The organism is Johannesbaptistia floridana, assembly GCF_057440575.1.
Genome location: NZ_JALKVM010000406.1, coordinates 1 through 44,474, shown reverse-complemented (window position 1 = coordinate 44,474; position 44,474 = coordinate 1). Strand labels below are relative to the sequence as shown.

Genomic DNA, 44,474 nt, shown 5'->3' with positions numbered 1-44,474 from the left:
TAGTGTAGAGTACCGAGTAATTAGCAAGGAATAAAAACACTTTACATGGCAAAAGATATACCGCTGACTTTTTTCTGTCTTATTTTGCTGTTTGAGTAAATTTGAGTAGATTTTTAGAAGCGGTTAGTTCCCATTTATTCTTTTCATTGAGTCGATAGCATTCAATGCTCATCTTTTCAGAGTCAATCAGAACGTATTCTGTGAGGGTGTTAATTTGGCGATAATTTCTGAATTTTTTACCTCTATCAAAGGCTTCGGTACTAGGAGATAAGACTTCAATAACAAGACAAGGATAATTTATAACTTTCCTAGCAATTTGATCCTGTGGATTGCAGCTTACCATAACATCAGGATAATGAAAAGGACCATCTTGAGACACACCAACTTTAACATCAGCCATTTGAACTTTACAGCCTTTGCCTCGAAGGTGACTTTTTAAAGCTGAGGCGAGATTGAGGGAGATATCGTTGTGAGGAATAGTTCCTCCGGTTATAGCGTAAATTTGTCCATCAATATATCCATATTTGAGTGGCTGTTGTTCTTCCCATTCCAAGTATTCTTGGGGAGTTATTAATTGAATTTCATGTTGTGCAATCATTGTCCGTTCTCCTGACAAATTTAATCAGTCTATAATATTCAGAAATATAGATAATAGTAATTGTTACTAATGGCGATCGCTATTTTTATAGTATAAATTTATTATATTTTACTCAGGTAGTGCCTAAAACCAATCAAGGAACTGAGGCTAATCAACATCGGCTGGCTTTTTCAAGCCGACGCTCTATCTCGCTGTTGAGATGAGCGTGGGTTGTTGACAACTAATAATCTAGAGTTTAACTTCGATATCTACCCCAGCGGGTAGGTCTAATTTCATCAAAGCGTCTACTGTTTTAGAGGAAGGTTGATAAATATCAACAATGCGTCGATGAGTACGGGTTTCAAAATGCTCTCGTGAATCTTTATTCACGTGGGGAGAGCGCAGCACACAATATATTTTTCGCTTAGTTGGTAAAGGAATGGGGCCTATTGCTGTAGCGCTAGTTCTATTAGCTGTTTCTACGATTTTTTCACAGGAGGTATCGAGTAAACGGCGGTCAAAAGCTTGGAGACGGATGCGAATTTTTTGTTGTTGTATAGTAGCCATGTTTAATTTTCCAGGTTCAGTATGATAGTTATTTGTTGTTTTTTGTTAGTCGCAAGTCCTGGGTTTTAAATCCAGGAAAAAAAGACAAAAAAATATTGGAGCAAACAATTTACTCTTTCTGCTCCAATATTTGCTAGGTTCGGTGTTATTCTAGTATTTTAGATACTACACCAGCTCCAATGGTACGTCCACCTTCACGGATTGCGAAACGCATTTTTTCTTCAATTGCTACTGGGTTGATTAGCTTTACGGTCATTTTGATGCGATCGCCTGGCATTACCATTTCTACATCGGTGCCATCGTCTGCTGTATAGGCATCAATGCTTCCAGTCACATCGGTTGTCCGTACGAAGAACTGAGGTTTATAACCTGCGAAGAAGGGAGTATGACGTCCACCTTCTTCTTTTTTAAGGATATAGACTTCTGCTTCAAATTTGGTATGGGGGGTAATTGTGCCTGGTTTAGCTAATACCATACCTCTTTCGATATCTTCTTTGTTGATCCCCCGTAGTAGTAACCCTACGTTATCTCCGGCCATACCTTCGTCTAGGGTTTTTTGGAACATTTCTACTCCTGTTACGGTAGTATTTTTTGTATCTCTTAAACCTACTAGCTCTACAGTTTCACCTACTTTTACTTTACCGCGTTCAATTCTTCCGGTTGCTACTGTACCACGACCAGTGATTGAGAATACGTCTTCTACTGCCATTAAGAATGGTTTATCTATTTCTCTTTCTGGGGTTGGGATATATTCATCTACTGCTTCCATGAGGGCATAGATTTTGTCAACCCATTCGTTTTCCCCTTTTGCTGCTGTAGGGTTAGCAACCATGTATTCTAGAGCTTGGAGAGCGGAACCTGAGACGATGGGAATATCATCTCCGGGGAAACCATACTCACTCAATAGTTCACGTACTTCTAGTTCTACAAGTTCTAGTAGTTCTTCGTCGTCTACCATGTCTTGTTTGTTTAGAAATACCACTAGATGAGGAACCCCTACCTGACGAGATAACAGAATATGTTCACGAGTTTGAGGCATGGGGCCATCTGCTGCCGATACAACTAAGATAGCTCCATCCATTTGAGCTGCTCCGGTGATCATGTTTTTTACATAGTCTGCGTGTCCTGGGCAATCTACGTGGGCGTAGTGACGTTTATCAGTTTCGTATTCTACGTGAGCTGTATTAATGGTGATACCACGAGCTTTTTCTTCTGGTGCCGCATCAATATCTTCATACTTTCTAGCTTTTGCTTGACCTGAAGCCGAAAGTGTTACAGTTATTGCGGCAGTTAGGGTAGTTTTGCCGTGGTCTACGTGACCGATTGTACCGATATTAGCGTGTTCTTTGTTTCGTTCAAACTTTGCGCGTGCCATGAATTTTAGTTGTTTCCTTTTTTTATGCTATGTTAATACAATTTATGCGTTTCCTTTGCTTTTAGCGATGAGAACTTCAGCAATATTACGAGGTATCTCATCATATTTACTGAACTCCATGGAGAAGATACCACGTCCTTGGGTTTTGGAGCGGATATCGGTGGCATAGCCAAACATTTCTCCCAAAGGTACTTGAGCTATAATTTTGGCTAATCCCTCTTCTGAGTTCATGCCTTCTATGCTGCCTCGGCGGGAGTTTAGGTCACCAATCACGTCTCCGAGAAACTCTTCTGGTACTTCTACTTCTACCTTCATCATTGGTTCTAATAGCACTGGAGATGCTTTTAGTACAGCTTCTCTGATGGCCATGGAACCTGCGATTTTGAAGGCCATTTCTGATGAGTCTACATCATGATATGATCCATCAATCAAGGTAGTTTTGACATCGATTAGGGGGTATCCTGCCAAGATTCCTGATTCACAGGTTTGTTTAATTCCCTGTTCTACTGAAGGAATATATTCTTTAGGGATAGTTCCGCCGACGATTTTTGAGACAAACTCAAAGCCACTACCTGCTTCTGCGGGTTCTAGTTCAATTACCACGTGACCATATTGTCCTTTTCCACCGCTTTGGCGAATAAATTTACCTTCTGCTTCAGAGGCTTTTTTGATTGTTTCCCGATAGGCTACTTGGGGTTGACCTACGTTTGCTTCTACTTTGTATTCTCTAAGCATCCGGTCTACTAGAATTTCTAAATGTAGTTCTCCCATCCCAGCGATCACTGTTTGATTTGTTTCTGGATCCACGCTTACTTTGAAGGTTGGATCTTCGTCTGAGAGAGCTTGCAGGGCTTTAGATAGTTTATCCATATCCTGCTTAGTTTTTGGCTCTACTGCTACTGAGATCACTGGTTCTGGTACATATAGAGATTCTAGAATAATGGGTTTTGATTCATCACAAAGTGTATCCCCTGTGGTGGTATTTTTCAACCCAATTATTGCCCCTAGGTCTCCTGCTCTCAGTTCGTCTACCTCGATGCGATCATTTGATTTCAAGATGATCAAACGAGAAATTCGTTCTTTGAGGTCTTTGGTGGAGTTATACACATAGCTACCTTTTGTTAGTACCCCTGAATATACTCTCACAAAAGTTAGACGACCGAAGGGATCTGCCGCTACTTTAAATGCCAAAGCTGAAAAGGGTTCTTCATCGTCAGCTTTTCTCACATCTTCTTCTCCATCTGTTAGTATACCTTTTATTGGTGGTACTTCTGTGGGAGCGGGAAGATAGTTTACTACTGCATCTAGTAGCAGTTGTACCCCTTTGTTTTTAAAGGCAGAACCACACAACATTGGCACCATGATGCCTTTTATAGTTGCTTGACGAATACCGTCTATGATTTCTTTCTCGCTAAACTGTTCTCCCTCTATGTATTTTTCTGTCAGTAATTCATCTGTTTCAGCTACTGATTCAATCAGTTGTTGCCGATACTCTTTAGCCAAATCTAGTACTTCTGGTGGTATTTCTGCGTCTATAATGTTTTCACCTAAATCGTCTTGATATATTTTCGCCTGCATTTTGACTAAGTCTACAATGCCTACGAATTCATTTTCTGCACCAATTGGTATTTGTATTGGTACTGCATTAGCTTTTAGACGCTCTCTTATTTGTTTATGTACTTTGAAGAAGTTGGCTCCTGTGCGATCCATCTTATTTACAAAGGCGATTCGCGGTACTTTATAGCGATCAGCTTGACGCCAGACTGTTTCTGACTGAGGTTGTACTCCTCCTACTGAACAAAATACAGCTATTACTCCATCTAATACTCGCATTGACCTCTCTACTTCTATGGTGAAGTCTACGTGTCCTGGAGTATCGATGATGTTGATTTTGTGCTCTTTCCAGCTTGTGCTGATTGCTGCCGCTGTGATGGTTATACCTCGCTCTCGCTCCTGTTCCATCCAGTCGGTTACCGCTGTACCTTCATGTACTTCTCCAATTTTATGAACTATTCCTGAGTAGAACAGTATACGCTCAGTAGTTGTAGTTTTACCTGCATCTATATGAGCTGCTATACCTATATTACGAATTTTTGTTAGTGGGATAGTACGTGACACAGCTACCTCCTTCGCCTGTTGCAAAGCCAGTCTTAATATCTTTGACTATTTAATTACTGACATCCCTTTACAATTCTATACTTTTCGAGGGATTTTTTGTTACTTACGGATACTTTTATTTAGATACTTAGTATCTATAATGAGCAAAGGCTTTATTCGCTTCTGCCATCCGATGGGTTTCTTCTCTTTTTTTGATTCCTCCCCCAGTTTCATTCGCCGCATCCATGATTTCATTGGCCAGTTTACTTGCCATACTGCGACCATTTCTAGCCCTTGCGTATTGAATTAACCAACGCAGAGCTAAACTTATTCCTCTTCCTTTACGCACTTCCATGGGAACTTGGTAGGTTGCTCCTCCTACTCTTCGTGCTTTTACTTCTACTAAGGGCGTTAAATTACGAATCGCCTGATCGAATATTTCTAAAGGATCTGCTTTGGTTCTTTCTTCAACTATTTGTAAAGCTTCGTAGAATATACCAGCAGCTAAGGATTTTTTGCCCCCAATCATTAGACGTCTTACCGTCATACTCACTAAAGTACTATTGTACACGGGATCTGGGGGTATTTCACGTTTCTTTGTGTATTGGCGACGAGACATATTTTTCTCTTCTTCTTAAGAATTGTTTGTTGGGTTGATTACTTCGGTCTTTTGGTTCCGTATTTAGAACGAGCTTGTTTTCTATCTTTTACTCCGCCTGCGTCTAATGTACCACGAACTATGTGGTATCTGACTCCAGGTAAGTCTTTTACCCTTCCTCCTCTGATTAAAACTACAGAGTGCTCTTGTAAAGAGTGTCCTTCTCCTGGTATATAGGATGTAACCTCAAATCCTGAGGTTAAACGAACTCTCGCTACTTTACGTAAAGCTGAGTTAGGTTTCTTTGGGGTCATTGTTGACACTTTTGTGCAAACTCCTCGACGCTGAGGGCATTCTTTCAAAGCTGGAGATTTAGTTTTCTTCTTAGCCTTAGAACGTTCATCGCGAATAAGTTGTTGAATAGTTGGCATAATCTAAGTTATAGTCAGACAAATCTTTAAGAGATTTATAAGTATTGACAAATTCCTATCATATCAAAAAAAACTCTTGTCTGTCAACCTCTGAATCTATTATATTTATATTTGGGGAGTAAAGGAATAACTACAACTACAACTATTACTTGCTTGGGGATTTTTAAACCGAAAACCACCTCCCATCAAATCTTCTGAATAATCTATCACTAAATTTTCTAAATAAGCTTGATCTTGAGGCTCAACTACTACTTTCAAATCTTCGTATTCCCAAATTACTCCTTCTATTTTATTTGTAAATTTGAAAACATAATAAAGTTGACAGCAACCGCCTGGTTGAATTTGAAGTTGAAGATTAGTATCAGGCTGAGAAGTGCTTTGCTGTAGCCTTTTTATTTCTTGAAGTGCAGTTGCTGTAATTTTAACCATTAAATTTTTTCCCTTGATTTTACCTACTTGCGGGCATAATCATCTTGAAAACGAATAATATCGTCTTCCCCTAAATACTCTCCATTTTGAACTTCAATGAGAATTAAGTTGATTACGCCAGGATTTTCTAACCGATGTTTTGTACATTGGGGAACGTAAGTTGACTGATTAGGACCTAGGATATCTACAGATTCACCACAGATAACTTTAGCAGTGCCAGAAACTACAATCCAATGTTCACTGCGATGATGGTGCATTTGCAGGCTTAAGCGATGACCGGGATGAACTTCAATTCGCTTGATTTTGTAACCGGAACCTGACTCTAAAGTGGTGAAAGAACCCCAGGGACGTATTTCTTTTTTAACTGGTTGTTGATTAATTAAATTATCAGCTAAATTTATGCTATTTGTTTCTGTTACTGGTGATGTTTTAGTCATTGATTTATTGAATATTTCTATTTACTTTTGGTGATTATAGCAAAAAGAATAACAAAGGGTGACTTAATTTGGCAACCTGAAAAATGCTGATATTTTTGATATGACTCTCATTTTTTAGGGGTTAATATTTAATTAAAGCTGATAAACTGTCACAATTTTTTCTTTTTGCTTGAGTTTGACGATTTTTTCTCCTGGGCTATCTTTACTGGAAATGGGAATATCTTTAGGGAAAATAGATAGGGTTTGTTTATTACTAGTGATCAATATTAAGTTTTCTGTGTTTTGATTAGCAATGGTAACTAAATTATCAAGGGGGTTGATAAATCTAAAGGCTGAAGTCCCGATATCCCCTGCTGAACACAATCTTAATTGCTTAACTGGGATATTTTTACCATAGCCTAGTTCAGAAACTAGGCAAATATTTTCTTGGGAATTTACTGGTAAACATCCCACTAATTCTTCTCCATGACGTAAACTTATAGCGCTAATTCCTTGGGAGTTTCTAGTTAACAGAGGTATTCTCTCATCCGTAAGACGATAGCGCAGAACACGTCCTGAGGTGGTGGCGATCGCCAATTCCATGTCAGAATTTACTAAACAAACATCTTTGAGACTGTCGTTTTCTTTGAGTTTAATCAGCATTAAACCCCGATTACTCAAACTCTCCAATTCTTTTACTAGAAGCCTTTTTGTTTTACCTTGTTGACTAATTAGGACTATTTCGTTATTTTTTGATTTTTTATCTGGTAGACAAAACTGAGTTACTATTTTTTGGCGATCTCGTTGAACGCTTTTGGGTAATAATCTCTGTACTAATTCTTGACCTTGGGTTGTTTGGTGAGGTATTTCCTGATAATTTAGGGGATAAGCTTTCCCTTGGTCTGTAATTACCACTAGGGGATTATCTAAGCTGATTTTCTCTCTAAATACCACTAATTCTTGGTTTTTTTGTTTACTTATATCTTCATACCAAGATATGTATCCTTGACTAGTAACTTCTACAATGCTGCCTGTTTGAGGTCCTAGAGATGAGCTAGGAGTTACTGCTGCTGTAGCTTTTGAAGCTTCACCTGAGCTTAAATCCCTGTTGACTATTTTAGTCAGACGAGGGCTGCCGAATTTCCGCTTCAGGCTTCGCAGTTCTTTTTTTAAGGCTTTGAGTAATTCCTGACGGTCCTGTAGTAGTTGTTGTAATTGAGCGATGCTGGTAGTTAATTCTGCCGATTCCGTTTGCAATTTTTGTCTTTCTAAACCTGTTAGACGACGTAGAGGCATTGCTAAGATGGAGTCTGCCTGAGTGGCGCTAATAGATAACTCTTGAATGAGAATATTTTTAGCGGAGATGCCATCGGGGGCTTCTCTGATGATTGTAATTACGGTATCTAATTGATTAATTGCCTTGAGTAAACCTTCTACTAGGTGGAGACGATTTTGTTGGGCATTTAATTCGTGATTGTATTGTCTGGTGAGAGTTGTTTCACGAAATTTCAGAAATTCCTCTAATAATTCCCGCAGAGATAGCTGACGTGGTTGATTATCCACCAAAGCTAACATAATAGCGCCGAAGTTAGTTTGCAGTGCTGTTTGTTTATAGAGATGATTGAGGACATTTGCGGCCACAGCATCCCGTTTAAGTTCTATTACCACTCTAATTCCTTCGCGATCGCTTTCATCTCTCAAATCAGCGATTCCTTCGATTCTACCGTTATTAACTAACTCAGCTACTTTTTCAATCCAAGCGGCTTTATTAACTTGATAGGGTAATTCTGTAATTACTATTGCTGTTTTTTCGCGAGTTTTACGTTTACCCAGATAAATTTTCTCAATTTTAGTTACTCCTCTTACAGTAATTGTGCCTCGGCCATTTTTATAGGCATCTTTAACCCCTTCTAGGTTAATTATTTCTCCTCCCGTGGGGAAATCTGGGGCTTGAATAATTTCCCACAATTTTTCATCTGGTAATTGGGGGCGGTCTATTAAAGCTATTAAACCATCTACTACTTCTGAGAGATTATGAGGAGGTATATTTGTAGCCATACCTACTGCTATCCCGGAACAACCATTAAGAAGTAAAATTGGTAATTGAGCTGGGAGAACTACCGGTTCTTGTTGAGAGTTATCGAAATTGGTCGTAAAATCAACAGTAGCTTCGCTAATTTCTGCCAACACTGCTTCGGTAGCAATGGGGGCTAAACGAGTTTCTGTGTAGCGCATAGCTGCTGGAGGATCGTTATCTATTGAGCCAAAATTACCATGACCTGATAGGAGGGGATAGCGGCTACTAAAATCTTGAATCATGCGTACCAGGGCATCGTATACGGCTTGATCCCCGTGAGGATGATATTTACCCAATACATCTCCCACAACCCTGGCGCATTTACGGTAAGGTCTATCTGGAGTTAAGCCAAGTTCGTGCATGGCGTACAGGATACGACGATGTACTGGTTTTAATCCATCTCTTACATCTGGTAAGGCACGCCCGACAATCACACTCATGGCATATTCTAAATAAGACTGTTCCATTTCGAGATGAAGGGCGGTGGGTATAATTTGTCCAGTTTTCAACAGATTGAGCTGTTTTACCATGAGTGTTTGTTTCTAGTTCTGTAATAATTTAGTAAAGTAAGTTTAGCTAAAATCATGACAACTGTTTTAATTGTAGAAGATGATTTTACCAATCTTTTGGTTTTTTCAATGATTTTGAAAAAAAGAGGAGGTATAGAAGTTAAAAGTACAGATGATGTTGCTGAAGTCTTAAAAATTGCTAAATCAGGCACCGTGGATCTTATTTTAATGGATGTTTCCCTATCTAAAAGCATATACGAAGATGAACCTGTTGACGGTATTAGAATTACGCAAATGTTGAAAGCAGATCCAATAACTGCTAAGTTACCAGTTATTTTGGTAACTGCCCACGCTATGGAGGGAGATCGCGAGAATTTTCTCCGACAAAGTGGTGCTGACAATTATATTACTAAGCCTATTCTAGATCAACAAGCTTTTGTGGAACTAATTAACAAATTAGCTAATAAGTAATAGAAGTAGTTTATTTAATTAGTGAAGAATTAAATAAAAGAAATACTTGGCGAGAAAAATTTTTTAACTTGTTGGTAATTTCTGGCACCGGAAGGTATGATCCTTCTAGTTGCCAATTAGCTATGGTAGAAAGACGCCAGGCTTGTCCTTGGTGATTAAATCCAGCTGTTTCTAAGCCAATTAATTTGAATTCGTCTGTTACTGTTTCTTGATAAAAGCGAATTTGTACTAAAATACTGCGACTTTGCAAACGTGGACTCCATCCGGGAAAATGAAACCCAATATCAATAGAATCAGGATCTACCTGGCTTTGAGTATCGGCATCATTACTCCATGGCTGCAAATCTGCCTTAGCATCAGGAAATTCCGACTTAAATAAGTTAACAATTGTGGCAATTTTACTGGCTATGTTTAAACTTTTAGCTTGTTCTGATGCGTTCACAGTTTACTAATTTCCTCCGCTTAACTAAGTATATTTGCTATTATATGGTGTCTCGCTTCTAGTAATTGTTCAACAGTATCATCTATAGCTCAGACCAAAGCATCTTTATCACTCATTTACTTGTGGTGGTTGAGTAATAAGTAATGAGTCTTGAAGTAATGAGTTAAAGAATTAATCCTAACCCCTTAAAAATTGATTCTCGCCTGTTAGCCTATTTAGTACTTTTGTATTTGCGTGGAAGATCTAAGTTTAGGGGAATAAAATGTAACAATAATAACAATTTACCTCACAATCCCAAAAGAGCCGGGCAAGATCAATTATTTGCTAGGAAGGTAAATCTGAAAGAAATATTGGATAATTCTTAAGAAAAATTCCCCTATAATTAGGGGAATCTCAAAATAAATGGGGTTAAATAAAGTACTCAAGTGGGCGGAGAGAGACTCGAACTCTCATGACCAGTGGCCGCTACATTTTGAGTGTAGTGCGTCTACCAATTTCGCCACCCGCCCTGACTATCTTGATTATTATAACTGGTTTTAGACTTAAATAGCAAGTCTTGATATTCTTGAGAACTAGACCAGCGATCTACTTCTCTAGCGCGTAAAACAGGGACAGGGTGGGTTAATTGAGCGTCTTGAGCTGATTTTAGGAGTTTTCCTAATTCAGTTTTGTCTATAGCGTCATAGGCTCTAGCCTGCTCTACAAAAGCTTCTAGATTTAATTGTGGTGCTAAGGTAGGAGAACCGCCAGCTAGTTTCATCAGGACAGACATAACTACTTCTGGTTTTTGAGTAGCTAGGAGGGCAGCGCGATCGCAGCTAAACTCAGCACATTTTAACCACTCTAACATTTGAGTTTGGAGAGATTGAGCGATCATCCCTCCCCATTCTGGTAATAGACCTGCGGCTAAGACTAAAATATTAGCTAGGGTAAGATAAACTCCATGTTCACATTTTAAATGTCCCAATTCATGAGCCATTACTGCTTGAATTTCTTCTGGGGTAAGCATTTCAATTAAGGAAGTATGCAAAACCATAAAGGGTTTTTTACCCCGCATGGCAAAGGTATAGGCATTGGGGACAGGATTTTGTTGTACATAAAGTTCAGGGGGTTCTAAATCTAGGGTTTTACAGGCATCTAGAAGTAATTGATGTAATGATGGTAGTTGTTTTTCACTCACAAGAACACTAGATGCTATATTATTAAGGTAAAAAAACTGTTCCCCTACAGATCCAAGTAAACCTCGTATAGCTATATCTAACCCTGGTATTTCCTTGAGGGTTTGAGTTGCTTCTAAATCAAAAGGATGGCGGAAATCATTAGCTTTTAAACCGATGAGTAGTTTTTTAGAAAATTCCATATTAAGTGATGTTTAATTTAATTAGTAATTAGCAGCTACTTTCAGTTAGAGTAGAAATAGACAGCTATATTAATGATAACTTAAGATAAATTAGCTTTTCATTCAAGAGCAAATATGCCCACTCTTATTAACCAAGGAAGTAGAACTAATTTTCCCCTCACAGCTATTGTCGGCCAAGAAGCAATTAAACTAGCCTTACTTTTAGCCGCCGTTGACCCTCAATTAGGAGGAGTGGCGATCGCTGGACGTCGTGGTACTGCTAAATCCGTGATGGCCAGAGCGATTCACTCTTTAATACCCCCCATCGAAGTCATCGAAGGCAATGTTTATAATTGTGACCCTACTCAACCCAATACTTGGGATGATGAAACTAAGAGTCTTTATCAACCAGATGAGCAAATCCCCACTCAAGTTATTCCGGCACCTTTTTTACAAATTCCCCTAGGAATTACCGAAGATAGGTTACTCGGTTCAGTAGATGTAGAAGCTTCTGTTCGTCAAGGAGAAGCGGTATTTCAACCAGGATTACTTGCCCAAGCCCATCGTGGTGTTCTCTATATTGATGAAATCAATCTTTTAGACGATCAGATTGCTAATCAATTACTTAGTGTTCTCAGTGAAGGACGCAATCAGATTGAGAGGGAGGGAATTAGTTTTCAACATCCCTGTAACCCTATTTTGATTGCTACTTATAACCCGGAAGAAGGGAGTCTTCGGGAGCATCTTTTAGATCGCATTGCTATTGTTTTGTCTGCCGATGGAGTCCTAGCTTTAGATCAACGGGTACAAGCCGTAGATCAGGTGCTCGCCTATGCTAATTCTCCTCAAGAGTTTCTCAATCAGTATGAGGAGGATTTAGATAACCTCAAAACTGATATTATCCTAGCGCGAGAATGGCTCAAAGATGTAAGTATCACTTCAGAGCAAATTAGTTATTTAGTTCAAGAAGCAATTAGAGGAGGAGTACAAGGACATCGTGCAGAAATTTTTGCGGCTAAAGTAGCGAAAGCAGCAGCAGCTTTAGAAGGGAGAAGTGAAGTAAATGCCGATGATTTACGCAGAGCTGTAGAATTGGTAATTGTACCCCGTTCTGTGTTGAGAGAACCACCGGAAGAACAAGAACCACCACCACCGCCACCTCCTCCCGAATCAGAAGAGGAAGATAATCAGCAACAAGAAGAAGAACAAGAAGACCAACAAGAAGACCAACAAGAAGAAGAGGAGACACCAGAAACAGAATCTCCCAATCTACCAGAAGAATTTGTCTTCGACTCAGAAGGGGTAATTTTAGACCCCAATGTCCTTTATTTTGCCCAGATGGCTCAAAAACAGGGGAATTCGGGAAGTCGTAACCTGATTTTTTCAGAAGATAGAGGGCGCTATATTAAGCCGATACTACCAAGGGGTAAAGTCACTCGCATAGCGGTAGATGCTACATTGAGAGCCGCAGCACCCTATCAAAAAGCGAGGAGAAAACGTCAACCTCACCGCCGAGTAGTGGTGGAGTCAGGAGATATTCGGGCTAAAAAATTAGTGCGTAAAGCAGGGGCGTTAGTGGTGTTTGTGGTAGATGCTTCTGGTTCAATGGCTCTAAATAGAATGCAATCAGCGAAGGGTGCTGTGTTACGTCTACTCACTGAAGCCTATGAAAATCGTGACCAGGTGGCTTTAATCCCTTTCCGTGGTGAGAGGGCTGAGGTATTATTACCACCAACGAGATCAATTGCGTTGGCGAGAGTGCGTCTAGAAACTCTTCCCTGTGGAGGCGGTTCTCCCCTAGCCCATGGTTTAACTCAGGCAGTTCATGTGGGGATGAATGCTCGAATGTCAGGAGATATCGGTGAAGTGGTAATTGTAGCGATTACTGATGGTCGCGGTAATATTCCTCTGGCTCGTTCTTTGGGAGAAACAATCGAAGGAGAAAAGCCTAATATTAAAGAAGAATTACTGGAAATTGCTAAAAAAATACGGGCTTTAGGAATTAAGTTGTTAGTAATAGATACGGAACGTAAATTTGTTTCTACTGGTTTTGCGAAGGAATTGGCCACAACGGCGGGGGGAAAACACTATAGTTTACCTAAAGCTAATGAAGAAGTAATTGCCGCGATGACTAAAAATGCGATCGCCGATTTTCGGAGTTGAATCTAAATTTAGTTCAGACTCAAGAAGCCTACAGTATAATCGCAAGATTTACTGTAGGAGTCTGTCACTAAATATCAGATATACTGAAAAAATAATCAAAAAAATAGTTAAAAATTGATGAAAATATCAAGAATTAAAGAAATTCTCAAACAAGGACAGCCAGGAGAAAAAATCACCGTTCAAGGATGGGTAAGAACGAAAAGAGAACTAAAAGAATTCGCTTTTATGGAAGTTAATGATGGTTCTTATTTAGCTAACTTACAAGTTATTTTAGAAGCTAACTTAGAAGATTATGAGAATCTACTCAAACAGTTAAATGTAGGCGCTTCTGTGGCAGTGAAGGGAGAGTTGGCTGAGTCTCCTGGTAAAGGCCAAAAAGTGGAACTAAAGGCTGAAGAAGTTACAGTATATGGTACCTCAGATCCAGAAACTTACCCCCTACAGAAAAAAAGACACTCCTTTGAATTTTTACGGACAATCGGACATTTGCGATCGCGTACTAATAGTATTGGTGCAGTGATGCGAGTTCGTAATGTTTGTGCTAGGGCGATTCATGATTTTTTCCAAAGTAGAGGTTTTCTCTGGATTCATACTCCGATTATCACGGCTAATGATTGTGAGGGGGCTGGGGAATTATTTAGTGTAACTAACTTAGATTTAAATCAATTACCCAAAGATTCTAACCAAGAAGTGGATTATAGTCAAGATTTTTTTGGTCGCCATGCTTATTTAACTGTTAGTGGACAATTACAAGCAGAAGTTATGGCTTGTGCTTTTGAACAAGTTTATACTTTTGGACCTACTTTTAGAGCTGAAAATTCTAATACATCTAGACATTTAGCGGAATTTTGGATGGTTGAACCAGAAATGGCTTTTTGTGATTTAGAGGGAAATCAAGATTTAGCAGAAGCATTTTTAAAACATATCTTCACCACGGTTTTAGCAGAATGTAGTGAGGATATGGAATTTTTTAATCAACGTATCGATAAATCTGTACTAGCTACCGCCGCCAATATTATCGAAAATCAGTTTGAACGAATTACCTACACTGAAGCGATAACTCTGCTTTCTAAGGCAAATCGTAAGTTTGAATATCCTGTAGAATGGGGCTTAGATTTACAATCGGAACATGAACGTTATCTAGCTGAAGAAATGTTTAAAAAACCAGTGATTGTTACTAATTATCCCCTGGAAATTAAAGCTTTTTACATGAGAGTCAATGAAGATAATCAAACTGTCGCAGCTATGGATGTTTTAGCCCCAAAAATCGGAGAAATTATTGGTGGTTCCCAAAGAGAAGAACGATTGGATGTTTTAATTAAACGTATTGAAGCTCAAGAAATGTTGACAGAAGAGCTACAATGGTATTTAGATTTACGCCGTTACGGAACTGTGCCTCATTCGGGATTTGGACTGGGTTTTGAGCGTTTGATTCAGTTAATTACAGGTATGGGTAATATTAGAGATGTGATTCCTTTCCCACGAACTCCTTTGAGTGTAGAATTTTAAATTTCACTAAACTTATCTATGAATATTGTTCCCCAAAAATAATAATTTTTGTTAACTATCTGCTAGTAAATAGTGTTAATTACTAGCAGAAAATGCTTAAATGGTATTAGAGTTGGTTTTGAATAAATTTAAATCATAACCACTCATACCATGTTTATCGAGATACTTATATTAGTTTTGCTAAGTTTGACTGATTACTAACCTGTCATATTAACTGATTTTTTTAAAAAAGTCAAGTTAATTTTACCCATAAAAAAGGCTGATATTTTTTCAAAAAGTTTGCTTACATTGGTATATAGCAAAGGTTTTCTGTTTTCTTTTCTTGGTGAGATTAGACTAAATCCAAGAGATAAAACCCAGTTTTATAGATTCTGAGTCAAATCTTTATGCCGTTTACCTCTTGCCGGGTCTCATTTTTAACTTTGATAGATAAATAGATTTGTATTGCCAGCTTTTTAAGGTTTGAAAAAGCTATAAATGTACTGAGTGTATGTTGAGATAAATAAAGATGATTAGGACAAAATTAGCTGACTATTGTGTAGTTAGGACTTTTGAGGGTTTTTGATGACTATGATAGTTTTAAAACAAAATATAATAGAGATATCTAAAAACAATAACTATGAAAATATACTAAAACACTAAAGGAAAAAATGGGTGAATAATATATGATGAATAATAGGATTGAAGAAACACAAGATAATTTAATTGTTCCTGCTCTATTCACAGAAAATGGTGATTTATTGGAAACTATAAACCTTGAGGAAAACATCACAAATTTAAACTATTTTGATGAAATAATAGAAGAGGACGATTCAAAACTTTACATAGATTATGGGGAAAGAAAATCTACTATTAGGGTTGATTATGATTTGAGCAACAACATAGTTATTAATTTAGATAATGGAGAATCTAGGGTTTATGAAAATATAGAAGGTAGTGAGATTATCGGCGGGAATGGCAATGATTATATAGATGTCACTCCCATAACAGGGGAAATTTTTTCCTTGATTTTTACGAACTCATCTATTGATACTCAAACTCATCATACTTATCCATATCTGAATAATCCAGGTTTAATCAGCAACTATATTAAAACTGGAGAAGGAAACGATACAGTAATTGGGGGAGAAGGAAATGACATCATTATTTCAGGTTCGGGGAAAAACATCATTGATGGTGGTGGAGGTCATGACCAATTAGAAATAGATAATAGCAATTATCAAGAAGATATTACGATTAGATATCGTGATACTTTAAGTGGTAATATTATCAATGGTCCAAATAATCAGACAGAGTTTAAAAATATAGAAAGAGTATATATTCTTACTGGTAGTGGTAATGACATACTAAATTTAAGAAATGCTCAAACTGAAGCATCTTTATTCTCTAACTTTGTAGACACTAATGAGGGTGATGACATAGTTAGAGGTAGCAATAGTGCAGATGAAATTAAGACGGGTAGTGGCGACGATACAATCATAGGTAGAGAGGGAAATGATGATATACACCCAGGCTCAGGAGCAAATATTATTAGAGGCGGAGAGGGTCTTGATTCTTTGTCTATAGAGAGTGAAGAGGATACAGAAAGTATCATCATCAAATATGAAGAAGGGAGACGTATAGGTATTATAGAAGGTGGTTCTCAGCATAATACTGAGTGGAGAGATATAGAAATAGTACAAGGGTCAACAGGTAGTGGTGACGATGTTGTAGATATTAGTGCTACTGGTCCTCAGTTTTTGCTTCCAGGAGAAGTACCTACTTTTTCTACAGGCAAAGGTAATGATCTAATTCGCGGTGGAGGAAGTGATGATATTTTCTATGGAGAAGAAGGAAATGATACTCTAATTGGGGGTGGAGGAAGTGATAGATTGTATGGAGACGAAGGAAGCGATCGCCTGATAGGTGTAGATCCTAAATCTAATCTGGCAGGGGCTTTAGAGAAAGATCTTTTACTAGGGGGAAGAGGTGAAGATGAGTTTATTTTAGGAGATGAAAGTCAAACCTATTACACAGGTTATGAAGATGATGATTATGTCACAATTGGCGATTTTAACCCACGTGAAGATATTATTCAACTCAAAGGTAGTCAGGATGAATATAAACTAGAAAATATGGGGAGAGATGCTCAGTTGTATAGTATTTCAAGTGAAGAATCTAGGCCAGATCTTATTGCTGAAATTAGAGGTATAAGGGGACTTAGTCTGGCAGAGAGTTATTTTCACTATGTTTCTTAGAAATATTAAGCTGTAGTAAAAATAGCTACAGCTTAGGGAATCTTACGAATTTCTAGCCCGTAGGATTCTTAACCAAGATCAGCTTAAACCACTGTGTCTGAGTAAAGCCTCTGTTTTTGGTTCTCTGCCACGAAATTTGGTAAATACTTCCATGGGTGGTAAACTACCACCTAAAGCTAAAACCGTATCGCGAAAACGGCTACCCATCTCCTGTAGAGAGTCAGCAGAATTGAGATCAGCTTCTTCAAAGGCCGCAAAAGCATCGGCGCTTAGTACTTCTGCCCATTTATAGCTGTAATATCCTGCCGCATAACCCCCAGCAAAAATATGACCAAAAGAACATAAGAAAGCATCTTCTGGAAGGGGAGGAATAACTGTAGTGGTTTCAGCTAGGCGATCGCGTACTTGTTGAGGAGTTTCTTGACCATCAGGTTGATAACGATGATGTAATTCTAAATCTAACAGAGAGAAGTGTAGTTGTCTGAGCATAGCGGAACCACTGAGATAATGGCGGGCCGCCAATAGCTTTTGATAGTAATCTTCTGGTAGAGTTTCTCCTGTTTGATAGTGCTTCGCCATTGCCATCAAGGTAGGGCGATGATAACACCAATTTTCCATGAATTGGCTGGGTAATTCCACTGCATCCCACTCAATGTTGTTTATACCTGCGGCCCCTGGGTAATCGATGCGGGTAAGCATGTGTTGTAAGCCATGACCAAATTCATGAAAAAGAGTTGTTACTTCCCCGAAGGTCATTAAACTAGGCTGTTCATCTACTGGCGGTGTTTGATTACAAATTAAATAGGCAACAGGTAAACGAATAGTTACTTGATTGTTGGTAATAAGTTTGGCGCGGTTAATACAATCATTCATCCAAGCTCCCCCACGTTTTTCTGCGGGACGACTATAGGGGTCTAAGTAAAATGAAGCAATCTGAGATTGGCTATCCTTATCAAATATCTGGAAATAGTGTACGTCTTCATGCCAGATTGGTGCCTGTCCATCAGCAGCAATAATTTTGATGTTAAATAAATTTTCTGCTAAGTTAAATAGACCAAGAAGCACTTGAGGGAGAGGAAAATAAGGTCGTAATTCTTCATCGGTAAAGGCGAATTTGCTTTCTCTTTGTTTTTCTGCCCAATAGGTAATATCCCAAGGCTGTAGGTCTTCAGTTTGAGCAAAAGTTTGTAGTTCTTTTAATTCTTGAACGGCAGCTTGATAACTTACTACTCGCAGTTCCTCTAATAAAGATTCTACTGCTTCTACACTAGAAGCCATTTTACGATCTAAACTTAATTCAGCATAGGTATTGAAGCCTAGAAGTTTGGCTTTTTCCGCTCTCAATTCAAGGATGCGGGTTAAAATGCCAGTATTATCTAATTCTCCTTCTGAAGCTCTGGTTATGAAAGCTTTATACACTTTTTCTCTGAGTTCTCTATTTTCAGCGTGCTTGAGAAAGGGTATATAGCTTGGATAATCTAAGGTAATTATCCAAGGGCCATTTTCACTTGTTGCCTCTTCTTCTCCTTGACTCCGCGCCGTTTGGGCCGCTAAACTTAGGGCACTCGATGGTAAGCCTGCTACTTCTTCGGGTTTGGTTAGTTTTAGTTGAAAAGCTTTGGTAGCGTCTAAGAGATTATTAGAGAATTTAGTAGATAATTCCGCTAATTCTAATTGAATGGCGTTGAAGCGATCGCGTTTTTCTCCCGTTAATCCTACACCTGATAATTCTGCATCGCGAATAGCGCTTTCTACTATTCTTTTTTGCGCCGGTTCCAGATTCAACCATTCTTGGCTTGTTTGTAAAGCTTTAAAGGCTTTATAGAGAGTTTTACTTTGACTAAGTTGAGTAAAAAACTCCACCATTTGTGGTTGTACCGTTTCGTATGCTTGGCGCAGTTCTGGACTATTTTTTACTCCCATAAGATGGCTAATAATTCCCCAACTCCAGCTTATTTTTTCTTCTATCTTTGTTAATGGTTCTACTAATCCAGTCCAAGTAGGTGTTACTTTTGTTTCTAATTCTGTTAACTGTGCTTGTAGTTGTTCTAACAGGGTAGTCATGGCACTTACTACCTGTTCTGGTTTAATTTGGTTAAATGGAGGCAGTCCTTCTCCGATTAATAGGGGATTATCTTTAATTTTTACCTGAGTCATTTTCTCTATTTTCTTGTTTTTTTTAGCTTAACTTAAACTTGACAGTTGATACTGGTAAAGGAGATGCAATTTTGAGCAGGTTTTCTCTCGCGGAAGAAGTTTTAGAAAATTTTTAAAATTTCTTAATACACGATAGCTACAATATTTCTCGACTCTTGTTTAAAAACTAAATTCTTAAAATCTTTTGCCTCTTGCCTGTTGCATCTATGTCTATTTTCAACTTGGTCTGTCATAGATAATCATCAACTTCTGTTGTAAAACTAATCCAAAAAAAGGTAAACTATCTATTAAATATCGTTTCCATAGGCGTTTCGGTTCACAATATAGACGGTATAGCCATTCTAGCCCTATATTACTTATCCATTTTGGTGAACGAGGTTTAGCCCCGGCCTCAAAATCTATAGTTGCACCGATAGCTAAAAAAATTTTTATTTTCTCAAATTGATCATAGTGTTCAAGAATCCATTTTTCCTGCTTAGGTGATCCTACACCTATCGCTAAAACGTTAGCTTCTGATTTATTAATGTTGTTAATAATTTCTTGAGTTTCTATCTCATCTTTTTCAAAACCAAATGTAGGAGAATAAGCTTCAACAATAATTTCTCTCCCTACTTTTCGGTTAATATTCTCTTTTGCTTTTTCTGCTATTCCTTCTTGGGCGCCTAATAAATATATTTTTATTTTTTGATTATTTTTATTATGCTTATAAAAGGCCGGAAATAAATCTGAACCTGAAATTTTTTCTTTGATAGGGGTTCCTAGCAATTTAAGAATATACTGAATTATTTTACTATCACAAACTATGTAATCTGCCAGACGATATGCTTTGAGAAAGTCTTTTTGTCTCTGGAGTTTTACCATATGATCTACATTAGGAGTAACTACGAACCCTCCCGATTCACTTAATTTTTTCAATAATTCTTCCATTGAAATATTGTGAATATCAATATTTAGCAGAGATACTGTTTCCATAAAAATATTTAACTATATATTATTTTATTTATAAGTTAACTTACTCAAATATTGCTTACAGACAAAAAGAATATTAGCTTCTATTGTTACATAAACAATATTCAGGTCTTTAATCAAATTATTATTATTTATTTTAAAGTATAAACCTAAACCCTGTCTAGAATTAGAGTAAGGATTGAAGCGAGAGGGATTAGGAAAATATCAGATAAGCAATAAGAGAAAAGACTTAGAGGGGTTGTTGGTTAATTTAATAAGACTTGACAGCCAAATCCCGCTTTTGTTTATACCAGCTTCGCCAGTCTTCTTGAGGATTCATCATTATGCCACTTAATCCTCCAATGATCATCGGATACAGAACATTCCAAGGAGAGTTAAACAACAAATCAAACATCCAGATAATAACTATTATAGCCAGAACCACTGCTGGTGCAATCACTGGGTTGAACCAGGTTTTTACTGGATAATAAATAAAAATAAATAGTGAGGGTACTAGTAGAACAAATGCAGCAAAACTTGCCATACCAACCACACCACCATTACCAAAAGTAATCATCCAAACACTATCCGTAACAGATATGTCCTCGAAGATTCCTAAACCATTTTCTTCAAATACTCTGTTACGTCCTAATCCGCCCCAACCAAACAAAAATCTTTCTCTAGCTTTGTCTCCTAATATTTCTTCATTGTCTAGACGATATTCTAATGAAGCTATTCTCTTTTCTGGAAAAAAATTACTGGCAAATTGTAGAAGTGGTTGTTTATTAAAAATACCGAATATATTAACGTAGAGATAAACAACAATTCCTGTTACAAATAACAATAAAGGTAAATTTAGTTTAAACCACTTAGCAACTAGTAAAACCATAATAGCGAAAAGAAAATAAACAATAGTAGCAGTAGAACGCGACCAGATCACCATGAATCCTAGTACAGCAACCAGATAACTTATTTTGATTCCCCAAATATCTTTAACAGCTTTTGATTGCCATAACCATAGAACAATTAAAGCTGCATTCATCATCCAAAAAGCGGTTACTAAACCGTGCTCCGTCAAAACAATTTGTCGGTAACCTGCCCATCGAATTTGTTGACGAATACCACTAGTATGAGCTGCAAATCCATAAACTATACGATGTAGTTGCGGACTCATTAATCCTTCCCATATACACAAAGGAGTGTAAATTATCGCACCTTTCACTATCCAGATCGCAATATTTTTAATTTCTTTAAAGCTGTTAAAATAAACACGGCCTATAAAGTAAGGAATTCCATATTCCCAAAAACGCAGTATTGTGTATTCACAGCTATAGTATACTCCTAGATTATTGGTCATACCAGATATAAAAGCAGAAAAACAAAAACATAATATGAATATATCAACCCACCAAAATCTTATTTTTTTCAACCAATTAGGCTCATATATAAATAAGGCTATGAGTAGACTATAAACAATAGCCGTAGTAGTTTCATAATTCGGAAATAAAGGTACAGCAAAAGAAGTTCTTTGGGGTAAAAAAAGAGCGGCTATTACTCCAGAAATGGCGATCGCTCTAGGAATGGGATTAGAGCGAAAAATCAAAATACATATTGGTATCCACAGAATTAATACAATTTGTGCTTGAGCAGTCATATACAATAATTAACAAATTTAGTTTTCTTTTGTGAAGTACAATTTTTATTAAAAATACAAGACGCTGCCAAGCCGGCAGTACTTCACTTGCCCTAATAAGAGCTATAAAAGAGAGTAAAAATTAATAGGTTAAAACTAATCCCAATAAAGGTAAGTTAAAAGCTTCAATTTTTTTCAAAGCTTTTTTAACTAGTGATTGAGAAGTTCTTTTTAGTCTTATATTTATTAACATAGCTTGAGTATTATTTGCTAGGAAGCTAGCATCCGATGATTCTAAGAACAAAGGGCAATAATATAGAACTAAATCATATCTTTGTTCTAAACTAGCCATTAGTTGTTGAAAGGATTTAGACGAAAGATTAACTTGATTATTTTCTAAATTACTTCCCGTAGATAGAAGGAACAAGTTTTGATTTCCCCCAGCCGATTGCACAACAGAGTCCATTGGTAAAGAATCATTTAACAAATTAGTTAATCCTTTTTCATTGGACACTGAAAAATATTTGTGCATCACAGGGTAATCAATATTCGCATCAACTATTAAAACTTTTTTGCCAGAGTTAGCTATAACCTCAGCTAATTTAGCAGTTAGATAAGCTTGACCATCCCCTGCCTCTACGGCACAAATGGCTAAGGATCTGAGATTATTTTCTTGGCTATTAAAATATATTTGGGTATATAATTCTTTAACCGCTTTAAGAGACTCTGCCTGCTCTATTATTCTCTCATCTGTGGTGTTGTTTAGATTTTCTTGATTGTCCTCTCCTAAATTAATTAGAGGAATTTTTCCCAGTATTGGTTCATGAAGGGAAAATTTTACATCAGATTCCTTATGAAAGGTGTTACGAGTTTTTTCTATAATCATTGCTAGGGCCATTCCTAAGACTATCCCTAAAACTACACCCCCCATAGCTCTTTTGACTTCACGAGAAACCCCGACTGTTTGGGTCCTTCCATCGATGTTATGAGATACAATTTCTGGCGGGGTAATTATTTCCCAAGGTCTATCTTGTTGAGCAGAGACTACGCTTAATTTTTCTCTCTCTAGGGTTAATTGGTTTAGAGTATTAGTCGTTAGTGCTAATTGTCTTTGTAATTCAGAATATTCTTTGATAATTTGTGTTATGTTTAACAGTTCTTGTTGAATTTTTGCTTCATTTGCTAACAACGAATCTAGGCGGGAGTTTAAAACGTCGATTTGATTTTGAGTATTGAGCATCTGTATCATCAACTCTTGATTAGACTGTTCTCGCAAAGAAAATAGATTGGAATCTCCACTTAAACCAATATTATATTCGGTGAGCATTATTTTTTTCTTATCTTCAATTAACCCTATCACATGGTTTTTTCTATCTTCTAGGGTTGTTAGCATGGGAGTATTTTGATTAAAACGTCCTGATTGAATAGCGATTAAGTTTTCTATTTCTCTCAGTTGCATCTGTAGTTCTTGCAAGTTTTGTAAATCATTAGCAAATTGAGGGTTTTTTCTTAGCCTTGAGAGAATTAAAACTTCTTCTAAACTTAAACCAACTTGATTACTTAAATTTTCTAGAGTTTTTTCTAATTCTTTTATACTACTTTCTGTTTGACGAATTTGGTATTTGACTTGGTTGTTTTCTAAAAATAGTTCTTGGCCTTTTTGCGTAGGATCTATAAGCTGATATTTTTGTTGAATCGCTTGTTGTTGATTTTGTATTGACTTAATTTTACTTTGAATTTCTGGTATTTGACTATCGATAAAAGTAACACCTGATTGGAGATTGTTTTGTCTCTCGGTAATGCTATATTCTAAAAATACTTCTGTCGTAGCGTCTAAAACTTCCATGACGTACCGACGATCTATAGCAGTAAAACTTACGCTGAGGACATTAGTTTTATCGAAGCGACTAATTCCTGCACTTACACGTTGAACAGAAAAATTCCTTTTTAATCCATAAAGAATGTTTTCTTTACTTACATTAGGAAGATTTTCCTGGACTCTTTCGGCGATTTTATTTTGCATAACTGGACTACTCAAAATTTTAATTTGTGTTGGGTAGTCTACTGAGCTAATTCTGGGATTATTGCCAATAATTGCCGAAGCATCAGTTAGGCGATCATCTGCACTAGCAGGCTCTAATAATATTTCAAACCTCCCCACATAAGGTTTTGTATTATTAGTTGAAAATATACCAGCAGCTCCCCCTAAAACTGCTAATACTATAACTATTGGCCAGTTACGTTGAAAAATATTTACACATAAGCTGAGAAATTTATCTACCTCAGTTTTTCTGGTTACTTCATTTTGAACATTCTCTTTACTTATTCTTTCTAATTCTAGGTTCATAATTTTTTCTTATATCCTCTACTTATTGATTTAACTACTATTATTCTCTTGTTTAACTCAGGTATGTTTACCCTGCTTTAGCACTTAATCAAAAATAATTATTTGGAACATATCAAAGCCATAACTAAACAAGATAATATTTTACTATATCTTGTTTATATTTTAGTTGGTAAGCAAAGTACCTGTTATCTTAGATTCTTTCTATAAATATAGATATACATGCTGGCTTTAGACTAATTTAATTTATACACTTGCTATCATAGCAGACTATTTACTACTAATACAGAATCTTCAGTGAATACTTCTAGATTATTAGTGTATGAATTTTTATTAAGATAGTTTATTAGTAAAACTATCCAAATATGTAAAGCAATGTTAAGAGAATTGTTAAACTCTATTGCAAATTAGTGGGTTAGGGGGAGTAAGGTATAGTAATCCCGTGTTAAGATGCCATTCGTAGGTCAATTAACTTGAAAAGGAGAAATACCTTGGCAATAAGGGTTGCAGTAATTGGTTCAGGACCCGCAGGCTCATCTGCGGCGGAAACTTTAGTAAAAGCAGGCATAGAAACTTATTTATTTGAAAGGAAACTCGATAATGCTAAACCTTGTGGTGGAGCTATTCCTCTATGTATGGTAAGTGAATTTGATCTACCTCCAGAAATTGTAGATCGCCGAGTGAGAAAAATGAAAATGATCTCACCATCAAATACAGAGGTAGATATTAATTTAGAAAAGGAAGATGAATATATTGGTATGTGTCGTCGAGAAGTACTTGACGGCTTTTTAAGAAATCGCGCAGCTGATTTAGGGGCGAATTTAATCAATGGCACAGTATACCAAATAGATATTCCTCACAATCAAACTCTTCCTTATACAATTCATTACGCGGATCATTCTCAAGGAGAAGCTAAAGGGGAAATGAAAACCCTCAAAGCTGATGTGGTTATTGGTGCAGATGGTGCTAACTCCAGAGTTGCTAAAGCTATTGATGCAGGAGATTATAACTACGCGATCGCCTTTCAAGAGCGCATTCGTTTACCTGAAAAAATGATGACCTATTACGATGATCTTGCTGAGATGTATGTAGGTAATGATGTTTCTCCTGACTTTTATGCTTGGGTATTCCCTAAATACGACCATGTGGCTGTAGGCACAGGCACAATGAAAGTAAACAAAGCTAAAATCAAAGAACTACAAGCAGGGATTCGTCAACGTGCTGCCCATAAGCTTCTCGGTGGTGAAATTATCAAAGTAGAAGCTCATCCTATTCCTGAGCATCCTCGTCCTCGTCGAGTAGTAGGACGTGTAGCCTTAGTGGGAGATGCCGCAGGCACCGTCACTAAATCTTCTGGAGAAGGAATTTACTTCGCTGCTAAATCCGGTCGTATGTGTGCTGAAACTATTGTTGAAACTAGCCAAAATGGTAATAAGCTCCCAACCGAAGCGGAGCTCAAACTTTATCTCAAACGTTGGGATAAAAAGTATGGTATGACTTACCTAGTCTTAGATCTACTTCAGAGAGTTTTCTACCGCTCTGATGCCACAAGAGAAGCATTTGTAGAAATGTGTTCCGATAAAGATGTACAAAAATTGACTTTTGATAGTTATCTTTATAAAACAGTCGTTCCTGCAAATCCTCTAATTCAGATGAAAATAACAGCTAAAACTCTCGGGTCTTTACTTCGGGGTAATGCTTTAGCTCCCTAATTGTTGGCAATTATTCAAACATTTTAAACTCCCACTTGACTAGATATCAGTGGGAGTTTTGCTGTTAATATTGATAATCAGGAAATAGTTCTAGGGGAAAATCTCTAGCATCTAAACAATTATCCATTGCTTCTTGGGGAGAAACAGTATACAGTCGGTCACTAAGACCAATAACGCATCTAGCATAGCGCCTGGGTAAAAGGCTATTGCGACAGTTGTTCAATACGCTAGTTAATATGGTAGTATCCCCTTCCTCATTGTTTGCCTCTTCTAGTTCAGTTGGCGTAAATTTTACCCCAGCATTAATTCTATTAACACAGGTAGCTAATTCTTGAGGACGACGTACCCGATAACAAGCTTGTAGTGTAGCCTCTGGTGCTAGAGAAGTCTCTCTAGTTATTTCCTGAACACAACTAGATAACTCTCTCGGATAGAGGGCATCGGCACAGGCGATTCCTGCTAAATCGCCATCAATACCACTAGCAAGCATTCTGTTTGCACAAACATTAAAAGAATTTGCCCAAGTGGGAGTAGAGGGTGTACCGAAGAAAAGTAAACTAGTAATAGTGCTTAAAGGAATAGTTAGTTTAAGTAGTTTTTTCATAAATTTGTTTAAACCTAACTCTAATCATGGCAATTTTAGCAGATTTTTGTGTAACTAAGTCCTAACTAAATCCTTAATTGCTTTTTAATAGCTTTTTTAACCTCCTTCAGCAAAGGTAACCATAATAATCACAGACATTAAGATACCTGGAGCAAGTAGAGTAACAAGTAGCAACAATTCTTGAACTGTCATAGTAATTTACATTGAATAGATTAATTAACCAAAGCTTTAGTATGACATAGAAATTTAACTATCATGGCAATTCTTAAGCAAAATTTTATTACTCATTCATACTGCGATAAGTTGCCACTGAAGAAGGAGAAATGCGATTGAGATAGCGGAAAATCCAATATTTGAGAACTGTATCTAAGATTACTGGAAAAGTGGCAATAAAGAGAAAATTAAACTCGCGATTCTCAGGAAGTCCAAAATGTCTAGAGATTCCTTCTAGAATAATTTCCCAACCGTGGGGAGAGTGATAACCTACAAAAATATCAGTTAAGAGAATAATCAAAAAAGCTTTGGCTGAATCACTCAACCCATAGGTTAAATCATCTAAAAATGATTTAACGACCGCTATTTCCTTTTGACTAAAAAAAATAATTAATCCAAAAGATAGTAAAGAAAATATATCCGCAAAAATATTTTCTATCGCATTTGTGCCTAAATTCTTATATTCTGCGGCAATTTCTGTAACTTTTTCCTGTAATAAACTATCTATTTCTTCGGTAGATAATTTCGGTTTAGTACCTAATAAAATCTCAAAATGTATTTTGTGTTCATACTGTTCTAATTCCACAAGAGCTTCTTCTTCAAAATCTCTATTAATAAAGATTAATTCTTGATTATCTGCGGCGTATTTGTTAACTAGGGGAGTTATTATAAACGTCTTAGTTACTTGATGAGTAAGTAAAGGAATAATAATTAAAATCAAGAAAAACTTCACGGATATTGCGGTTTTATAACGAGAACGTCTAAACTTACTCAATACCTCTTCTTCTGTTTGCTGGGAATTAGGGTCTATTTCTTGCTGTACTCTTCTAATTGTTCTCCACAAAGAACGAGGCAGTACACTAGTTTTATCTGATACTGATTCTAATTTAACGCTAGATTTAGTGAGATTAACAGGTTCTTGAGAATTTAAATAGTCTTGTTTGCCTAAATATTGGGTATGTTCTACATATCTTAGCAAATATTGCTCTATTAACTCAATTTTTGCTAAAATATCATAGTTATGTTCAGAATCAATAACCCGACTATTTATTGAAGAACGATTCGTTAAAAATTGATTCAGTCGTATTTCGGCAATTTTTAAATTGCGTTTAATCTCCCGATTAAAATAACGAATAACACTATCACCATATTTAGCATAGCTACTAGAGACCTTTTTCCCAGCAAAATGCTCGGTTTCAATTGATTTAATCGCTAAAACACAATGATAAGCTTGTTCTAGATCTCGATAGGGTTTTTGGTTGAACCAGTCTTGAGCTTGAGTAAATAAATTAAAAAATTTCATAGATAAACCAAACTAGAGAAGTATATGGTAGTGTTTAGACTCAATTGGGCTATTCAACGTTTAAATCAACCTTGGGGGTCAATCCCTAACTTCAATGAAGTAAGTTAGGGTAGTTGAATGATCTTCCAAATCAATAGTTAATAAATAAGTTAACAAAAAAATATGTCTAAATATTCTATATGGATTAATGGATCAAGTCGTAGTGGCAAAACTACGCGATTAATTGAAGAATGGCTTGAGTGGGTAAAAGCCAAACTCAATTACCATCGTAACCAAAAAACATTGAGTGAGCGTTTGCAACCTCCAGCATCGGCAGTTTTGATTTTTGCACCTAATCGGGATCAACGTCGTAACTTAGCTGACAAATTATCTAATGCAGTACAGGGTAGTTATCCTGCCTTGTGTAAAACTCCTATAGGTTTTTTTAGTGACGAAGTTGTGTTGTTCTGGCCATTATTATTAAAAACATTACAAATAAAAGCCCAGTTTCCCCTCCGACTTCGCCCCGAAACAGAACAAGAATTAGCACTTCTATTATGGCGCTCCCAAATAGATTGGGAACAAATGCAAGCTTTGGGAGGACAAGAACGTTTTGTCAGACGCTTACTAGACTTGTGGCAGTTAGCTGGGGCAAGTTGTACACCTATAGAATCAATACCCTCCTATTTAAACAGAGGATTGGATTTACCCTCTATTATAGACCCAGATATATTAGGAAAACTATTATTACAGTGGCGTCAATGGTGCTTAGAAAGAGGTTTTTTAACCTATGGCTTAATTTATGAATTGTACTGGTCTTATTTACTACCAGATCCATATTACCGAGAGCAATTTAAGCATCGTTATGAAGCTATATTTGCTGACGATGTAGATGATTATCCAGCGATCGCCAGGGACTTATTTGAGTTCTGTTTAGACCAAGGTAAATTCTCCGTATTTACTTATAATTTATCGGGTAAAATCAGACTAGGTTTAGGTGCAGATCCTGATTATCTAGCTGGCTTGGCTAATCGTTGTCGAGTAGAAGAGTTACACAGACATCCTGGTATTGGTTGGCACAGAACGAAGGATATTATTAGAGTTGTTGAGCATCCTACGGAGATAGAAACTCTAAAAACTTGTACAGAGGGGATTTATTCTCTAACAACAATATCGAGAGCAGAATTATTGCGCCAAGTTACTATTACTATTGCTGAAGCTATATCTCAAAAAAAGGTTCAACCAGAAGAAATTGCGATTATTGCCCCAGGTTTAGATGAAATTGCCCGTTACAGTTTGATGAATATGTTAGGGACTTTGGGTATAGAATTAGACCCTGTAAATGAGCAACGTCCTCTGTATAGTTCTCCTGTTGTCAGGGCTTTGTTAAATTTATTAGCACTAGTTTACCCTGGTTTAGGGCGTTTAGTTCCCCCTGAGGCTATTGCTGAAATGTTGGTAATTTTGTCTCAATCCCAAATTGATCCCGTTAGAGCTGGTATTATTTCTGACTACTGCTATCAGATAGATTTAGAGCAGCCTTATATGTTACCCGTTGAAAAATTTCCTCGCTGGGATCGCATCGGTTATCAAGCTACTCAAGCTTATCAAAACATTGCCCATTGGATTACTCAACAAAAAACCCAAGTAGCCGTTAACAAACTTAGCCCCATTATTTTTCTCAATCAAGCAATTAAAGAGTTTTTTGGCGATAGAGATAGTCTAAATTACGAAAAATTAACGGTATTGCGAGAATTGATGGAAACTGCTCAACATTACTGGCAAGTAGATCGCCGTCTGCGAGAAAATGATCCTACTTTTCAGTCTTCTACTGCTACTATTAGAGGTTTTATTGAGTTGTTACGTAGAGGCACAATTACCGCTAACCCAAATCCTGTGAATAAATATGGTAATCAGCCGGAAAAAGTAACTTTAGCTACTATTTTTCAGTATCGCTCTCTACGTAGTTCTCATCGCTGGCATTTTTGGTTGGATGCTGGTTCTATATTATGGTACAAAGGTGGTGCAGCTATGTTGTTTGCCGCTCCTTTGTTTTGGAAATCTTGGCCTGGAAGAGTACAAACTTCTCAAGAGCAGTTAAATATAGAGCAAGACCGTTTAAAACTTATTCTTGAGGATTTGTTGGCACGTGTAGAAGAGAGAATTTATTTGTGTCATTCTGATTTAGGTGTCGATGGTAGAGAACAATTAGGACCTCTGTTGAGCTTAGTTTATGGATCTGAAGAATGTTAAGATTGATTAATTAAAAAGAAGTTAACAACATATATCTATGAATTATAATGAAAACCAAATCTATATCAAAGCAGGAGATAGGATTAGTAAAAATATTTCGCCTAGGTTTATTTAATCTAGGCTTAGGAGTAATGGCCGTATTGACTCTAGCAGTGTTAAATAGAGTGATGATCTCTGAATTAGGAATCCCAGGAACTATAACAGCAGGAACTTTAGCTATGTCTCAAATAGTGGCACCAGCTAGAGTGTGGTTTGGTCAATTGTCAGATGTTAAACCAATCGCAGGGTTACATCGCACTAATTACGTGAGAATTGGTACCGTGTTGTTTGGATTAGCGGTATTTTTAGCAGTACAAATAGTTTGGCAAATGGGTAAAGTGATTCGAGACAACGGAGGTTGGAGTTGGAATAATCAAACAATCACTTTAGCTATTTTATTGGGTTTGGTTTTGGCTTTTTATGGATTGGCTGTTAGTTCAAGTTCAACACCCTTTACCGCTTTGTTAGTAGATGTTTCTCCAGAAAAAAATCGCTCTCAAGTAGTGGCGATCGCCTGGTCAATGTTGATGGTGGGAATAGTTATTGGTGGTATTAGTGGCAGTATTTTACTTAAGAGTGTACAACAGTCTGATTTGATGTTGGGTATTAATATCGGCAGTATTCTCGCTGTGGACTTAGCAGCAATTCCCACTCCTTTGGAGATATTGCAAACTTCTATCAACAGGATTTTTATATTTGTACCATTGATTGTTTTTGCTTTGGCTTGTCTAGCTACTTGGGGTATAGAAAAGCGTTACTCCCGTAAGGTTAAGCCTTCTCAAGCTACTGAGAGAGAAGATAGTATTACTATAGCCTCTGCCTTAAAAGTGTTAACCACAAGTCGCCAAACAGGTATATTTTTTAGCTTTTTAATTATCTTAACTATTGGCTTATTTATGCAAGAAGCAGTATTAGAACCTTACGGGGGAGAGGTATTTGGCATGTCAATTGCCCAAACCACTCTCTTAAACTCTTTTTGGGGAATCGGTATTTTAATCGGTTATAGTGTAACAGGCTTTCTGGTGATTCCCCGTCTAGGTAAAATTAATACAGCTAGAATTGGTTGTGTATTGGTAGCAATTTGTTTTATATTAATTATTCTCTCAGGCTTGACTCAAGAACAAACTATCTTGAAAGCTACTATGATTATTTTTGGCATGGCTACGGGAATAACCACAATTAGCGGCATCAGTTTAATGCTAGATTTAACCTCTCCCGAGAAAGCTGGTACCTATATTGGTGCTTGGGGTTTGGCCCAAGCTTTAGCAAGGGCCGTAGCTACCTTTAGCGGTGGTATAGTTTTAGATATAGGGAAACAACTATCTAGTTCTTTGGTCGTAGCTTACGGTTTAGTCTTTGGTTTACAAGCTGTGGCTATGTTACTAGCGATTTTGATGCTTAATCAAGTAAATGTAGAAGAATGGAAAAGACAAACTCAAGGCGCGATCGCCATCGCCATGGAAGGAGATTTAGACGGTTAAAAACGCTCGCCAATATTAAAATATACTGCACTCTCACCTTGGTCATTGAGGGCGAATTCTAGTCTTAGGGTACCAAAGCGGCTAGGAAGCAGTAACCCTAAGCCGTAACCCAGGCCACTCCCCGGCTTGTCTCTAACTATTCCAGGTTCTCCTTTGACTGTATCTCCAGAACCTAAATCTGTGGCGTAGTCCACAAATAAACTTCCTGCTAGATTATATCTATCTTTAAAAGCATTAAAATTAACTATCGGGAAGCGATACTCTATTGTACTTTGAATAAAACTACGACCAGTACCTACTTCACCAGAACCATAACCTCTTACAGATATACCACCGCCTAGGGTAAAAGCGTCGTAGGGTGGTAAATCACCGATTACTGTTCCCCCTTGTAGGTTAAACACAAAGGTACGATTTCCTTGGGTAAATCCAAATAGTGGTAGTGGAACATACTGAGTATAATTAGCAGCGAAGCGACTGTATAAAATATTAGCATTGCCCACGGGAATTGATTGATCTACACCAAATAATAAGCGATAACCTTCACTAGGATCCAGGGAATTATTGCGTTTATCCAAGGCACTAGCAAAGTTAATAGTTAATAGGGTGTCTTGTCCATCATCACTAAATGTCAATGAATTTCCCTCTTCATCTACAGGTTGTAAAGTTTTGGCAAAAATACCGTCTCTCACCGATACTACGCGATAAGATACTCCTAATGCCCCTTGGAAGTTCCTAGTTAAGGGAAAAAAGTACTCTACTCCACCTCCAAATCTATACACCCAGGGATCACTACCATTGGGTAAGTCTACTTCCTCCTCTCCGCCATCAAATTCTGTTTCTAATCCCTGACGAATATTAATATTAGCAGCAAAACCGCGATCATGTCTGAAGAAGTCTCGATAATCTAAGTCTAAACCCAGGGTGTTTTCTCCCCCTTCGATACCTAAACTGATAGCTTTGTTTGTACCTCCTAAATTTAGCACTCCAAAACGGACTCCTCCCCCAAATCCTCCTGGTCTATCGGACATGGGTAATACGGTAACTGGTCTGGCGGAGCCTTGTAGTGCAGTTGGTGGATTCAATGTTAACCCAAAGGTAAACAAGAACTGATTGTTCTCTTCTACTGTTACCACCATAACTACATCATTTTCTTGATTATCTACTGTCGATGGTTCTAGAGACAGACTAGCTCGTTTAACTATAATTAAATCATTAACTCCTGCTAAACCTGTTTTAGCTAATTCAGAGTTATACACATCTCCTGGTTTTAATTTAAACTCTCTTTGAATAATATCAGGTCGGGTTTTTCCTTCTACAGGTTGATTATCTCTATCAACAAATCTTACTTGGATTTCTCTAATAGTTTGCCCTTGAGAAGGAGGTACTGTAATAGTCTCATCTTCGTCTATAAATATATCTGTTTCTAGATCTTCAATTTCCTCTTCTTGAATGGGTGTATCGGGAATTACTTGTCCATAAGTAACCTTGGAGGTAGCTATATATGTAAAAAAAAATATCAACCCGAAAGTAAAATAGTTCAACATAAATTTAATTAAAATACAATTACTAGCGATCGCTTATCATCCCTGACATTATATATAGTTTCCTCAAAAAGTCAAAAATTTTAACCTGTAGTTTTCTCTACTAAAATAGGGAAGTTACTTTATTTTAACTTCCCTATTTGACTATTTAGTTTACCAGTTCACTTAATTTACTTTGTATCTAATAACTCTACATCAAAAATAAGAGTTGCATTTGGAGGAATCACATTACCTGCGCCACGAGAACCATAACCTAACTCAGGAGGAATAATTAATTGACGACGTCCACCAACTTTCATGGTAGCTACGCCTTCATCCCAACCTTTTATTACTTGCCCTACACCAATTTTAAAACTAAAGGGACGGTTGCGATCGCGTGAACTATCGAATTTTTGACCATTTTCTAGTAATCCTGTGTAATGTACCGTCACAGTATCACCCCTTTCTGGGCTTTTTCCTTCACCTGCTTCTACATCAATGTATTTTAAGCCAGACTCTGTAGTTAATGCCTTATCCATATCTAGACTATTTATATCTAATGCCACTAATATTTCCTCCTGATTGATGATCTTTTGCTCAGAGTTTACTACTTCAGATTTAACTACAGAAGGGATCGCCTCTGCTGGTTGGCTGCTAGTAAACAGATTAGATACAAATAACAGCACTACACAAAATACAATCACACTAAAACTAATTAAAATCTCTCTCATAAGACCTATTAATTCAAATCTGTAGCTATTTTAACACTAACGCCATAGTTTATTTTCTAAATCTCTAACTTGACGTTCTAAACGGTCTATACGTCCTCTCAACTCATCTACTTCTGACTGACGCGCTACCCCCAAATCTTGCAGCATATTACGCATCTGTCTTTCCATTTGTTGTTCAAAATTTCCTTGTTCTGATTTCATCTGATTCATTAAATCATCAACAAAGGCATTGGCTTGTTCTGGATTTATTTTACCTTCTTTTACCCATTCTTCACTAACCTCCTTGAGTTTTTCTGCTACATAGGATGTTGTGCCTACCCCTATGGTTATAAACTGTCTTAGCCAATCATTATTATTTCTATTGGTCATTAATTATTTCCCCTGGTACGAACTAATTTTTATTTTTACATATTCGTCTGAATAGATTACGACAACTTTACTCGATTAATCAATAATCCCCCGAATTACCGCAATTGGGATTCAGGAGATTATTATGGATGGGCTGTATTTATAGGTGAAAATATTATTGCGCTACAGGAGTTTTAGCTGGTTGTAATAAACTTAATAGATGACCATCAGGGGTTCTTACGGCAGCTACTTTACCAAAAGAAGGTTCTCTGACTCTTCCTTCTAATTTAGCGCCTAGAGTTTCTAGCTTACTTAAAGATGCCATCACATCCTCTACATGGAAACTGAGAATAGGAGAACTTCCGGCAGTCATACCTTCTGCTGAGTGTAAAGCGATAGTTGTACCATTAGCATCTAATTCGGCCCAAGCAGGACTAGACATTTTGATTGTTAGTCCTAAGCCTTCGGCGTAGAATTTAGCTGTCCCTTGGACATCATTAACCATGAGCATGATATGTTTAAATTCTGCTGTCATAAAATTTTTGAATATTTTTACTTGAGTTTTTCTGTTAATAATTGTAACTGATTTAGCTAAAGATAACTTAATTTTTCCTACTTTTTGTTAACCCTTAGACGAAATCAGTGACACAGCATTTTTATTTACGTCACAATATACATAGGCGATTACATCAAGTAGAGAATAACTAGATAACTACCACATAAAATTTCGTTCACCCGTTTTGATCTTAGAGAAAAACCATATCCAAAAAGAAGGAGATTAAATTATGAATATTAACTTAGAAAATCAATCATCACCTTCACAAATCAATTCAACCCCTCAAGAAATAGGTTACAAAAGAATTTTAGTAGCTGTAGATTATCAGAACTCCACAAGAGAAATTTTTCGGGTTGCTATGAACTTAGCTACTGTTTATGGAAGTAAACTAAAAGTTTTTCACAGTATTCAAGGAGAATTACCTGGAGTACCTATTATGGACGGTTTCAGTAGCATGGGAGTCTATGGCAGCTTATATAACGAGGAAGTAGACGAATTCTATGAAGAAGCCTATCAAAAAGCGATAGAGAAGTTAGAAAATTGGTTAAAATCATTCACCGAAGCAGCAAGAGAAAAGAATATAGAGGCAGATAGTGACTACTTCATCGGAGACCCAGGCAAAAATATTTGTAAAATGGCACAGGAATGGAATGCAGACCTAGTCGTAATTGGTCGCCGTGGACGTTCGGGAGTTTCTGAACTATTATTAGGAAGCGTGAGTAATTACGTGGTTCATAATGCTCACTGTTGCCTATTAGTAGTCCAACATTAAAGTAAAGCAATCAGCTTTCCTTGGTATGGGTCGGACTTGCCTGGATTTTGAGGAGTCTTAGATGAAATTAAAACCGTTTACATTAGCAATTTTGACCCTCCTACTATTTATATTAGGGTCATCCATTCCCCAGATTTTAAACCCAGGACTGGCCGATAATCGCCTGACTGGAATAGTAGTAAGGTCAGTAGAATCAATCAAGTCTGAAAATCAAGATAGTCAAGGAAATTTAGCAATGGCTACCGCTAGTAACTCTTTTGGGTTAGAGTTGTTTCGTGAAATCAGTCAGCAAAATCAGGAAGAAAATATCTTTATTTCTCCAAGTAGTGTGAGCTTCGCTCTCTCAATGCTTTACAATGGGGCAAAAGGTGAAACAGCTACAGAAATGAGTCGGGTTTTGGGAACGGCAAATATGGATCTGCAAACTGTAAATCAACAAAATCAGCAATTAGTCGAAGCTATAATGACAGCAGATCCAAAAGTGGAATTGGCGATCGCTAATTCTCTTTGGTTGAAACAAGATTTTAACCTCAAACCAGAATTTTTAAACAATATTCAAACTTTTTATAACGCCAAAGTTACTGAATTAGATTTTAATAACCCTGAAGCTGTAGAAATAATTAATAGTTGGGTCGCAGATAACACTAAAGATAAAATAACTGAAATTATCGATGATATTGACCCTCAACAGGTTTTATTCTTAATCAACGCCGTCTACTTCAAAGGCGACTGGAAATATCAATTTGACCCAGAAAAAACTACTGAAAAACCATTTGAGTTAGCAGATGGTGAAACTAAATCTCACCCGTTTATGACTCAGGAGACTAATTTTCCTTATCTGGAAACAGAAACCTTTACAGGAGTAAGTCTACCTTATGGAGAAACAGAAAATTTGAGTATGTATCTGTTACTGCCAAAAGATAACTTAAATTCATTAGTGGGAAGCTTAAATCAAGAAAATTGGCAGCAGTGGTTAAGTCAATTCCAAAGCCAAGAAGTGACGGTGAGTATACCAAAATTTAAAGTGGAGTATGAAATAGATTTAGAAAAAATTCTGCCAAATCTGGGCATGAAACAAGTATTTTTACCCCAAAATGCAGATCTTAGTAATCTGACTTCTCAACAAGTATACGTAGACAAGGTTAAACATAAAACTTTTGTAGAAGTAGACGAAATGGGCACAGAAGCCGCTGCTGTAACTTCTACAGGAGTTAGAGTTACTTCTATAGGCAGATTTATTGAATTTAACAAGCCATTTGTTTATGCCATAGTAGAGCGCCAAACAGGTACAATCTTGTTTATAGGCACAATGCTTGAACCACAAATATAATAAATAAATAGCTATGAGTTCTTTAGGCGATCGCTTTAATCGATTTAGAGGTAAAACTCGTTTTGTTGTTTGTCGCATATTTCTACATCTGCGTGGTGAGGAGGCTGCACCACTTTTAGGAATACTAAATCAAGCAGCAAGGGATGCAGTAGAATCAGAAGGAGATTTAACCGTCTTAGGAGAAAGTTTAGTCACTATCTGTGAAAATCTACTACAGTTAAGTTATAACTGGCAATCAGCAGCTAACGAAGGTGATGTTTTCTGGAATGAAGACGATACCGCTTTTTATGTCAATGATTTATTTACAGATTCTGCCCAACGCTATCTTAGCGATGTAGAAGTTACTGATACTCCAGTAGGGAAAGACGAACCTTTGTCACTTCCAGTTACAGAAAACTTAATTGTTATGATCACAGTAGCCTTTGAAGGAGAAGTGCCTGAATTAGAAACCGATTTAGCCAATATGGCCCCTATGCAAGATGCTTTAAAAAGTTTAATCAATCTGCATTATCAAAACAAGTACAGGGCTATACAAGTGCATTTTTCTCCCGCCAGGTTAGGGGAATGTTTGGATTATGAGCAAATATTGCTCAATTTTCCAGAGTTGATACCACTATAAATTGAATTTGAACTGAATTAACTATGTTGTTACGTAAATTAATCTCCTATTCTCTTTGTTTGAGTTTGTTATTCTTAACAGTAGCTTGTGGGGGCAATTCTTCTAATCAAGTAAACCAAACCCCCTCAACAAATATGGCGAGTGTTAGAAATAATAATTTACCCGCTGGGGAATACCCTATTCAACAAGCAAGCTATGATGATGCTACCGGGGATTATACCCTGATGCTGCTAAATACGCCCCCAGGTTCACCCCCAGTGTACCAAAGTGCTAATATCCAAATGGCACGATTGACAGAGGAGGCGATCGCCAACGGTGCAACACCCTATTTAGAAATAAAATCAGATCAAGCGGTGATGTATCTCACCGAGGATTTTAAAATCGCATATGTCCACAATGTTACAGAAACTCAATATTCACCCCAAACAGGTCAACAGGAAACAGTAGTGGTGCGACGTGAGTCTAATTTTTGGACTCCCTTTGCTGGTGCCTTAGCAGGTCAAGCTGTGGGCAATCTCCTCTTTTCCCCTAGATACTATGTTCCTCCTGTTTATCAACCTGGAACAACTCTCAGTGGCTATGGTGGCTATGGTGACACCTATCGCGGTGCTGTAAATAGTTACACAAGTCGTTACAATTCTCCTCCCCCTGCCGTTGAGAATCGTCGCACTTTGCGAACCTCCGGGAGTGTGAAAAACAATCCTAGTGGCAACAGTACTGTTAGAACACCAAGTAGCACAACAAATACTAATAAATCTACTGGTGGCGGTTTTGGCTCTAGTACCCTTAATAATAATCAGAAAAATCCCTCCGTAAGGCGAAGTCCTTCTGGTAGTCGGGGTTTTGGTAGCGGTACTAAATCTCGCTCTAGAACTAGAAGACGTTAAATTTGAGCTTAAATATAAAATGCCACAAAAAACCACTTTCTATAGTATGTGTTAATCGAATGTAACGCATCATAGACAGCACTGGCGCGGACATATAATATCATGTCCGCTTATATGATACAATCAACAAAAATTAATCCCACAATCTTTATTTGCTGCGTTACGCTCGCGCTAACGCACCCTACTAGATTAACTTCTATAAATACAATTGAAACTCTAAAATTCGGGGAAATTCTTTTTTCCCCATTTTGTTATTCTTAATCTTCTGCAAAGATATAGCGATGCAATTCAGAGGGATCCGGTTCTGGACTCTCTTGTGCAAATTTTACCGCCTCATCAATACGAGTCTGAATCTCATGATCGATTTTCTTTAACTCTTCTTGAGTACTTAAGTTCTTTTCAATTAAATAATCACTTAGTCTTTTAATTGGATCTCTTTGTGCCCAAAATTCCTTCTCATCTTCAGAACGCAATTCATCAGGATCTGCAAGGGAATGTCCTCGGAAACGATATGTTAAAGCCTCAATCAAAGTGGGTCCTTCCCCAGCACGCGCTCTAGCCACAGCCTCTTGAGCCACTTTGTGAACTGCTAAAACATCCATTCCATCTACTTCTACCCCCACCATATCAAAAACGCTGGCTTTTTTGTAAATTTCTGGTTGAGAGGTTGCGCGATCGTGAGCCATCCCAATCGCCCACTTATTGTTTTCTACCACATAGATAATTGGCAACTTCCAGAGGGCTGCCATATTTAAACATTCAAAAAATTGACCATTATTACTAGCTCCATCCCCAAAAAAACAAGCCGTTACTTGATCCGCATTGGCATCTCCCATTACTTCCCGGCGATATTTACTCTGAAAAGCTGCTCCTGTGGCTACGGGAATTCCTTCAGCCACAAAGGCATAACCCCCTAATAAACGGTGTTTAGCTGAAAACATGTGCATTGAGCCCCCTCGCCCCTTGCTGCAACCTGTTTCTTTCCCAAATAACTCAGCCATTACTTCTTCTGGCGGCACACCACAACTTAAAGCGTGGACATGATCCCGGTATGTACTGCATACATAATCTTCTCCATTACGCATAGCTTTGATCACTCCCGAAGAAACCGCTTCTTGTCCATTATAAAGGTGAACGAAGCCAAACATTTTTCCTCGATAATACATTTCTGCACATTTATCCTCAAACAAACGCCCTAAAACCATGTCACGATACAAAATTAGGGCTTGTTCTTGACTAATTTCTATACTACTAGGGTCAAAATTTGGTACAGTACGTTCTGAAATCATAATTAACTTATTGTGTCCTTGTTTGAGATTTAAGATAACATCATAATATAAGAGAAAGGTAAAGAGGATTTGAAAGTCGTGAATATACTTCCAGCTTTCGACTCGGATTTAGAAGAGCCGAATCTAATAAATGTACCCCTAGACTATTATCGTATTCTGGGTATTCCAGTAGAAGCAACAGAAGATCAGATTAATCAAGCTTATCATGATCGCTGTCGGCAAGTACCTCGTTGTGAATATAGCGAAAAGGCGATCGCCGCCCGTCTACAGCTCATGGAAGAATCCTACCAGATTTTATCCGATCCTGAAAAACGTCGCAATTATGACAATCAATTCTTCAACACTGCTCCAAAAACAGAGACATCCCCAGATATATTTCCAGAACAGATAATCACTCCTAAATTAAAAATTAGCGAGAGTCAACTAGTTGGTGCTTTAGTTATTTTGCAAGAACTAGCCGAATACGAGATTCTCCTAGAAATAGGAGAGCATTATCTTGAAAAATCATCTATTAAAACATCAAATCAAACTGTTCAAGAACATCAAGATATTTTATTTAGTACTGCTTTAGCTAATCTTGAATTAGGCAAAGACCAATGGCAACAGGGGCAATACGAAAGTGCTGCCTCTTATTTTACTAAAGGTCAAGATTTACTAGAACATCAGGAACGCTATAGCAATGTTTATTGTGAAATACAAGAAAATCTGGGAAGATTACTCCCCTATCGAATTTTAGAATTATTAGCAAAAGATTTAGACCAGGTACAAGAACGTCAAAAAGGCTTAAATCTTTTACAAGAAATGCTTAATAAACGTCAAGGTATCGAAGGTCAAGGACAAGAAGATTACTCAGGATTAACTGTTGACGATTTATTGTGTTTCATTCAACAAATTCAAATCTACATGACTGTATCTGAACAGCAAGAAATTTTTCTCAAAGAGTCTCATCGTCCCTCTCCTGTTGGCATTTATTTAGCCTTTTACGCTCTTTTAGCAAGAGGTTTTAGCGAGAAACAACCTGAACTAATTTTAGAGAGCAAATCATTACTAAAACGCCTCTCTATAGCTCAAGATACACATTTGGAAAAAGCAACCTGCTGCCTACTTCTAGGACAAACAGAAGAAGCATTAGCAGCATTAGATAATAGTCACGAAAAAGATACACTAGCTTTTATCGCCTCACAATCAGAAGGTTCTCCTGATTTACTGCCAGGTTTATGCTTATACGTAGAAAGATGGCTGCAATTAGAGGTTTTCTCTCATTTCCGTGACTTAGTTGATTCTTCTGTTTCTCTAGAAGAATATTTTACTAATCATTCAGTACAAACTTACTTGGATGGCTTGACTGGCAAAACTGAAACCAATGTTTTACCAGATTCTCCACCAGTACTTGATAACCAGCCATCAACTCAAAAATTATCAGTCAGAGAGCAACTATTTCAAGCTAGTTCACTCCATACAATTAATACACTCAATCAACCTAATCAACAAAACCCAAATCCTATTAATACATCTATAACTCAAGCTCAACGTAAACCATCTCCCTTAATTGACCATGAACAGTCAGAAACTCAAGAGATAAATGTAAAACCAAAAGAAAAGAATTTATCAAAATCTAAAACTACTACTAAGAAAACTCAAGAGTCTCAAAACACTCAAAAGAATAAATACAAATGGTTGATTCTTTTAGCAAGTTTACTAGGTACTGCTCTTTTAGCCATTGCTTACGCATTCTTCAGACACAGAGTCATCTCAACTATTCCCAGTACAACCACTCAAACTACACCATTCTCAGAGTTAATGGTTAATCTAGACCGCCCTATTTTAACTTTATCAGAAGCCGAACCTGAACCCACACCTGAACCTGAACCTGAACCTGAACCTGAACCGGAACCTGAACCGGAACCTGAACCTGAACCGGAACCTGAACCTGAACCGGAACCTGAACCTGAACCGGAACCCACACCACCCCAGCCAACCCTAGACGATAATCAAGCTGAAGCAGTTGTTGCTAGATGGTTAGAAGCCAAATCATTGGCCTATGGTCCCTCATACCAAAAAGAAGCGTTAGAAAGCATATTATCAGGTTCTTTACTCCAGACTAGGCAACAAATCGCTGATAGGGTTAAAAGCCAAAATGTGCATCGAGAATATGATCACTCTTTAGACATAGAGTCAGTAAATATAGATCCTAATAATCCCGAAAAGGCTCAAATAATTGCTCAGGTTCAAGAAGCAGCAAGATATTATCAAAATAATAATCTGTTGCCAGAGCAATCCTACTCTTCTGATTTACTAGTCCGCTACTATCTCAGTTGGATTGATGACCAATGGTTTATTACAAAGATTGAAGTGGTTGAATAGCTTGCTGTGACTAGTTTTTATCCTTAATTATCGCTCTCTTTGATAAAAACTTAAAGAAAATCCTTGACTTTTATTTTGTTATACGTTAAGCTTGTTTTATATACAAAGAGAGCACATCTAGAAAAATGTTACTACCAAAAACAGCAGGCTCAGTGTTCCCTTGTTTACCAAAACTCAATGATAGTATACTTACAGTTTAATTATCTAAGTAGTGTACTAAGTAAGTGTAAGTAAGTGGATATGTAGAGCAAATACAAAAGTATAACAAGGCATATACCCACTTAAGAAAAGTACTTAAGTTTTGGAAAAAGAGAAGATAAGTAGAAAAGAGACTGCGAAAAATGAACAGACAGAACATACTAGTAGATAGCGATAAAAACAAGTTTTTTTCTAGAGAAGAGATAATTCACTCAGCAGATCATTCAATAGAAAATATTATAACAGAAAGTATCATGGAATATCCTGTAGATGAGTATTCTATGGGCAACCGAGGGAATTTTCTGCTCATAGATTTTGTTTATAATCATCAACGCTAAGATTTTACCTCAAAATACAAGACAAAAACTATACAATACAACACTTATTGTCTGACTTATTTTCTGCAATTGTAGTTAGAGGCTTCAAAAAAGTAAAACTTAGTAACTAGACAGGGTGTGATAGCTCAGTTGGTGGAGCAAGGAAAAGTTTTTTCCCTTTGTTTGCAACTAGTCTGGTAAGACCGAAAAATGAGGGTTACCTGTGTCCCAGGTTCGACTCCTGGTCACACCACCAATATAGAAGTGATTTAAGTCCTTATTTGGAAATAGTTATTACTTTTGAACTCAAACTGCAAATCATGACTAAATCAAAGGGCAGTAGCTCAGTGGTAGAGCGTTAGCTTATATCCTTGTTAGATAACTTGTCCAGTAAGGGCCGAATAACTAGGGTCGCAGGTTCAACTCCTGCTTGCCCTGTACAATCTAAGATTAACACAAATTTTAGATTGAAACGGTTCTCACTCTTGAAGCAGAAAAGTAAATTAACAACTAAACCAAGGGACAGTAGCTTAAATGGATAGAGCACCAAAAACATCTTTGTTGACAACTTGTCTGCAAAAGGCCGAACAACGAAGGTTATCGCCCTGTCACGGCGGAGGTTGCGGGTTCGAGCCCCGTCTGTTCCATCAATCTAAGATTAACACAAATTTTAGATTGAAACCGTTTCCACAATAACAAGTGGAACAAATTACAACTAAATCAAGGGGCAGTAGCTCAGTGGCAGAGCATAGTTTATATCCTTGTTGACAACTTGTCTGCAAAAGGCCGAACAATGAGGGTTACCAATTATAGCAAAAAACAAAAACAAAAGGTCGCGGGTTCGATCCCCGCCTGCTCCATCAATCTAAGGTTAACACAAATTTTAGATTGAAACCGTTTCCACAATAACAAGTGGAACAAATTACAACTAAATTAAGGGGCAGTAGCTCAGTGGTAGAGTTTATATCCTTGTTGACAACTTGTCTGCAAGAGGCCGAACAATAAGGGTTATCGTTTGTTTTGGGTACAAAAGGTCGCGGGTTCGACTCCCGCCTGCTCCATCAATCTAAAAGTAGTTCAAGCTCTTAGATTGAAACGGTTCTCGCTCTTTAAAGCAGAACATTAAATCTCACCAAATCCTAGTTATAAAACTCAATTGTTATGAAAGATAAGTTTGTAGTAGGGCTTTAGCCCTATTAACCTGTAGCATTTACTGTATTTTTTTTGGACTAAAGTCCAACTACGAACCTCATTTTTAACTGGGGTATATCAACCGGATGCGAGTAATAACCTCTAACTCAAGGGACAGTAGTTCAAATGGATAGAACACCAAAAACATCCTTGTTGACAACTTGTCTACAAAAGGCCGAACAATGAGGGTTATCGCCTATGACGCAGGAGGCTGCGGGTTCGAGCCCCGCCTGTTCCATCAATCTAAGATTAACACAAATTTTAGATTGAAAAGGTTCTAGCTCTTCAAAGCAGAACAATAAATTCTCCCAAATCCTAGTTAGAAAAGCCAATTATTATGAAAGATAAGTTTGTAGTAGGGCTTTAGCCCTATCAACCTGTAGCATCTACTGTATTTTTTGGACTAAAGTCCAACTACGAACCTCATTTTTAACTGGGGTATATCAACC

Annotated in this window: 35 protein-coding genes and 7 tRNA genes; 19 read left to right on the top strand and 23 right to left on the bottom strand. The window is 37.4% G+C overall.

Annotated features, from left to right (window positions below):
• Positions 1–79 precede the first annotated feature (79 nt).
• From MW688_RS23115 to MW688_RS23075, 9 genes are all read right to left on the bottom strand, one after another.
• The gene (locus tag MW688_RS23115) at positions 80–598 is read right to left on the bottom strand and encodes a Uma2 family endonuclease (RefSeq protein ID WP_486738370.1); all 519 of its coding nucleotides are present in this window, start codon (positions 596–598) and stop codon (positions 80–82) included.
• A gap of 228 nt (positions 599–826) precedes the next feature.
• Positions 827–1,144: a 30S ribosomal protein S10 gene (rpsJ, locus tag MW688_RS23110; RefSeq protein ID WP_486738369.1), complete on the bottom strand. Its 318-nt coding sequence runs from the start codon at positions 1,142–1,144 to the stop codon at positions 827–829.
• A gap of 145 nt (positions 1,145–1,289) precedes the next feature.
• Positions 1,290–2,519: an elongation factor Tu gene (gene tuf, locus MW688_RS23105; RefSeq protein ID WP_486738368.1), complete on the bottom strand. Its 1,230-nt coding sequence runs from the start codon at positions 2,517–2,519 to the stop codon at positions 1,290–1,292.
• 42 nt (positions 2,520–2,561) lie between these two features.
• A complete protein-coding gene (fusA, locus tag MW688_RS23100; RefSeq protein WP_486738367.1) occupies positions 2,562–4,637 on the bottom strand; it encodes an elongation factor G in 2,076 nt (691 codons plus the stop codon).
• Positions 4,638–4,764: 127 nt separating this feature from the next.
• Positions 4,765–5,235 carry a 30S ribosomal protein S7 gene (gene rpsG / locus MW688_RS23095; protein ID WP_486738366.1) on the bottom strand — a complete coding sequence of 157 codons (471 nt, stop codon included), beginning with the start codon at positions 5,233–5,235 and terminating at the stop codon, positions 4,765–4,767.
• Between the two features lie 38 nt (positions 5,236–5,273).
• Positions 5,274–5,645 (bottom strand): 30S ribosomal protein S12, encoded by a 372-nt coding sequence (rpsL, locus tag MW688_RS23090; protein ID WP_486738365.1) that lies wholly within the window; start codon positions 5,643–5,645, stop codon positions 5,274–5,276.
• 105 nt (positions 5,646–5,750) lie between these two features.
• Positions 5,751–6,074 (bottom strand): HesB/IscA family protein, encoded by a 324-nt coding sequence (locus tag MW688_RS23085; protein ID WP_486738364.1) that lies wholly within the window; start codon positions 6,072–6,074, stop codon positions 5,751–5,753.
• A gap of 23 nt (positions 6,075–6,097) precedes the next feature.
• Positions 6,098–6,511: a phosphomannose isomerase type II C-terminal cupin domain gene (locus MW688_RS23080; RefSeq protein ID WP_486738363.1), complete on the bottom strand. Its 414-nt coding sequence runs from the start codon at positions 6,509–6,511 to the stop codon at positions 6,098–6,100.
• Between the two features lie 132 nt (positions 6,512–6,643).
• Positions 6,644–9,097, bottom strand: a complete 2,454-nt coding sequence (locus MW688_RS23075) for a DNA gyrase/topoisomerase IV subunit A (RefSeq protein WP_486738362.1) — start codon at positions 9,095–9,097, stop codon at positions 6,644–6,646.
• 54 nt (positions 9,098–9,151) lie between these two features.
• Here MW688_RS23075 and MW688_RS23070 point away from each other — a divergent pair, with 54 nt between their 5' ends.
• Positions 9,152–9,547 carry a response regulator gene (locus tag MW688_RS23070; protein ID WP_486738361.1) on the top strand — a complete coding sequence of 132 codons (396 nt, stop codon included), beginning with the start codon at positions 9,152–9,154 and terminating at the stop codon, positions 9,545–9,547.
• Positions 9,548–9,557: 10 nt separating this feature from the next.
• On the opposite strand, the gene MW688_RS23065 is transcribed toward MW688_RS23070, so the two are convergent.
• From MW688_RS23065 to MW688_RS23055, 3 genes are all read right to left on the bottom strand, one after another.
• Complete coding sequence (locus tag MW688_RS23065) at positions 9,558–9,989, bottom strand: hypothetical protein (RefSeq protein ID WP_486738360.1); 432 nt, start codon at positions 9,987–9,989, stop codon at positions 9,558–9,560.
• A gap of 426 nt (positions 9,990–10,415) precedes the next feature.
• Positions 10,416–10,498, bottom strand: a tRNA-Leu gene (locus tag MW688_RS23060).
• Positions 10,477–11,349 (bottom strand): M48 family metallopeptidase, encoded by an 873-nt coding sequence (locus MW688_RS23055; protein ID WP_486738359.1) that lies wholly within the window; start codon positions 11,347–11,349, stop codon positions 10,477–10,479. The genes MW688_RS23060 and MW688_RS23055 overlap by 22 nt, the downstream gene beginning before the upstream one ends.
• Before the next feature lie 114 nt (positions 11,350–11,463).
• On the opposite strand from MW688_RS23055, the gene bchD reads away from it, so the two are divergent.
• The 3 genes from bchD (at position 11,464) to MW688_RS23040 (ending at position 17,237) form a co-directional block, all read left to right on the top strand.
• Positions 11,464–13,491: a magnesium chelatase ATPase subunit D gene (bchD, locus tag MW688_RS23050; protein ID WP_486738358.1), complete on the top strand. Its 2,028-nt coding sequence runs from the start codon at positions 11,464–11,466 to the stop codon at positions 13,489–13,491.
• Between the two features lie 117 nt (positions 13,492–13,608).
• Positions 13,609–15,000: an asparagine--tRNA ligase gene (gene asnS, locus MW688_RS23045; protein ID WP_486738357.1), complete on the top strand. Its 1,392-nt coding sequence runs from the start codon at positions 13,609–13,611 to the stop codon at positions 14,998–15,000.
• Positions 15,001–15,665: 665 nt separating this feature from the next.
• A complete protein-coding gene (locus MW688_RS23040) occupies positions 15,666–17,237 on the top strand; it encodes a calcium-binding protein (protein WP_486738356.1) in 1,572 nt (523 codons plus the stop codon).
• 78 nt (positions 17,238–17,315) lie between these two features.
• Here MW688_RS23040 and MW688_RS23035 read toward each other — a convergent pair whose 3' ends face one another.
• From MW688_RS23035 to MW688_RS23020, 4 genes are all read right to left on the bottom strand, one after another.
• Positions 17,316–19,394 carry a M3 family metallopeptidase gene (locus MW688_RS23035; protein WP_486738355.1) on the bottom strand — a complete coding sequence of 693 codons (2,079 nt, stop codon included), beginning with the start codon at positions 19,392–19,394 and terminating at the stop codon, positions 17,316–17,318.
• 216 nt (positions 19,395–19,610) lie between these two features.
• Complete coding sequence (locus tag MW688_RS23030) at positions 19,611–20,366, bottom strand: WecB/TagA/CpsF family glycosyltransferase (protein ID WP_486738354.1); 756 nt, start codon at positions 20,364–20,366, stop codon at positions 19,611–19,613.
• Positions 20,367–20,613: 247 nt separating this feature from the next.
• Complete coding sequence (locus MW688_RS23025) at positions 20,614–21,996, bottom strand: O-antigen ligase family protein (RefSeq protein WP_486738353.1); 1,383 nt, start codon at positions 21,994–21,996, stop codon at positions 20,614–20,616.
• A 121-nt stretch (positions 21,997–22,117) separates the two neighbouring features.
• Complete coding sequence (locus tag MW688_RS23020) at positions 22,118–24,322, bottom strand: GumC family protein (RefSeq protein WP_486738352.1); 2,205 nt, start codon at positions 24,320–24,322, stop codon at positions 22,118–22,120.
• A 488-nt stretch (positions 24,323–24,810) separates the two neighbouring features.
• Between MW688_RS23020 and chlP the strand changes: the two genes are divergently transcribed.
• Positions 24,811–26,031, top strand: a complete 1,221-nt coding sequence (gene chlP / locus MW688_RS23015; protein ID WP_486738351.1) for a geranylgeranyl reductase — start codon at positions 24,811–24,813, stop codon at positions 26,029–26,031.
• 64 nt (positions 26,032–26,095) lie between these two features.
• On the opposite strand, the gene MW688_RS23010 is transcribed toward chlP, so the two are convergent.
• Positions 26,096–26,635, bottom strand: coding sequence for a hypothetical protein (locus MW688_RS23010; RefSeq protein ID WP_486738350.1), 540 nt, complete (start codon positions 26,633–26,635; stop codon positions 26,096–26,098).
• 280 nt (positions 26,636–26,915) lie between these two features.
• A complete protein-coding gene (locus MW688_RS23005; protein ID WP_486738349.1) occupies positions 26,916–28,151 on the bottom strand; it encodes a proton extrusion protein PcxA in 1,236 nt (411 codons plus the stop codon).
• Positions 28,152–28,313: 162 nt separating this feature from the next.
• On the opposite strand from MW688_RS23005, the gene MW688_RS23000 reads away from it, so the two are divergent.
• Together MW688_RS23000 and MW688_RS22995 are read left to right on the top strand one after the other, a co-directional pair.
• Positions 28,314–30,383, top strand: a complete 2,070-nt coding sequence (locus MW688_RS23000) for a recombinase family protein (protein WP_486738348.1) — start codon at positions 28,314–28,316, stop codon at positions 30,381–30,383.
• A 47-nt stretch (positions 30,384–30,430) separates the two neighbouring features.
• Positions 30,431–31,903: a BCD family MFS transporter gene (locus tag MW688_RS22995; RefSeq protein ID WP_486738347.1), complete on the top strand. Its 1,473-nt coding sequence runs from the start codon at positions 30,431–30,433 to the stop codon at positions 31,901–31,903.
• On the opposite strand, the gene MW688_RS22990 is transcribed toward MW688_RS22995, so the two are convergent.
• The 4 genes from MW688_RS22990 to MW688_RS22975 form a co-directional block, all read right to left on the bottom strand.
• Positions 31,900–33,447 (bottom strand): BamA/TamA family outer membrane protein, encoded by a 1,548-nt coding sequence (locus tag MW688_RS22990; protein WP_486738346.1) that lies wholly within the window; start codon positions 33,445–33,447, stop codon positions 31,900–31,902. The two genes, MW688_RS22995 and MW688_RS22990, sit on opposite strands and share 4 nt — an antisense overlap.
• A gap of 167 nt (positions 33,448–33,614) precedes the next feature.
• Positions 33,615–34,154: an FKBP-type peptidyl-prolyl cis-trans isomerase gene (locus MW688_RS22985; RefSeq protein WP_486738345.1), complete on the bottom strand. Its 540-nt coding sequence runs from the start codon at positions 34,152–34,154 to the stop codon at positions 33,615–33,617.
• Positions 34,155–34,190: 36 nt separating this feature from the next.
• A complete protein-coding gene (locus MW688_RS22980) occupies positions 34,191–34,523 on the bottom strand; it encodes a phasin family protein (protein WP_486738344.1) in 333 nt (110 codons plus the stop codon).
• 154 nt (positions 34,524–34,677) lie between these two features.
• The gene (locus MW688_RS22975; RefSeq protein ID WP_486738343.1) at positions 34,678–35,037 is read right to left on the bottom strand and encodes a VOC family protein; all 360 of its coding nucleotides are present in this window, start codon (positions 35,035–35,037) and stop codon (positions 34,678–34,680) included.
• 250 nt (positions 35,038–35,287) lie between these two features.
• On the opposite strand from MW688_RS22975, the gene MW688_RS22970 reads away from it, so the two are divergent.
• The 4 genes from MW688_RS22970 (at position 35,288) to MW688_RS22955 (ending at position 38,666) form a co-directional block, all read left to right on the top strand.
• Positions 35,288–35,830: a universal stress protein gene (locus tag MW688_RS22970; protein WP_486738342.1), complete on the top strand. Its 543-nt coding sequence runs from the start codon at positions 35,288–35,290 to the stop codon at positions 35,828–35,830.
• A gap of 61 nt (positions 35,831–35,891) precedes the next feature.
• Positions 35,892–37,160, top strand: coding sequence for a serpin family protein (locus MW688_RS22965; protein WP_486738341.1), 1,269 nt, complete (start codon positions 35,892–35,894; stop codon positions 37,158–37,160).
• Positions 37,161–37,173: 13 nt separating this feature from the next.
• Positions 37,174–37,779 (top strand): DUF1517 domain-containing protein, encoded by a 606-nt coding sequence (locus MW688_RS22960; RefSeq protein ID WP_486738340.1) that lies wholly within the window; start codon positions 37,174–37,176, stop codon positions 37,777–37,779.
• A gap of 23 nt (positions 37,780–37,802) precedes the next feature.
• Positions 37,803–38,666, top strand: a complete 864-nt coding sequence (locus tag MW688_RS22955) for a DUF1190 domain-containing protein (RefSeq protein ID WP_486738339.1) — start codon at positions 37,803–37,805, stop codon at positions 38,664–38,666.
• A 257-nt stretch (positions 38,667–38,923) separates the two neighbouring features.
• On the opposite strand, the gene pdhA is transcribed toward MW688_RS22955, so the two are convergent.
• Positions 38,924–39,955, bottom strand: coding sequence for a pyruvate dehydrogenase (acetyl-transferring) E1 component subunit alpha (gene pdhA, locus MW688_RS22950; RefSeq protein ID WP_486738338.1), 1,032 nt, complete (start codon positions 39,953–39,955; stop codon positions 38,924–38,926).
• Positions 39,956–40,033: 78 nt separating this feature from the next.
• Between pdhA and MW688_RS22945 the strand changes: the two genes are divergently transcribed.
• From MW688_RS22945 to MW688_RS22910, 8 genes are all read left to right on the top strand, one after another.
• Positions 40,034–42,319, top strand: coding sequence for an IMS domain-containing protein (locus MW688_RS22945; RefSeq protein WP_486738337.1), 2,286 nt, complete (start codon positions 40,034–40,036; stop codon positions 42,317–42,319).
• A gap of 341 nt (positions 42,320–42,660) precedes the next feature.
• The gene (locus tag MW688_RS22940; RefSeq protein WP_486738336.1) at positions 42,661–42,855 is read left to right on the top strand and encodes a hypothetical protein; all 195 of its coding nucleotides are present in this window, start codon (positions 42,661–42,663) and stop codon (positions 42,853–42,855) included.
• Positions 42,856–42,969: 114 nt separating this feature from the next.
• Positions 42,970–43,090 (top strand) — tRNA-OTHER (locus MW688_RS22935).
• A gap of 77 nt (positions 43,091–43,167) precedes the next feature.
• Positions 43,168–43,272: transfer RNA gene (locus tag MW688_RS22930), tRNA-OTHER, on the top strand.
• An 81-nt stretch (positions 43,273–43,353) separates the two neighbouring features.
• Positions 43,354–43,481, top strand: a tRNA-Asp gene (locus tag MW688_RS22925).
• A gap of 77 nt (positions 43,482–43,558) precedes the next feature.
• Positions 43,559–43,694: transfer RNA gene (locus MW688_RS22920), tRNA-OTHER, on the top strand.
• Between the two features lie 77 nt (positions 43,695–43,771).
• A tRNA-Pro gene (locus MW688_RS22915) sits at positions 43,772–43,895 on the top strand.
• A gap of 241 nt (positions 43,896–44,136) precedes the next feature.
• Positions 44,137–44,263 (top strand) — tRNA-OTHER (locus MW688_RS22910).
• Positions 44,264–44,474 lie beyond the last annotated feature (211 nt).

What these genes read in the sequence shown, in the direction of transcription:
- pdhA (WP_486738338.1), bottom strand. Translation starts at nt 39,955, where the DNA reads ATGATTTCAGAACGTACTGTACCAAATTTTGACCCTAGTAGTATAGAA.
- MW688_RS23000 (WP_486738348.1), top strand. Translation starts at nt 28,314, where the DNA reads ATGTCTAAATATTCTATATGGATTAATGGATCAAGTCGTAGTGGCAAA.
- tuf (WP_486738368.1), bottom strand. Translation starts at nt 2,519, where the DNA reads ATGGCACGCGCAAAGTTTGAACGAAACAAAGAACACGCTAATATCGGT.
- MW688_RS23075 (WP_486738362.1), bottom strand. Translation starts at nt 9,097, where the DNA reads ATGGTAAAACAGCTCAATCTGTTGAAAACTGGACAAATTATACCCACC.
- MW688_RS23025 (WP_486738353.1), bottom strand. Translation starts at nt 21,996, where the DNA reads ATGACTGCTCAAGCACAAATTGTATTAATTCTGTGGATACCAATATGT.
- MW688_RS23010 (WP_486738350.1), bottom strand. Translation starts at nt 26,635, where the DNA reads ATGAAAAAACTACTTAAACTAACTATTCCTTTAAGCACTATTACTAGT.
- MW688_RS23115 (WP_486738370.1), bottom strand. Translation starts at nt 598, where the DNA reads ATGATTGCACAACATGAAATTCAATTAATAACTCCCCAAGAATACTTG.
- rpsJ (WP_486738369.1), bottom strand. Translation starts at nt 1,144, where the DNA reads ATGGCTACTATACAACAACAAAAAATTCGCATCCGTCTCCAAGCTTTT.
- MW688_RS22975 (WP_486738343.1), bottom strand. Translation starts at nt 35,037, where the DNA reads ATGACAGCAGAATTTAAACATATCATGCTCATGGTTAATGATGTCCAA.
- MW688_RS22960 (WP_486738340.1), top strand. Translation starts at nt 37,174, where the DNA reads ATGAGTTCTTTAGGCGATCGCTTTAATCGATTTAGAGGTAAAACTCGT.
- rpsG (WP_486738366.1), bottom strand. Translation starts at nt 5,235, where the DNA reads ATGTCTCGTCGCCAATACACAAAGAAACGTGAAATACCCCCAGATCCC.
- asnS (WP_486738357.1), top strand. Translation starts at nt 13,609, where the DNA reads ATGAAAATATCAAGAATTAAAGAAATTCTCAAACAAGGACAGCCAGGA.
- MW688_RS23020 (WP_486738352.1), bottom strand. Translation starts at nt 24,322, where the DNA reads ATGAACCTAGAATTAGAAAGAATAAGTAAAGAGAATGTTCAAAATGAA.
- MW688_RS22940 (WP_486738336.1), top strand. Translation starts at nt 42,661, where the DNA reads ATGAACAGACAGAACATACTAGTAGATAGCGATAAAAACAAGTTTTTT.
- MW688_RS23080 (WP_486738363.1), bottom strand. Translation starts at nt 6,511, where the DNA reads ATGACTAAAACATCACCAGTAACAGAAACAAATAGCATAAATTTAGCT.
- MW688_RS22990 (WP_486738346.1), bottom strand. Translation starts at nt 33,447, where the DNA reads ATGTTGAACTATTTTACTTTCGGGTTGATATTTTTTTTTACATATATA.
- MW688_RS23070 (WP_486738361.1), top strand. Translation starts at nt 9,152, where the DNA reads ATGACAACTGTTTTAATTGTAGAAGATGATTTTACCAATCTTTTGGTT.
- bchD (WP_486738358.1), top strand. Translation starts at nt 11,464, where the DNA reads ATGCCCACTCTTATTAACCAAGGAAGTAGAACTAATTTTCCCCTCACA.
- MW688_RS23085 (WP_486738364.1), bottom strand. Translation starts at nt 6,074, where the DNA reads ATGGTTAAAATTACAGCAACTGCACTTCAAGAAATAAAAAGGCTACAG.
- MW688_RS23030 (WP_486738354.1), bottom strand. Translation starts at nt 20,366, where the DNA reads ATGGAAACAGTATCTCTGCTAAATATTGATATTCACAATATTTCAATG.
- MW688_RS22970 (WP_486738342.1), top strand. Translation starts at nt 35,288, where the DNA reads ATGAATATTAACTTAGAAAATCAATCATCACCTTCACAAATCAATTCA.
- MW688_RS22995 (WP_486738347.1), top strand. Translation starts at nt 30,431, where the DNA reads ATGAAAACCAAATCTATATCAAAGCAGGAGATAGGATTAGTAAAAATA.
- MW688_RS23005 (WP_486738349.1), bottom strand. Translation starts at nt 28,151, where the DNA reads ATGAAATTTTTTAATTTATTTACTCAAGCTCAAGACTGGTTCAACCAA.
- MW688_RS22980 (WP_486738344.1), bottom strand. Translation starts at nt 34,523, where the DNA reads ATGACCAATAGAAATAATAATGATTGGCTAAGACAGTTTATAACCATA.
- MW688_RS22965 (WP_486738341.1), top strand. Translation starts at nt 35,892, where the DNA reads ATGAAATTAAAACCGTTTACATTAGCAATTTTGACCCTCCTACTATTT.
- MW688_RS22955 (WP_486738339.1), top strand. Translation starts at nt 37,803, where the DNA reads ATGTTGTTACGTAAATTAATCTCCTATTCTCTTTGTTTGAGTTTGTTA.
- MW688_RS23055 (WP_486738359.1), bottom strand. Translation starts at nt 11,349, where the DNA reads ATGGAATTTTCTAAAAAACTACTCATCGGTTTAAAAGCTAATGATTTC.
- MW688_RS22985 (WP_486738345.1), bottom strand. Translation starts at nt 34,154, where the DNA reads ATGAGAGAGATTTTAATTAGTTTTAGTGTGATTGTATTTTGTGTAGTG.
- rpsL (WP_486738365.1), bottom strand. Translation starts at nt 5,645, where the DNA reads ATGCCAACTATTCAACAACTTATTCGCGATGAACGTTCTAAGGCTAAG.
- MW688_RS23040 (WP_486738356.1), top strand. Translation starts at nt 15,666, where the DNA reads ATGATGAATAATAGGATTGAAGAAACACAAGATAATTTAATTGTTCCT.
- MW688_RS23035 (WP_486738355.1), bottom strand. Translation starts at nt 19,394, where the DNA reads ATGACTCAGGTAAAAATTAAAGATAATCCCCTATTAATCGGAGAAGGA.